Raw genomic sequence first — 57671 nt, forward strand, 5'->3', positions numbered from 1 at the left:
CTCGCTGTACTGCCGAGAAGACCCTTGAATTTGTAGAGATTTCTTCTCTTCAAGGTCTTCATCAAAGCAGGTTTGGCATGCTTGAGCCTGATGCTTCTCTACCTGCATTAAAGACACCGGAATTTGTGGGATCTATTTGTTTGGTACCCGGACTGGTGTTTGATGGATTAGGTAATCGCATTGGGTATGGCGGAGGATACTACGACCGCTTTCTTGCATTTTACCCCGGCCATAAGATTGCACTGGTTCGTACACGACAGCTAAGCTGCAATGAACTCCCACATGAAGCTCATGACATCGCCATTGATCTTCTGGTTACCGATCAGCGTATTTGGCGTGTAAATAACAATTTCAAATAATGCGAGCTAACGTGAGTCCTACGCTTCTGTAAGGTATTTCGCGAGCAATGCAATACCTTCTCGATAGCTCTCGAATCCCTTACCACAACATACGCCTATGCAAGCATCTTTAAGGTAGGAAACGCGGCGATACTCTTCGCGTTCATTGATGTCGGTCAGATGCACCTCAACCATTGGAATCTTTACGGATAGCGCGGCATCAAGCAGGGCTATTGAGGTATGCGTGTATGCTGCCGGGTTAATAAGGATGGCATCGTAGGTTCCAAGCGCATCTTGAATGGCACTTACCAGATCTCCTTCATAGTTGGACTGATAGCATACGCAATCAATAAATCCCTGTCTATCCGCTTCTTCTTTACATATTTTGATAAGCGTGCGGTAATCTTGTTTTCCGTAAAGCTTCGGCTCACGGATACCGAGCATATTGATGTTGGGGCCGTTAATAATCAAAAGCCGCAATCCCTGCTCATCTTGAGTCAGTTCTTCAGGGGTCACAGATTCTTCTTTTGGGTCGGTGTCAAACGTCCCGGTATGGGAGAGATTGTCAACCGAAAGATCAACGTCGCGCAAAAGAGATATCAGCTGTTCAACTTCCTTCTCGTCGGAGGTGGAACCATCTTCAGGTATAGGTATGACCTGAGATGCTTGCGTATGATTGCAACAAGCGGTGATTGCGGCATTTACCTGCTGTGCAATATTTGGCCCAAAGACAACTTCAATGCCGTTGATACCTCTGCCCACAATGCCAAGAACGCCTTGCAGGTTTCCAAGTTGTTCAGTATCGATACGGGTGGGGTCAGTAACGGTGAGACGCAACCGCGTCATACAGACTTCGTTACTTACAAGATTATCCGAACCTCCGATTGCCAAAAGAACGTTTTGTGCCGCTTGCTGCGAATCCATCATGCACCTTTCGTAGGTATAGACGCGTTAATGGATTCCCCATAATCCATTAAGAATTTATGAAAGGGGAGTTGGCTTTCAAGCTATATGCTCACAAGAAAACGACCCCTTATTTGAGACACACAGTATACGGCGAGAAAATCCATGAGTCCCGCAGGTCTACCATTCGCTCGGTAGGCGGAGAGATATACGAGGTAAAAGGTTTGGAGATATCCGTGAGCGGTTGTCCGGGGGTCTATAGCAAGAAGAGAGACTTGAGCGCGCGGGCATCCGTGAGAGGAGAACCCGTACAGGTAAAGTACGTATCTTTCCAAGCACGATAGAGCGGCATACGTCTTTGTGCTATCTCTTTGAGATCATATAGGGCACTGAGTGGCCGATCTTTTATGGAGAGACCTTCAATGGGTCGATCAAGAAAGACTAGGTGTCCATTTTGCTTCAGATAGTCATAGTTGACATCCCGTACAACCACACCTCCACCACACGCAATAATGGATCCTGTTTTTGAGCCCACATGCCGGGTAATTCTTGATTCAATGTCTCTAAAGTAAGTTTCGCCATAGGCGCGCAAGATTTCCGATGACGTTTTCCCTGTTTCATCGTGTATGGCAACGTCAATATCAACGCAAGGTCTTCCACAGAGTTTTGAAAGTTCAACTGCCGTACTTGTTTTGCCAACACCGGGCATACCGATAAGTACGATGTTTTGCATCTTTTGGGCAAGAGTACTCTCAATGGCTTCAATTTTTTTAGAGTCCATCTGTTGGAGCTCTATCGTGGGGCGCGTGGCACGTGCGGGCGCGTTTGGTGCCTGAAAGAGCGTATGCGCCGCGTATGCTTGGGCAACAAGCATACCGAGACCGTTTTCCGTGGCTACACCGCACCTTTGTGCTTCAAGAATAAGGCCGCTTCTTAGCGGATTATAGATGAGATCAATAACACCGCTAAGTTTAGGAAACGCCGTAAGCATGCCATCAGGAAGTGGACTTTTTGGGCAGGCAGGATACATGCCGACGGGCGTACAGTTCACGATGAGAAATACACGGCGGCTACAATCGGGCACGTGGTTCTCGGTAAGGTCTTGATAGGTAATCCAGTCATTGCAGAGAGTATGTCGAGAAAAGAGAGAAGTACTTCTCGACACGCCAACGACATACGCGCCAAGTTTTGTACAGAGATAGCTCACGGCGCGACCGGCGCCACCGGTGGCGCCCAGCACCAAAACGGTCTTTTTGTTTAAGAAGTCGTGAACAGAAAGGCCTGCTGTGAAACGGGCAAACCGCTCTAAAAGCCAGTGAAATCCCATTGCGTCAGTGTTTTCGGCAAAGACGGTATTGCCGTATCGCACAAGCGTGTTGGCTGCTCCTATGGTACGTGCCGCTTCACTTGCAACATTGGCGCTAAGAAGTGCTTTTTGCTTGTATGGAATTGTAACGTTAAGCCCTTTCCAATTCTGACTTGTGAATACGGCATCGACCTCGTCAAAGGCAGCCTCGATAAGAGCATAGGAGTCGGTCCCTAACAGCGCATGAATCTCCGGCGACCAACTGTGCGCAAGATGTTCTCCTAAAAGGCCGTATGATGCGGGGATTTCTTTCATGAGAGGTGGCTCTGCCGTGATTTGGCCGCATCCATTAAAACGTGCATAAGCGAGACCGTAGACGGTTTGAGATACTCAGGGACGGATGCCTCTGCCATCTCAATCTTTTGCCGCTCACGGCTTGGATCCGGTATTGAAAGGTTGTGCTCGCGTTTATATACGCCAATTTGTGCTGCCAGACTTGTACGTTTGGCAAAGAGATCAAGAATCTGTGCATCGATCGCATCGATTTGCACGCGCAGTTCCTCAAGCGTGTCTGTACTCATAGTCCCACCTCGTATGGATTGCGTTTTGATTCTTGCGGCCAGGAAAGCTCTGCATCGAGAAGAGCGAGGGCGCATACGGCTTCCACCACAGGAACGGCTCTGAGAGCCGCACAGGTATCATGACGTCCGTGGACCTCAAGAGTTGTCTGGGTATTTGAAGACAGGTCAACTGAGCGCTGGGGAAGTGAGATACTTGAGATGGGTTTGAATGCGCATGTAAAGAAAAGAGGCGCTCCGGTTGAAATACCCCCAAGAATGCCGCCCGCGTTGTTCGTTGCGGGTTGTACTTCACCGTCTTGTACAACGTACGGATCATTATTTTTACTACCACGGGTACGCGCGGCTTCAAAACCAAGGCCAAATTCAATGCCTTTAACCGCAGGGATACTAAAAATGGCATGTGCTATGGTGCTTTCGAGTCCTTCAAAGAGCGGAGAGCCCATGCCGGCGGGAATACCCGTTGCTACACACTCAACAAGACCTCCGACACTGTCACCCGCATCGCGAGCCTCCCGTATGGCCGAGAGGATCTTCTCGCCCGCCAAATCATTGAGAACGGGCAACCCTTGTTTGGCATGGAGATGGGAAATTTGCTTGGATAAGAGCAGCCGTGAAGCAGGGGAGGCATCAAAAACCGCGAGCGTGTCGTCTTTTATTCCGGCAACTTCTTTAAGATGTGCGGCAATATGAATTTCTTGCGTGGAAAGTGCCTGGATGGCAATGCCTCCGGCAAGGCAAAGCGCCGCCGTAAGGCGTCCGGAAAACTGTCCGCCGCCTGAAGCGTCCTGGCGTCCGTGCCATTTGTACCAGGCGGCAAAATCGGCATGTCCCGGCCGAGGAACGGTACTGAGGTAGTCGTAATCGCCTGTGCGTACGTCGGTATTTTCAATGATGGCCGCAAGGGGAGCTCCACACGTTGTTCCCTTGGAAGTAAGTCCTGAGAGAATACGGAATGAATCTCTTTCATGGCGCGGAGTATCTCCGGAAAACGAGCCGGGTGTACGTCTGGCAATAAAGTGTGTAAGCGCATCCATGTTAAGGTGCAAACCCGACGGTAAACCATCAAGAACGCAACCAATCGCTTTGGAATGAGACTGTCCGAAAACGGTAACGCGCAATGTTGTTCCAAATGTTGAAGGCATACGTACCTGCTATTCCGTTGTGTCCGTAAGTTCCACATTGCCACCGAGAGCACGGAAATCCTCGAAGAAGGCGGGGTAGGATTTGGCGATCGCTTCCGCATGTGTGACGGTGGTTGGATTGTTCGCAAAGGAGGCGGCAACCGCGGCCATCATAACAATGCGATGATCGCTCTCGCCATCGACGCTTCCTCCGTCAAGAGAGCCGTGACCTTCAATAACGAGAGTGTCATCGCCCTCAATATATGCCCGGCCCCCAAGAGCGCTTATGGCAGCGGTAATGCTCTGCAAACGATCGGACTCTTTTAAGCGCAGCCTTTGAACGCCACTGAATTTCGATGTACCTTCCGCAAACGCCGCAACAATGGCAAGCGGCGGCACCAGATCGGGCGTGTCGGCAACGTTAAGTTGAATGGCTCGGAGATGATCGTACATGGCCGCGGCAGTACTTCCGTGGCGAGAAACACGTGCGCCTACGAGTGAAAGCGCAGCCAATATGGTGCGATCACCCTGTTTGCTTTGCATGTTGAGGTCCGTAACTTCCACACCCGAGCCAAGGGCCCCTGCAGTAAGCCAAAAGGCTGCATTTGACCAGTCACCTTCGACTTCGAGAAGGCCGGGGGTTTGATAGCGGACATTGTCGGAAACATAGAATCTGAGGTATTCGGTATCGTTTTCTGTTACGTGGGTCTTCTCGACACCCACGCCGAACTTTGCAAGGACCGAGCAGGTAAGATCTATATACGGTGCAGACTCAACCGGCTCAGTTACCAGTACCTCAAGATCTTGCTCCATAAGCGGAGCTGCCATAAGAAGTCCGCTTACAAACTGTGAGGAAATATTGCCCGGCAATACAAAGTAGCCGCCTTTAATCTGCCCAGAAACCGAAAGAGGATAGGAGTCTTCCGGAGACAAGCGTGCCCCGTGGGACACAAGTTCCTCGTAGAAAGGTGTAAGAGGCCGATGGGCGAGCGTACCTTCAACATGAAGTTCAACCTTACGTCCAAGGGCACAGACTAAGGGAAGGAGAAAGCGCAGGGTTGAGGCAGACTCACCACAGTTGAGATCAAATCGGCGCAGGTTAAAGAGGACGCGTTTGGGTTGCTTGATGGGTGAAACGCGATAGCCTTTTGATGTTTTGGCAAAGTGAGCGCCAAGTGTCTCCAAACACGCAATGGTAGCGTCAATGTCTTTTGATGCGGTATGGCAGGTAATGTCTGTAATACCGTCGGCAAAAGCCGCACAGATGAAACTTCGGTGAGCCTCGGATTTTGAGGCGACACTGCGAATACTTCCTGAAAGCTCATGTGGAATAATAGTTGCTAACACGGTGTACTCCTAAAGAGTCTTGAGCGGCTGGAACCAAATAATGGTTCCAAGTACTTCAATGGTGCTATCTATATCAGAGATGCCGATGATGATATCGTCCAAATTTTTATTATGACTGTAGGGAGAGAGCATAAGGTGCTTGGCACCCTCGTTCCAAGTACGCAATATTACATATGATTTTTGATTCCACAATGTACTAAGCTCCTGATAATTAAGTACCTCTACAGCAACGATTGATCCATTTTTTGGTTGCTTTTCATTGGGATCTACAACAACAGCAACACCTTGAGGAATCTTGAGATTGTATCCGTCATCTTCAACAATGAAAGCAAATAGATTTTTTCTGTTTTGAGCAATATATGCAGGAATGGAAATCAATATGCATGAATCTTCTTTGACATTTCCATGAGTATCAAACAATACCTTTATGAGGGGAATTTTGATCTGTTCATCAGAACTGAGGGTGGATTTGTATTTTTGAGCTAGACCATAAGTATCAGATATAAGATCGTCTTCTGAAATCCCGAATGCATTACACAGTTTCTTTAAAGATTCTTTTCTAGGGAGTGATCCTTTTCTCCAACCGGTAACTGCACCAGCAGTAACACCGCTTAGGCGGGCGATTTCATCTTGTGTCACATTTTTTAATACGAGAAGAGCCTCTAAATTTTCAGAAAATCCCATAGAAACCTCATTTATATCGCTGGCGGCTGAGAAACAACCGCTCACCGCAAATAAATTGAGAAAAACTAAAACTCAATTTAGAATTACTAAATAGAAGAGGTTGAATCTCAATACTGAGAATACCTCAAAATGAGCAACAGATGTATGAGTCTTTGCCTATCAAACGAAAGAAGGGGTTAATATGGACGCAAGCTTTGGTTCGGTTACTCAAATATTACGCGGATATACCTATGAGCAGGTACGATTGGTTGTCTCCTTACTTGTAGGAAGTAAGGTACATAATGTTGAAATAACTTTAAACTCTGATGATCCATACACAATCATAAGGAAAATTTCAGCCGAATTTTCTGATCATTTGCATATTGGAGCTGGAACTGTACTTACGTTAAATGAACTTAGAAATGCAGTGAACGCAGGAGCTACATTTGTTCTTTCTCCAACCATGATGTCTCAAGAAATGTTTGATTTTTGTAAGGAAAAAGGCATACGAAGTGTTCCAGGGGCATTTACACCTTCTGAAATTCGACAGTGTTTTTTAGATGGTGCCGATATTGTTAAGGTTTTCCCCGCGAACGAAGTTTCACATACCTATGCATCTAAAGTTTTGGAACCACTAGGGTCTTATCCTTTGATGGCTGTTGGTGGTGTAACAGCAGCTAATGTAAAAGAAGTTTTTTCCGGTGGTTACTCATATGTTGGAACAGCAGGTGGAATTTTCAAAAAGAAAGACATTATAGAGATGAATGTTAAAGCTCTTAAAGAAGAGCTGCAGTTTTTTGAAGAGAACCTTGTGTAGCTTAATTTAAGAAAGGGATATCTATGAAGATTGTTGGAGTAACTGCGTGTCCTACTGGTATTGCACATACGTATATGGCAGCTGAGGGACTTGAAAGGGAATGTCGTAAACGTAACTTCGCGGTAAAGATTGAAACCCAGGGGAGTATAGGGCCGGAGAATGAACTTTCACAGGAAGATGTTGATTCAGCTGATGTTGTGATACTTGCAGTAGGAATTGTTATTGAAGGGGAGGAACGCTTTGAGAATGCTCTCGTTTTGCATGCGGATGTGAATAAGGCTATTTCTCATCCAGAAGTAATTGTTGATGCAGCGGTAAAGCTGTTTTGTGAATCGCAATAGACAGGAAGGTGGCAATGTATGGAAGACAAGAAACTTAAAGCTTTTGGAAAAGACATCCAAAAACACTTGCTCAGTGGCGTCTCCTTTATGATTCCGTTAGTAGTTGCAGGTGGTGTTATCTATGCAATTTCGATTTTGGGGGCCGTGTCTACTGCTAAAGGACTTATTCCAAACGGTCCGATAATGACGTATTTAAGTGTACTTGGTAAAGCTGGTCTATCTCTAATGATTCCTGTATTTGCAGGATATATTGCATATTCAGTTGCCGGACGTCCTGGTCTTGCACCTGGTTTTATTATGGGATTCATTGCAAATAATACTGTTCAAGTAAATGGAATTGACGTAAAGTCCGGATTTTTAGGCGCCTTACTTCTAGGACTTATTGTTGGATACATCGCTAAATGGATGAAATCATGGAAAGTCAGTAAAACAGTAAAAACTATTATGCCTATACTCATTATTCCAACGTTGACAACATTAATTGCAGGAGCACTTTATTACTGTGTTATTGCAATTCCATGCTCATGGATTATGAATGCTCTTACTGAAACAATGAACAACCTTGAAGGTGCGAGCAAATATGCTCTTGCTGCTGGTATTGGAATCTTTGGTGAACTTGATTATGGCGGACCGGTAACTAAAGCTGTTTCGATGTTTACTCTTTCTTTAATTAATGAAGGAAACTACTTCCCGAATGGACTTTTCCGAATAATAGTTGCAGTACCACCTATTGGTATTTTCTTCTCTACACTTATTGCGAGAAACAAGTGGAGTATTGAAGATAGGGATCTAGCGAAATCAATTGCAATTATTGGCTGTCTTGGTATTACGGAGGGTGCTATACCTTTTGCAGTAAAAGATTTAAAGAGGGTAGTTCCAAGCTCAATTTTTGGTTGCGTTGTTGGAGCAGCTATCGGTGCATTTGGGGGAGTTTCATGTCCTGTACCTCATGGTGGTTTTATTGTATTGCCCGTTGTTGGAGAACCTCTTTGGTTTTGTGCAGGTATAATTGGTGGAGCACTTGCAACAGGAATCTTACTTTCTATTTTGAAAAAACCGCTTGAATCTCAGGAAACTAACAAGACTGATGCGTCCTTTGCCATTGTTTAGTTCATGCTTTTGAGGTGTTTTATTTTATATAGCGAGAAGCTCAGACTTCTCGCTATACCTGTTTTATGAGTTTTCGATCTAGGCAAGCTTTATCAGATCCGAAAGCGTCTCAAAAGAAACGGGCATCACTGACGACGTGCCGATGGATTTTGGAACGATGATGTTTAGGACATGATCGGTTCGTTTTTTGTCTCGTTTAATGTACGCGAGAAGCTCTTCGGATTGATAGGGAGACTCCGTAGGCAGGTTATATGCCCTCACGCAGTTCTCTATGGCATCGGCGGTTTCTTTGCTGCACCAGCCTTTCTTCTGACTTATACGCCCCATCATACAAAGACCGGCTGCCACGCTGTGCCCATGGGGAAGCGTGTAGCTACTTGCGGCCTCGATTGCATGTCCGAATGTATGTCCCAAGTTCAGCCGAATACGAACTCCATGCATATCAAAAGGATCTTGCTCAACAAGGGTCTTTTTGATGTTGACGCAAGTTATAACGATATTGGTCAGCCAGTCTAAGTTCTTCTCGTGTATTGCAAGGTTACTTCCCAAAGGAGCGTGGTCCAGTAATTGAGAGAACAAGGTTTTATCGGCCATAACGGCGCACTTTATTACCTCCGCAAATCCTTCTTCTATATCTTGTGCCGAGAGGGTTTGCAAAAGAGATGTGTCGGCTATAACGAAACTTGGCTGCCAGAAAGTCCCCGCCTGGTTTTTACCGGATGCCAGGTTAATCGCTGTTTTTCCTCCCACGGAAGCGTCAACCATGGAGAGAAGAGTCGTTGGCATGGTGACGTAGCGTATACCGCGAAGATAGGTGGAAGCGGCAAATCCTGCAGTGTCACTGACCACGCCTCCGCCAAATGCAATGACGCAGGAGTTTCTCGTAAGCTCGTTTTGTGCAAAGTCAGACCAAAGCATCTGTAAAGTTTCAGGTGATTTTGTGTGCTCACCGCAGGGAAGGATGGTCTGGGAGATATTTGAGAAATTCCGGTAAAGTACCGCTTTCAGCCGATTCAGGTAGAGCTTTGATACGGTTGTGTCAGAAACAATATGCAGATGTGTATCAGAGTCTATCCAAGTGGCCAATATGTTGGCGCTTTCGGCAAGCACATCTTTGCCAATAATGATTTCAGAAGAATTTTCAAGTTGATATTTTGAGAGGTCAAGGCTTAGTTTTGAATACGTCATATATGTCCTCATCTTGTGCTTTGGCGTGTGTTGTAGTGAGTCTAACATGGTGGGTATCTTGTGCACATAAATTTTCAACTTGAATTAGGGTAGGGGTGCTCGCTATACTTACCAACCATGGCCCCGTAGCTCAGTGGATGAGAGCGTTTGCCTCCGGAGCAAAAGGTCGTGGGTTCGAACCCCACCGGGGTCACCATGTATGAAGCACTGATATCTGCTGCATTCATGCTGACAAGAAGTGCTGGCCTGGCATATATGCCTTGAGATACGTGCCAAATTTTGGCTGGAGAATGATGATAAACGCTACAAAAGAGCAGGATAGCGTAACTTTACAAGGTTTAAGTTCAACAGAAGTTGCCAAGCGGATTGCAGATGGCCGCGTCAATACCAATACGGATGTAAAAACAAAGTCTATTCCTGCCATCATTAAAGACAACGCACTGACGCTTTTTAACGTAGTAAACGTTGCCATGGCATGTTTAGTGCTTCTAACGGGTGAGTTGCGAAACGTCCTTTTTATGGTGGTAGTTTTTGCAAATCTGTTGATTGGCATCGTACAAGAAGTGCGCGCCAAGCTCATGGTAGATCGCCTGAGCCTTTTAGCAGCTCAAAATGTGACGGTTATTCGCGATGGTCATGATAAGGCCATATCTCCTTCTGAGCTGGTAGTTGATGATCTCATTCGGCTTCGTACGGGAGACCAGGTTCCGGCTGATTGCACGTTGGTTGAAGGATTGCCGACAGTTGACGAAAGCCTGCTTACGGGTGAGAGCAAGCCTGTCGAGAAGAGACAAGGCGACGAGCTTCTCAGCGGAAGCTTCATAGATTCAGGTGGTTTGGTGGCTTGCATTACACGTGTGGGACAGGATGGTTATGCCGCACGTATTAATGCCGAAGCAAAATACGTTAAACCCATAAACTCAGAAATCATGCAGACGGTTAACTCAATCATCCGCACAGGCTCAATTGCCCTGATACCGCTTGGAATAGGGCTTTTTTTGCGCACCTATCTGCACGCACCAAACGATGTTTCTGCTGCCATCTTATCTTCGGTTGCTGCTGTTATCGGTATGATTCCGCAGGGTTTGGTGCTTTTGACCTCTTCGGTTTTGGCCATTGCCACCGCCCGTCTTGCGTTTAAGAAAGTGCTTATCCAACAAACGTACTGCATTGAGACGCTTGCCCGCATTGATACGCTCTGTTTGGATAAGACCGGAACAATTACCACGGGGAATATGGAAGTTGCTCATATTGTTGACGCTGACCTGGACCTTAAATCCGATGTCTCACATATCATAGAGGCGCTCGCCGCCATTACGGACGCCAATAGGCATGATGCGAACGACACCGCTCAGGCAATCCTTACCTATCTTGCGGCGCATGACGTACGGCCTCCACGTATTTCTCGCGCCATACCGTTTACCTCGGCACGTAAATATTCAGGTTGCATAACCAATGATGGTATATGTTATGTTATGGGTGCGGCTCAGTTTGTTATGAACTCGGAGATTGCACAGCGCTCTCTCGCGTCGGGTATCTTCGATGAACTTGAACGAGTGCTTGTGGTCTGCCAGGTGGAGGGCATATCTGAAGACAACGCCATTATTGGCACGCCGCAACTCTTGGGTTTTGTCGGTATCCAAGACCAGATCAGACAAACCGCTCCAGAAACAATTCAATACTTCATACAGCAAGGAGTTGACCTTCGCGTTATTTCCGGTGATGATCCACGTACCGTTGCTGCCATTGCACAGCGAGCCTGCATTCCTCATGCGGATGCGTGGGTTGATGCGACAACACTGAAAGACGAGAAGGACATTGCGCACGCGGTTGCAACCGCTCACGTATTTGGCCGGGTCACCCCACAGCAAAAGCGTCTTTTGGTGCAGGCACTCCAGGCTGAGGGGCATACGGTAGCAATGACGGGCGATGGCGTGAATGACATTCTCGCACTGAGAGAATCGGATTGTTCAATATCCATGGCATCAGGATCTGCTGCGGCTCGAAATGTTTCTGAGATTGTTTTGGTTGACAACGATTTTGCTCATATGCCTGAGGTTGTGGCAGAAGGACGGCGCTCAATCAATAATCTGCAGCGTTCTGCATCACTTTTCTTGGTAAAAACGGTATTCACTGCAGCGCTTGCTCTTTTTTGCATCATTATGCCGCCGTATCCGTTTATCCCTATTCAGATGTCTCTTCTCTCCTTTGCAACAGTGGGATTCCCGTCTTTCGTGCTTGCGCTTGAGGCGAATCACGATCGCGTACAGGGTAACTTCCTCAAAAACGTACTCAAACGTTCACTTCCTGCTTCGGCGGCAATTACCGTTTCTTTGGCGCTGGCCATTGTATGCGGACGCCTAATGGGGGTATCACGTGCTGAGGTATCTACTGTCTGTCTTATGGTGACCGGAATTATTGGAATTTTGCTCATTTATCGCATTTCACTTCCGCTCAATACGCTCCGCGGAACTCTACTTGCCGCAGTGAGCTTGATGGTTATATTGGGATGTACGGTTCTTAGATCGTTTTTCCGCATCGTCTGGTTGATGCCCAATATGTATGGGCTTCTCGCTCTTGCACTTGTTGTCGCGCTTTGTATTTTCAATCGGCTCTATACCTTCCTTCAAGATCGCAGCAATCAAAGTCGGATATTTGCAGTTTTTGTTCGTGTTTTTGGTGGGAACAATAATATGCGCACGCCAAGCGATGCATAAAGAGTACTATAGCTGAGACGATTACACGGAAAGGGGAGCGTATGCGTTGTCCAAAATGCGGAGTCATTGTTCCTGACGGAACACCAAAGTGCCCGCATTGCCATGCGGATTTTGGCCATACGCAGCGAATTCCCGTAACGGATGCACAGTGGTGCCCGCATTGCGGAGCACTTGTGGAAAAAGATATGGAGCTGTGTCCTAAGTGTGGCATGCCGCTTCCTAAAGCGCTCCGTCAAAGTGCTGCTCCCAATCCAATTCGCCCGCAAAGAAATCTTCGACTTCCTGAGATAGAAGAAGAGTTATATGGAACCAAGCGGGGAAAAGTAACCGTTTTAGGTGTAGATGTGACATCCGGCGAGAAGAACGTCTCTGCTCAGGAAAATCCGGATCCACACGTCTCTGAAACTTCCGCCAAAGCAACGTCTGAATTTGATGGCGCACACACACTCGATCCCGATTCCACCGCCGTGGTAACTCTCAATGAACGACAGCCGGCACCTCGTTTTGAAAGTGCCATTCCTTCGGAGCCATCCCGCAACGGAGACAGTGAAAGGGCTGAAGGTATGCCCGGTTTACGTGTCGTTATTTTTACGGCAATCCTAGCTCTTATTGTGGTGGGGGGCAGTGTGCTCTTCATTACGCATCCATGGGACCCTTCTGGTAATGAAGAAAAGACAACACAAGGTACCGATCTTTCAAAACAGGGATTTCCGGGCGTCGTTGAAAAGCTTAAGGGCCAAGATAACAGTGATACGTCAGCTCCAAGTACTGACAGCGACCCTTCATTTGACGCGATGGAAGCGGATTACAAGAAATTATCAGAGCTTGAAGAGCGCTTGAACAGCAACGAGGCCACCTTTGACACCGTTGCCATTACCGCCTCAAAAGAAGATCGACAGAAAGCCGCAGATGACACTCAACAAACGGCTCTTGAAATCAGTAATTTAATTGACGATATCAATAACATTGATGACGCGGCCGGCGTGTATAGAACCCAACTGGACAATCTTGCCAAATTGGGCAATTGGCTGCGCAACCGTTCGGACGCACTTGAGAAGGGCTGGAGTCTTTCACTTGCCGCCGAAGACCCAAAGAGTGCCAAAGACCGAATTTTAGAACCGGTAGACGGTATGCGCGATGGGTCCGGAAAAAGTGAATATCAGCAGCTCTTTGAGAAGAATTATGATTCTTGGAAGCCCACAAAAAAACAATAAGTGCCATCGTTTTGTTTGCCGAAACTATGAAAACTGTAGACAACTGCTAAAATAACAAAGTTATGACATGTTTCCACCATAGCGTGGAAGGCAGGAGGACAAAACATGGGCTTTGGGCTTGATCCGCTTTATACCCCAAAACGTCACGTTACCGGCACGGAGATAGCGGTCTTCGATACTTCAAAGGGCACCATTCGTGTCCAGCTTGACGGTGTAGGTGCGCCAATTCATGTTGCAAATTTTTGCGAACTTGCCGAGTCGGGCTTTTATGACGATACAAAGTTTCACCGTTATGTTCCGGGGTTTGTCATCCAAGGAGGAGATCCTTACACGCGTGAGATGAACCCAGCCGATGTGGCCGCAGGTCGTCCGGGTGCGGATGGAATTCCGGGAACCGGAGGTCCGGGGTATCGCATCAAAGCTGAGTTTGCCAGCAATCCTCACAATTTGCATGACGATGGGGCTCTTGCAATGGCTCGCTCTTCTGATCCAGATTCTGCGGGCTCTCAGTTTTACTTCTGTCTTGGATCTCAGCACGGATTGGATTCAGGATACACTGTCTTTGGCAAGACGCTTGAGGGTAAAGCCGTTATCGCTGAACTTCGAGCAGGAGATGTACTGCATTCCGTTCGTATTGAGACCGCATAATTCTTTTGCATAGATAAAAAGTTGGAGGAAACCGTGAAACAGCAGGCATATGAACAAGGAAAGGCTGCCTATCAGTCAGGTGATTGGTTACGAGCCGTTACGCAGCTTGGTCAGGTAAAAGAGGCTGGCGAGAAGAACGGTGAAGTTGACCATCTACTTGGCAATGCATACATGAAGCTGGGTCAGTTTGAATCCGCAGCATATGCATACAACTCAGCACTTGAAGACGTGGCGTACGGAAAAGTTGGCGCTCTTCTCACAAATAGAGGTCGCGCTCTTTTGGCTGCCGGTCAGACACAAAACGCCATTGACGTACTTTCAAAGGCTGTTCAAGATCCGTCATATCTCACCCCATACAAGGCCTATCTTGCTTTGGGTTCAGCATATGAGCAGCTTGGAGATACGAGAAATGCCGGCATTGCGTATCGTAATGCTGCGGTTGACGAAGCAAATCCACATCCCTCAGGGGCTCTTCGGAGCCTGGGTAAGAGCTTCATGGGTCTTGGCCGTCCGGTTGATGCCGTTGAGGCATATCGTACCGCGCTTGATTTTCTGACACCCCTTGAGAGCCAGGCTGAAGTTTACTGCGCGCTTGGTCTTGCCTATGTGGCGGCCAACCGTATGTCCGAGGCCGTGGACGCATTTTCACACGCAACTTCCGATGCTTCCTTTGTCATGCCGGATGACGCGCGAGCCGCGTATGAAGCCGCGCAGAACGCCGTTGCAAGGATCCGCTCCCGTAAGCCTTCCGAAACCGATGCATTCTTGCAGGCTGCAGGATACGGAAATTACGATCCGCTTGATCCCATGGGTGAATCCGGTGAGCTTATTCCTTCTGCGGAAGACACCGGGTTCTTCTCGCTTTCCGAGGAAGACATTCTTGCGCAGGATAAAAAAGACAGAAAAGTTCGTCGTAAGCACCGCCATACCGGACTTAAGGTTTTTCTTGTCATCTTAGTTCTTCTTGCGGCGCTTTGCGGAGGCGGTGTCTTTGCCTATACGCAAGGATATGGCTGGCCAACTCAGCAATCAGTGATAGAAGGCATTTTCTCTGCCAAAGCACAGGGTACCAGCGGAAATATCAAGCAGTATATTACCAGTACCGTTGATGACAAAAAGGTGCAGGAGATTAGTAATACGCTGCCGTCCTCGGGCACTCCCACCATTTCCGACCTCACTAAGACGGCGACAACCTCAACGGCACACGTTACGGTTAATACGGGAAGTAACGGCAACATTGAGTACACCATTGCACTTGTACGCGATGGTATTGGCTGGAAGGTCTCAGACGTTGTAACCAACTATGTACCAAGCAACGGTCAGCAGCAGACGGACAATAACCAGCAAACAAATGGTCAGACTCAAACACAATCTCAGTCCAGAACCACAAACACCGAGCAAACACAGACAACGCAAACAGAGAACAACTCGAATTTATCTCATTCATCTAACTAAGTTGTGAACTTCTCAGCCGTCCCGTGCATGCGGAACGGCTGAGCGTTACACTAGAGACACTGTTGGGAAAGAACCGGATGCACAAACCATCCGATAGATGATTGGAAACCATGTCTATCTTCGATTCGCTCTTCGGAGAATATAGCGGAGACCTCGCAATTGACTTGGGAACCGCAAACACGCTGGTTGCCGTCCGCGGCCAGGGCATTGTCATTAACGAACCTTCTGTTGTTGCTATCGACAAGAGCGAGAGTCGCGTTTTGGCAGTAGGTGCAGATGCAAAACGCATGATTGGCCGCACACCCGGTTCAATCATTGCCGAGCGCCCACTTAAAGATGGTGTTATTGCAGACTTTGACGTCACCGAAGTGATGCTTCGGTACTTCATTGAGAAAGCGCGCGAACGCAAATATCCGTGGTCGCCGCGGCCGCGTGTCGTTGTGTGTGTTCCTTCCGGCGTTACGTCTGTCGAGAAGCGCGCCGTCTTTGAGGCAACCATCCAAGCGGGTGCCCGTCAGGCATATCTCATTGAAGAGCCCATGGCGGCTGCGATTGGTGCCGATCTTCCCATTGAAGATCCTACGGGGTCCATGGTCGTTGATATCGGCGGCGGTACGACTGAGGTAGCGGTCATCTCCATGGGAGGCATTGTCGTCTCGCAGTCGATTCGTACCGCAGGCGATGAATTTGATCAAACGATTCTTGAGCACGTACGTGATGCATATAACCTTTCAATCGGAGAGCGCACCGCGGAGGACATCAAAATTAAAGTTGGCTCTGCGGCACCTTTGGCGGAAGAGCTCGACGTTGAGGTAAACGGCCGCGATGTCATGAGCGGTCTTCCTAAAACGGTCCGTATTGAGTCGGAAGAGATTCGTCGCGCTTTGGATCGCCCGCTTGATGAGGTCACCAAAGCAGTAAAAGATGCTCTCGATGTTACGCCGCCTGATTTGGCGTCCGATCTTATGTATTACGGTATCCTTCTTACCGGTGGCGGCGGATTACTCCGCGGCCTTGATCAGCGGCTTCGTGAAGAAACAGGAGTTCCGGTTAACGTGAGCCCTACCGCTCTTGAAAATGTTGTTACCGGCTGCGCAAAAGTACTTGAAGCCAATGCTCTTTCCGGTGGGTTTGTTCAAAGCGCAGGCCAATAGGAATGCCGTTTACTAACGGAGCAAGAGGACTCTCATCCGGCCTCAAAGACAATTCAACAAAGCATACTGGCGGTAGGACGTTTATCATCCTGTCAATTCTATCTGCCGTGCTTCTGACGGTAGGGGTACGCCTCGGTGAGACGGGACCGATTGCGGTGGTCCGTGGGGGCTTTAATACCATCACCATGCCCATTCGCGTTATTGGCTCTGCAGTGACCGCTCCTTTCCAGGGAGTCGGCAATATCTTTGTGAACCTGACGGCAAACCAGGAAACACTGACGCAGCTCCGTGAAGAGAACGAACAGCTTCGTTCCCGTAACGCAGAGCTTGAAGAAGCCAATACGTCCGTGCAGAGACTGCAAGGGCTTCTCGATCTTCAAAATACATACAACCTCAAATCCACGGGTGCGCGCGTAATCTCCGGATCGAGCGATTCGTGGAGTTCCACCATTACCATAGATAAAGGCTCCATCTCCGGGCTTGCGGTTGGTATGCCGGTAACCGACAGCTCGGCGGCAATCGGACAGATTATTTCCGTCAGTCCAACCAGCTCAACGGTGCGGCTTATCACCGATGAGCACTCTGGGGTAGCTGCAATGGTGCAGTCAAGCAGGGCACAGGGAATTCTGATGGGATCGGCCTCGGGACAGCTCACGCTTAACCAAGTCCGCACGGACCAAACGGTCAAGGTGGGGGATACCATCGTGGCAAGCGGTTTGGGCGGCGTATTTCCCAAAGGGCTTCCTTTGGGAAAGGTGACGAGCGTTGAGACCAATCCCGGTGCTCTGTATTACACCATTGTGGTTGAACCCATTGGACATGTGACAAACAACGAAGAGGTCATGGTCATTACTTCTCTTACCGAAGAGCAAAAGGCAACGGCAGAAGACATTGCTGAGGCAGATACACAAAATACGGGAGGAAATACGTCTTCAGGCGCAAGTTCGGGCTCAGGATCAGACGGCAACGACAAGAACAAATCTGATTCGTCCTCAAACTCCACCTCAAATGACAATGCTCAAACGTCTCTTCCTGCTCCTTCCAATACCGCCCAGCACAATCAGACAAGCCGGACGGACTAGGGGAGCATTATGCGTCTAACGGACAGAAACAGAGATGTGCACAACATCGTTTTTCTCGCCATAGTATGTTTGGTTCTTCAGCTTGCACTTGCTCCAAACATTGCTCTTTTGCAAGGACATGCTAACTTTGCTTGTATTTTTGCGATGTTGATTGCTTTGAGTATAGGTGGGCGTACGGGAACCATCTGCGGCTTTATTGCGGGAATCTTCTACGATCTTTCGTCCACAAGCCCCATTGGATTAATGGCGCTCCTTTTAACGGTTATGTCGTATATCCTTGGGCGAGAAGTGCGCAACCGCTTGTCCGGAAACTTTGGATCAAGTGTTGGAAAAATAGCGATTTCAGTTACTGCGGTATCAGTGGCACAACAAGTTTTTTCGTCTATTTTGGGACAGACCACAAATCTTATGGAAGCGCTTGGGTTTATCGCGTTTCCAACCATTATCCTGACGGTCGTGTTTTCTCTACCATTTGCGTACCGCTATTCTCGCTCTCAAAGCTCAAATACATCCTTGGGAAAAGAGCTCAATTTTCGTGGCGTAAAACGCGCAGCTAAGCATCTGAGGTAGCGTTTCTATGAATATGACGTTGATAATTCTCGCGGTCTGCCTTTTGATCGCCGTCGGACTCATAACTATCTACTTTATATTTGGACGCAAGAACTCTCCTTTCAAGTTTGATATCGGCGGAGGTTCTCCGCGTGCGGCCGGCGGAGCCGATGCGTCGCCGGAAAAGACACTGTCTTCACGGCTTGTGGGATTGAGCGTAGCCGTGGGAGCGGTATTTGCCACCTTGTTTGCACGGCTCTGGTCCATGCAGTTGGTATCGAGTGATGAGTATCAAAAGCAGGCGGACAGTAATCGCACCCGAACGGTAACCACCGCCGCTCCTCGTGGACGTATCCTTGATCGCAACGGCGTGGAACTTGTGACCAATCGTCCAAGCCCAACGGTAGTGGCAAAATCCAATGTTGCCGATGATGACGTAGAGATGCAGGTATTGGCAAATCTGCTTGGCATGCCCAAAAGAGCCGTTTACAGAAAGATCATTGATACGTCGGAAGGTGCGCAAAGTCTGCGCACCGTTGCAATCGATGTTTCTCGCCACGTCGTAGCTGCCATTTATGCTCATCCGGGCGTATTTGACGGCGTCAGCATTGAAGAAAGAACACAGCGCTCATATCCAAACGGCACTCTTGCGGCGCATATCGTGGGATATACCGGCACGGTTACGCAAGAACAACTGGAAAACAGTAAAACAGCCGACGGTGGTTTTGTGTATGCGCACGGTGACATCGTGGGTCAAACCGGGGTAGAGCTGCAATACGAATCGGCACTGCAGGGCGTTCGTGGTGAGCAGACCGTCTATGTTGATGCCAGCGGGCAGGTACTTGACCACAGCACATCCATTGAGCCACAAAGCGGTTCCGACGTTGTTTTAACCATTGATGCAAAGGTTCAGAAGGCAGCTGAAGATGCACTGGTTAATGCAATTAAAATTTCTCGTGCGGCAGGTTTTTTGGGCAAAGCGGCATCCGTCGTTGCCCTTGATGTAACAAACGGTGAAGTCATTGCCATGGCAAGCTACCCGACCTTCTCGCCAAGCGTTTTTGTCGGCGGCATTTCATCGGCCGACTGGGAGAGTTTACAGTCCGAAGATGCCAATTATCCGCTGATGAATCGTGCCATCGCAGGACAATATCCATCCGGTTCCGTAATCAAGGCGCTTACCACGTTTGCCGGTCTTGACTTTGGCATATGTACGCCAGAATCCTCGTGGTACTGCACGGGCTTTTGGACCGGCTTTGGTGAGGAATACGGTATGCACTGTTGGAAGTTATCCGGCCATGGTACGGTTAACCTTGTTACCGGCATCATCAACTCCTGCGACATCGTCTTTTACGAGATTGGTAAGGGCTTTTTCTACAATAACGAACACCCCGAAGGCATGCAGGAAATCTTCCGCAAATTTGGCCTTGGCGCGCTCTCTGGTATCGATTTGCCCGAAGAGGCCTCCGGCAGAGTCCCTGACGCCAAGTGGAAGTGGGATTACTACTCAAGCTCACCGGACGATGCGCGCTCATGGCAGGGTGGAGACAACTGCAACCTTTCCATTGGCCAGGGCGATCTTTTGGTTACGTGCTTGCAGATGGCAAATGCGTATTCGGGCATTGCCACGCGCGGACAGATTTGGAAGCCCCATGTGTTAAAGAGCATCAATGCCCGCTCGGGTAATGGTTCGGTCATCGAATACAAAAATGAAGCTATCATTGAGTGTAAAGAGTCGGATACAAACTACGACATTGTAACCCGCGGTCTTCATGGCATGGTATATGAGGAAGATCCCGCCTATACCGCTCACTGGACAAGTCTTGACGTTCAGGTTGAAGGTAAGACCGGTACGGCACAGCAGATTACCGTAGGCGATCCGGTGGGTTGGTTTGTTGGTTATGCGCCGGCAGACAATCCCAAGTATTGTGTCTGTGCCAATGTCGATTGCGCGCCGTCGGGTGCAGGCTCTGCAATGTATGTTGTCCGCGATGTCTTTGGTGCTATTTATGGCCAAAAAGACACTGCTTCACGATAGGAGGCGAGAAGAACCATGGCACTTGATACGTCAGCTGTTACCAAACAGCGAGGGCTTTCTCGCTTCAAAAAAACAAGCTCTCCCAAAGGACTTACGGTCAATGGCAAAAAGTCTGACGGTAAGAGAGACATTCTTGGCAACTTGTATTTGCCACAGCTCATACCTGCATGTCTTTTGATTCTTATTGGCATTGTGGTTATCTATACCGCATCGCTTAACATCTCCGAGGCAAACTTCCCACGTCATCTTGCGGGTATTGCCATTGGTGCGGTAGTTGCAATTTTGATGTGGCGCTATGATTACCGCAGTCTTGCTAATATGTCTACATTGCTTCTGGTAGTAGTTTCACTTTTGATGATTTTACCGCGCGTCCCCGGCCTCGGTGTATCCGCAAAAGGTATGACCGGATGGGTCAAAATTCCCTTTTTACCGCTTCGTTTTCAGCCGTCCGAAATTGGCAAGATCGGTCTTATTTTTCTGATGGCTGCCGTGGGTGCAGAATATCACGGTAAGGTGGAGACCCTTAAAGACTACGTCAAACTCTGCGGAACGCTTCTCGTTCCTTTTGGCTGTATTATGCTCTTGCCTGACTTGGGAACCGGTCTTATTCTTTTGGCCATTGGCGCCACAATCATCATTTGCTCGGGGGCAAAAAAATCGTGGATTGCAATAACGTTCATACTGCTCGTTGCGGTTGTAACCTTGGTTGTTGCCACGTCTCTTATCCCGGGTATTCCACATATCTTAAAGGACTATCAGATTAAGAGACTGACGGTATTTGTGGATCCTTCAATCGATCCTTCCGGAGACGGATATAACCTACAACAGGCAAAAATTGCAGTTGGGTCCGGAGGTCTTTTTGGCAAAGGGGCAGGCAATGCCACTCAGGCAAGCGGTCGCTTTCTCCCTGAAGCACACACCGATTTCGTATTTGCGCTTTTTGCGGAAGAGTTTGGTTTCGTCGGATCTTTGATTATGCTGGCGCTCTTTGCATGGATGATTTTCTCGACGGTGCTTCTTGCGATGCGCCTTGACAATCCCTTTGCCAAACTCACCCTTGTGGGCTGTGTTGCCATGTGGACGTTTCAAATGCTTCAAAATATTGGCATGTGCATTGGTATCATGCCAATTACGGGTATTCCTCTGCCATTCATCAGTTTTGGCTCCACTTCGATGATTGCGCAGATACTTGCCGTTGGCGTTGTACAATCCGTCTGGCGACATCGGCAAAAATCAGCTTAGAGTGGGGGGCGTCATGGCTCGCAGTACATCTACGGCAAAGATTGTCAATTCTTTAGTACACGGTCTTGGAGGCGATTTTGACCAGCTCGAAGCGGTGTCCGTAAGCGTTTTCGTAGATCGGACGTGCCCTTCATATCTGGTGCAAGCACTACGGCAAGCTCTTGTTCCCGCGCGCACCAACGCCTCCGTTAACGTATTCGACATAGATGCGGCAAATGCACAGACTTCTCTCATGAAAGCCTCCGATGTGGTGCTTTTTCTCTCCGGCGGGAGCCGGCAGGTAGGCGAGAAGTGCGCCGAGTTTGCATCGCAAAAAATACCCACGGCAATTATCGTCGAATCTGCCGTTGAGGCTCCGCAGATACAAGTTCCCACCGAAGTGGCTGCATACATCACCATTCTTGCAGGCACCTCATCGGAAGCATTGCTTGAGCGTCTGGCTGCCTGGCTTTGCTCTGCCACCGATAAGGGTGTTTCATTTGCCGCGTCGTTTCCGTTTTGCCGGGAGACATGCATTGCATCACTTATAGCCCAGTGTGCTACCACGAATGCCGCCATTGGTGCCGTAAGTTTGCTTCCCGGCTCCGATATGGCCCTTATGACTGCCTCACAGATACGTTTGGCACTTGATATTGCCGCTTCCTATGGACTGACTTCACGCATTGAGCGAATTCCGGAACTTGCCGGTGTTATTGGTGCTGGTCTTGTATATCGATCTGCGGCACGTTCCATGGCAAGCGCAATACCCGTTTTTGGCTGGTTCATTAAAGCGTCTCTAGGCTATTTTGGAACGAAGGCAACCGCACGCGCCATCAAGGAGCGCATTGAGCTTCTCAAACGCTCTGAGAGTCAACCGCAGGTAGAGGGATAAAAATAGAAAATCCATAGTTTTATCGGGTAATCTCACGGTTTTGTGCTAAACTGCTTTGAGCTGTGTTTCTCGCCGAGGGACATGGGGCATCGATACGTTTCCCGCGAATGCCACAGGTCACGGTCTGAAAGTCTTTGCTCGGGCTTTGGAAACCGGTGTTCAAATAATCGTTGCAAGATCCGGCAATGAAGGGTTACATACATGTACGCAATCGTAGCAACTGGCGGCAAGCAGTACAAAGTTGCCAAAGATGATGTTATCGCTGTTGAGAAGCTTGATGCTCAGGTTGGCGATAAGGTTAAGCTTGATGTTCTTATGCTTAACGATGGTAAGAAGACCATCGTTGATTCTAAAACGCTTTCTTCTAAAAAGGTAACGTGCGAAGTTCTTGAGCAGTTCAAAGATCAGAAGGTTCTTGTGTTCAAGCTTCATAAGCGTAAGCGTTATCGTCGTACTAACGGCCACCGTCAGCAGCTTACCAAGCTGAAAGTGACGTCTCTTCCCACTACTCGCAAGGCTGCGACCAAGGCAACCGACGAGTCCGCTGAGTAAAATCGGTTTGGTTTTTTGTATATTGTTACTACAACAATTTCCAATACCAACCACTTCTAAGATAGGCAGGTAGTACTTATGGCACACAAGAAAGGTCTCGGCTCATCTCGTAACGGCCGCGATTCCCAGGCGCAACGCCTTGGCACCAAAATTTACGGTGGTCAGTCCATTAAGGCTGGTCAGATCATTGTTCGTCAGCGTGGCACCCACATTACCCCAGGTGTCAATGTAGGACGTGGCAAAGACGATACCCTCTTTGCACTCGTTGACGGAGTTGTTGAGTTTAAGCAGGGCGTTAAGCACGTTGTCAATGTCGTTGAAGCCAAGGCATAAGCTCACCACACGTTATATTGGTATGCACAAGGAGCCCTTCGGGGCTCCTTTTTTGTGACGTGCTTTATGATGCCCCATGCACGCCCTACGTTTCAGAATTGTTTCAAGTTTTATTTTGGCTGGCGTATCAAATCCGTCCCTGTTATCCTTAAAATACGTTCAATAGGTTTTTGGAAGGAGGACACATGAAACACGGTCTTACAACAACTTCTCACACACAGTGGTGGTGGCACAATTGGTCTTCCTTCGGTCGATGGTGAGTCATTCCTGCTGTATATCGCATACAAGGGCTCCCGGAAAGACCGGGGCTTTTTTATTATGAATTAGTTTTTTACTTTGTATCAGACCTTCTTTAATCATTCGTGAAAGGATATATCCATGTCATCCGAACACAAGGACTTCACTTCTACTTCCGCCTCTACACCTGCCCAACCCCGCACGGTTGTCCAAACAAAGTCCGAGGGTGCTCTTGATGTGACATCGCTGGTAACCGTAGCAGTACTTATCGCAGCCGGTTTGATTCTTGATCTTACCGTAGGGAAGGCAATCAGTGCCATTGGTATTGGACCGGAGTTTGTTATCGCGTCATTTTGCCTTGCAATCATAGTGCTTAAGCCTCGCGCAGTTCAGTCCATTATCATTGGGCTTATCGCCGGCGCGGTCATACAAATTACCACGTCTCTTCCCGGAGCCGACCTTGTTGCCGAGCCCATCTCGGCGCTCGTCATGTTTGCATTTGTTTCAGGTTCATTTGCAAAAAGCAAGATCATGCCTTTTGTCGGCTCTTTTGTTACCACCACTATCTCCGGTCTTATTTTTGCCGCCATTGCAATTCCTGCAAAACATGCCGGCTTTGATCTGTTTTTAGTCATGGTTCCCGTTATCTTGGGTACGGCGCTCTTTAACGCCATTGTGGTACAGGCGCTTGCAGCTCCGCTTACGCAGGTTACAAACCACCGGTAGCTTTTAAAAACCCCGGTCTACTTTGAGAACCTCAGTCGATACCATGTGTTAGAAATTGAGTTTTTTACAAAAAATCTGCGTGCTGCCAAATTCTCGTTGGTTGGCACGCGATTCTTGTATACACTCAAATACACTCAAAGTGCCGTCGAAAAAACAACCTTAAACGAACCAATGGATGGCGAGAAGAACATGCAGCCCGTACTTGATTTTCAAAATGTAGTGTTTTGCTATCCAAATGGCAAAACTCCCGCACTCTCAGATATAGACTTTAAGCTTAACAAAGGCGACTTTCTTGGCATTATCGGGCCTTCCGGAGCAGGCAAGACAACCCTTACTTCATTGATGTCCGGAGCTATCCCGCATCACTATCAGGGGATGTTCTATGGTGCCGTTCTTGTTGAGGGACGCGATACCTGTGAGATGACCTTAACGGATATCTCACGCTTTGTGGGCCTTATTCTGCAAGACATTGACGCTCAGATGGTTGCTACCATTGTTGAAGATGAGCTGCTCTACGGACTTGAGAATTTCGGAGTTCCGCATGAGTGCATTATGGATCGTCTTGACTTTGCGATAGAGGCCGTAGGCATAGAGAGCTTGCGGTATAGAGAAATTGCAACGCTTTCCGGAGGGCAAAAGCAGCGTGTGGCCATTGCCGCAATCATGGCACTTCAGCCGGAGGTCATGGTGCTTGATGAACCTACGGCGGCACTTGATCCCGTATCATCGCAGGCGGTGTTTGAGACGCTTGCCCAGCTTAACCGTTCCAAAGGCATTACGATTGTAGTAGTGGAGCAAAAAGTTGCGCTTCTCGCCGAATTCTGCTCTCGTATGTTGGTATTGGCGGATGGAAAAATTGCAGATGAAGGAAGTCCCGAGGAGGTATTTTCTCATTCTGCGGAGCTGAGGGAATTGGGTGTTGACAGTCCTCGTACGGCCCGTATTTCAAACTACCTTTACAAACTTGGTCTTTCAAGTCAAAAGAACGTCTCGCTCAGCGTTCGTGATACCTGTGCTTCTATCGGCCGTATTGTGGGGGAGAGCAGAAACGTTACGTACGAAACTCCACTTCATATAGAAAACCACATCCAAAAAGACGCACTTCAACCATCCTATTTACCGGTTATTGATAGTCCCATTATGGCGTCTGCCACGGGACCTTTTGGAAAAATATCGACAGAAGCTCAAGAGAAGGCTCCTCCGCTTGAGGTGATTGACGTATCGTTTCGCTACGACGTGAGCAACGATGGCGTCAACCACATTACGTTTTCGGTTGAGCCTGGTGAGCTTGTGGCTCTTATCGGACAAAACGGCGCCGGTAAAACAACGGTTACCAAGCTGGTTAATGGCCTTCTTCGTCCGCAAGACGGAGACGTACTCATTATGGGATCTTCAACTAAATCCAAAAAAATCAGCGAAATCGCACGTCATGTGAGTACGCTGTTCCAAAATCCGGATTATCAAATTTGCAAAGAGACCGTACTTGAAGAAGTGGCTTTTGGTCTTGAGCTCAAAGGTATCGCTTCCAAAGAAGCCACCGAGCGCGCGCATAAGACCCTTGAGCACTTCAATCTTGATCCGGAGGCCTCTCCGTTTTTGCTTTCACGCGGTCAGCGACAGATTGTTGCTTTGGCCTCCGTGGTGGTTTGCGAGCCAGACATACTCATTTTGGATGAGCCTACCTGTGGCCTTGACTATAAGGAATGCATGGTTGTTATGCAAGCCGTTGAAGAGCTTCGCGAGAAGGGCTGTGCGGTTCTTATGGTGTGCCATGATATGGAAGTGGTTTCCGATTTTGCTACTCGCCTGATAGTTATGACACAAGGCTCAATCATTGCCGATGGCCCGCTCGCCGACGTATTTACCCAAGACGATATTATGAGAGCGGCTGCGGTTATACCTCCGCAGGTAACGCAGGTTGCCCGTGTTCTGTCTAAACACGTTGATCCTGCTTATACCGGTCTTACCAAGGTATCCGAGATAGCAAAAATGACCGAGCGTATTGTACGTGATGCCAAGAATCGCTCGGCAGCCGCTCGTTTTGTTGAGGCGGCCACTGCAGAACATGCCCAGAAAAACCGCAGACAAAATCAAGCGACTACGGATACGTTCAAGGAGATACCGAATGACAAATAGCGTGATTGACTATACCGAAGGCTCAAGCTTTCTTCATAAGGCAAATCCAATCACCAAGGTATTTCTCGCCATTGAGCTTTTTGCGGCGGGTATCCTTGCACCCAACTTCCCGGCGATTTGCTTTGTCATTGCACTGACACTTTTCATCAATATCATCTCGAGCAACGCTAAAAAAGCATTTAAGCTTCTGGGGGCATTTAGCGTTATCGGCGCCTTCATGTTTGTGGTTCAGGCTCTCATTGCACGATCGGGAGAGCCTGTGTGGTATTTCATCACCGATCAAGGTCTTATAACGGCAGGAAACGTAGCTTTGAGAACCATTGCCCTGGCGCTTCCGTTGCTCTCGATGCTTGCCCTTACTCGTATGGAAGACCTTACCGGTGCATGTGTAGAGGTTTTGCACATTCCGTACCGCTATGCGTTTACCGTCACAACCGCACTGCGTTTTGTTCCGATATTTTTACAGGAAATGACGAAAATAAAAGAAGCACAGACGGCTCGCGGCATTGAATTTGACTCCAAAAATCCCTTTCGCCGGCTCCAACTGCAGCTTCCCTTCATCGTTCCTTTGATAGTCTCATCGGTGAAAAAAGCAGACGCTACCGCGCTTTCAGCGGAGCAGCGAGGCTTTTATTTGCGTACAAGAAAGTCCTCACTTAAGCGCTATCCCATGCGGTTCTCTGACATTGCAGTCCTTCTTTTGGGATTTGTGGTGCTTATCGCGATAGCTCTTTGGTAGCTTTAAATCACCACAAATCGAGCATTTCGTTTACAGGACGTTGACGTTTCGCGTACCATATAAGCTGCTTAAGAGGAGGCTTTGTGGATACATTTACGGATTTATGCCATATCAATGTCAAGGGTGGCGATGGCGGCGCCGGTTGTATGTCGTTTCGGCGTGAGGCATTTGTCCCCAAAGGCGGACCTGACGGCGGAGACGGCGGACATGGAGGCAACGTTGTCGTTGTCGCCGATCCGCAGCTCTCGTCACTCATTGATTACCGATATAAACATCACTTTAAAGCCGCACGAGGCATACACGGGAAAGGCGCCCGCAGGCACGGTGCGGACGGCGCGGACCTTGAGCTTCGCGTGCCGCTTGGTACGGTTGTACGCGAGCTTGATCCAACAACGCAAGAGCCCCTCTATGAAATTGCAGATCTCACGTCTCCGCATGAGCGCGTGATCGTTGCATCAGGCGGCAGGGGTGGCCTCGGCAATACGCACTTTGTAACTTCAGTGCGCCGTGCTCCCGCCTTTGCCGAGAAGGGCGAGCCGGCCCAAGATCACTGGATTGAACTTGAAATGAAACTTATGGCCGACGTTGCTCTTGTCGGGATGCCTTCGGTGGGGAAGAGCTCCCTCATTGCCCGTATCAGCGCGGCACGGCCAAAAATCGCCGACTATCCGTTTACGACGCTGATACCAAATCTTGGTGTCGTTCGCGCAAAAGACGGACAGTCATTTGTATGCGCCGATATTCCCGGGCTTATCGAAGGCGCAAGCGAAGGCAAAGGGCTTGGACATCAATTTTTGCGCCATATTGAGCGGACTGCTTTGCTCGCCCATATGGTTGACGTAACCGGTGGCTTTGAGGGACGAGACCCTATTGACGACTATCGCATTATCAACCGTGAGCTTGAGGCGTATGCGCCCGAACTGTCCCGCCGCCCGATGGTTGTTCTCGCAAACAAATGCGACATGCCAAATACGGAAGGGAAGGTAGAGGAGCTTCGCCGTATGGCAGAGGCGGACGGCCATCAATTCTTTGCAATCTCTACGGTTACCGGACAAAATCTTGATGAGTTGGTTGTCTGGTGTGCCTCTACCGTCGCTGAACTTCGTCAGGAGCTGGCGCTCACAGAACCCACGGAAGACCGCTCGGAGTTTTGGGAGAACCTTCGTAAGCGTCGCGACAATCACCTCACCATAGAGCGAGAAGAACGCCATGTATGGCGTGTGTCAGGCACCGCGATTGAGCGTATGGTCATTCAAACCGACTGGGATAATGATGAGGCCGTTGCGTATTTACAGCACAGGTTTGACCGTATAGGCCTTGACGACCAGCTTATAAAGGCAGGCGCTTGCAACGGCGATGAAATCCGTATTCTCGGTTTTGCCTTTAACTTTGAAGCTGCGGGTGCGCAAGAAATTGACGAGGAAGAAGTCCCCTCGGATGCTACCTCTCTTTCTGAGACGCTGGATGATTCCGATGTCACCGTCGTAGACAAGGATTGATATGTCTGAGGTACCTCACATACTTCCCGGCCTTCCTCATTTGGGTTCCGATGCTTCAAGAACGTACCGAATGGGCATCATGGGCGGTACGTTTGATCCCATCCACTACGGACACCTCGTAGCGGCTGAGACAGCTTTTGATGAACTTAACCTTGATGTCGTGGTCTTTATGCCGGCCGGAAAACCTGCGTTTAAGCAAAATCAACCGGTCTCTGCTGCCGAGGATCGCTATGCCATGACACTGCTTGCAACCTCAGATAACCCGCACTTTGTTTCAACGCGTTTTGAGATTGATCATCAGGGCATCACGTATACGGCAGAAACGCTTTCCCGTCTGAGGGATCTCTATCCCAAAAACGTGGAGTTTTACTTCATAACCGGTGCCGATGCCATCGCGAGCATTATTTCCTGGAAGGACACGGGTAAGGTGGCGCGTCTTGCTCATTTTGTTGCGGCAACTCGACCCGGTTATAATCTTGAAAGAGCGAGAAGTGCGCTTGAAGCATCATCTTATGAATTTGACGTTACCTACTTAGAGGTTCCGGCATTGGCGATTTCTTCAAGCTATCTCCGCAGGCGCGTGGCACAGGCGCAGAGCCTGCGCTATCTGACGCCGGATAGCGTTGCCGGCTATGTACACAAGCATGGCTTATATGGAGCAGATTCAACGCCTCTTACGGCACGAGGGGAGCGCTCTTGAGCCAAAGTAGCATTACGTTCATAACACCTTCATATACACCCGAGCAGCAAAAGGTCATAGACCGGCTTGAGAGCGATCTGCATACCCATATGTATGAGGTTAAACCCAAACGATTTGCCCACAGCATTTCGGTGGGCCATATGGCCGAAACGATGGCACTTGTCTATAACGCCAATCCTTTTTATGCGCGTATTGCCGGCATTTTACATGACTGGGACAAAGTTCTTTCAACAAAGGAAACTCTTGCACGTGCGTGCGCATGCAAGCTTGATATGGGAGGCGCTCCATATCAAAACGTTGTGGGACTCATCCACGGCCCTCTTGCCGCATGCGAGCTGCCAAAGTACTATCCGTGGCTTCCGCAAGAGGTTCTCGGCGCTATTTCCAAACACACAACCGCCGATCTTGAAATGTCGGATCTGGATAAAATTGTCTATGTTGCCGATCTTATCGAGCCAGGTCGTCCCGAGTTTTCCGGTATTGTGCAGGTAAGGGATCTTTTTAAGAAAGGCGCCTCTTTGGATGAGCTCTATCAAGCAAGTTTTATGGAGACCTTATCGTATGTGGTGGCATCGAGAAAATATCTCTATCCAAAGTCCGTTGCCATATATAATGCCATGATAGAAAACACGCACGCCAAAGAGCAACATTAAGGCGCATACGAGTAGTTCTTGTTGATTGATGAAAGGATTTGGAGCGTACATGCCAGTAACCCCATTTGAACTTGCGACAATTGCAGCCACTGCGGCAGACAATAAAAAAGCACACGATATTTGCGTATTGGACCTTACTGAGCTCAGCGACGTCTGTGATTACTTTGTTATCTGTACCGGTGATAATGCTCCAATGGTTGATGCCATAGTGGACGAGGTGCGCGAGAAGGTCCGCAAAAATACCGGAATCAGCCCTCTTTCAACTGAAGGTCGGGCAAATCTGAAGTGGATACTTGTTGACTTTGGCTCAGTGGTAGTACACGTATTTCAACCTGAGACAAGGGATTACTACCGTCTTGAACATCTATGGGCGCAAGCACCTCAGGTAAAACTTGACCTTGAAGGTGCCCTGTAGCCTACGTATTGTCTTTTCCGCTAGGCATTGTGTCCGAGATGCGGCCTTCAAAACGAAGATCACGGCCAAATCGCACGGCATCGGCTCCGTATTTGTCTTTCAAAGCATCGGTAACTGCGGAAAGAGAAGGACGGTGGGGAAGCGCGCGCGTCTGAGAATGTTGAGAAGCATTCGTATCGTCAAAGGTATTCTCGTCAAAAAGGGTTGGCTGAGTAGGCTTTATATAAACTTCGGAAAAGCCGCTTATACCGACACCAATCAAACGCACGGGCTGGCCAAAATGCCATACTTCATCGAGAAGTTCTTCGGCAACGTCGCTAAATTCATCTTCTTGATCCGTTCTGATATCGAGTGTTCTTTGCGCGGTATGCGAAGAGGTAACCGAATTTTTTATTTTGAGGGTGACCGTATGCCCCTTGAGATGCTTCTTTCTTAGTCTTCTGCCTACGATTCCACATATATGTTTGATTGCAGCGCGTATTTCATGCTCATCGATAAGATCCGTATCAAAGGTACGCTCATTTGAAACCGACTTTACTTCACGAGGGCAGGCCGCTTCTCGCACATGGGAAACCTCACGACCGGCGGCCCGTGTGACAAGACGCGGTCCGGCGATACCAAATAAACTTTCCATTTGTAAGACATCGGCACGCGAGAGCTGGCCCAATGTTTTAATGCCGTGTGAATGCAGTTTTCGCGCGGTTGAGGGGCCGATGCCGCTCATGGCTTCAATCGGCAGCGGAGCGAGAAACCTTTGCTCGGTCCCAGGAACGACAACGGTAAGTCCGCGGGGCTTCTCGCGCTCAGACGCGATTTTTGCTACGGTCTTATTGCAGCCAATACCGATTGAGCAGGTCACTCCCAGCTTGGCAACACGGCGTTGGATGCGTTGACAGATATGTATGGGATTCTCGTGAGAATACCGACCGGGCGTAATGTCAAAAAACGCCTCGTCAATGGATACCTGTTCTACGAGAGGAGTCTCACTACTCAAGATATCCATCACGGCTTTGCTCATCTCTTGATACCGCCCGTAGTTTCCGGACGTCCAAATGGCTTTGGGGCAGAGCTTTTGGGCGGTAAGAGAAGGCATTGCGGAATGAACGCCAAACTTTCGCGCTTCATATGAAGCCGTTGAAACAACGCCGCGCTTATCGGGAGATCCGCCGACAATAACGGGCTTGCCACGCCAGTTAGGATGGTCGAGTTGCTCGACCGACGCAAAAAAGGCATCCAAATCCAGAAGGCCAATGGCGGCGCCTTGCCAGATATTTTTGTCAAACGGCGAGGTGTCACCCGTAGGAGATGCGTGAGAGCAAGATATGTCAGGGTGCGTATTCATACAGCTAGTATAGTACATTTAGAGTAAAATGGAACAAGTGTTTCGCCATCTGGAGAACGTGCACATTTTGCGAGGTTAAAAATATATCTTGCGAGGTGAATGCATTGCTGTAAACTAGTAAAGCGTTTATGGCTTTGCGGTGCAGCCAATCAATCCAACCGATGCACCGCTTGACTGAAGGAGTTTTCATTGGCAGTTAAGATTCGTCTGGCCCGTCACGGTGCCAAAAAGCGTCCGTACTATCGTGTTGTCGTCGCCGATGGCCGTATGCCTCGCGATGGTCGCTATATTGAGGAGATTGGTCGCTACAATCCACTGACCAACCCCAAGACGATTGACATCAACCTCGAGAAGGTCGATGAGTGGATTTCAAAGGGCGCTCAGCCTTCAAACACTGTTTCTCACTTGGTAGAGATCGTTCGCAGTGGCGCTCCCGTTGTGGAAAAGAAGGCAAAACTTTCCAAGAAGGCTCAGGCCAAAGCTGCCGCCGCTGCTGAGGCTGCCGCAGAAGAAGCGGCAGAGGCTTCTGCAGATGCTCCTGAAGCAGAAGCTGAGTAAACCGTGGCAGATACTATTGAATCTGTAACGGATACCACCTCAGAATCGCTTGCAGAAATGCCTTCCGATAAGGTTGCCGACCTTGTTGAATACATAGTGTGCGGTCTTGTTGATAACGAGGATGCCATTTCTCTTGATGTAACGGATCGTGAGGATGGAGCCCTTATCGAGGTGTCATGCTCCGAGCAAGATGCCGGTCGCATTATTGGGCGCAAGGGTCGTACCATCAAGGCCATCCGCACGCTTGCGCGTGCCCTTGGTCAACGTGTTGGCACTGCGGTAGATGTTGAGGTTGTAGGCTAAGGCGTGCGCGAACAATATCGGGCTGTAGCCTATGTGGTAAAAACGCACGGTAAACAGGGGGAGGTTGTGATAACACCTATTCACAACCTTCCCTCTGTCATAGCTAGGGACATGACCGTTATACCGGTACCGCCAGCACTAACGGGTCCTCGGAGCCTTGAGGTTACCAAGGTTGTCTCCGATACACGTCACGGCAGTTTGGTATCGTTTGCCGACATAGATTCTCTCGGAGACGCAAAGAACTTGGTGGGAAAGACGCTTTTGGTACGCCAAGCGGATTTGCCTCAAGACTTTGCACTGCATGACGTGAATTCGCTTTTAGGCAGAGAAGTTATTGACGCTCACTTTGGGCTTCTCGGCACGCTCTCAGAAGTGCTCTTTACACCGGCACACGATGTGTGGGTCGTCAAAGGCACAAAGAAAGACATTCTTATTCCCGTGGTTGGTGCATACATACGTGAAGTACCTTCTGCGGGCGCTCTATACGTTGAGGTGCCGGCGGGTTTTGTAGGCGAGAAGAACGGGGAGGATGCATGATGCATTTTGACATACTGTCGGTCTTCCCTGAGGTTTTTGCCCCATACCTTGACGCGTCCATTATGGGTCGCGCCCAAAAAGCAGGTATTTTTGACTTTACGGCACATGATTTGCGCAAATGGACCCACGACCGTCATCACAGTGTAGATGATGCACCGTTTGGCGGCGGCCAAGGTATGCTGATGAAACCGGCTCCCATATTTGAGGCGGTTCGAGACATTGCTTCTCAAGCGTCCACAAAGCCATATACGGTGTTTTTCTCGCCCGCAGGCAAGCCCTATACCCAAAAGGTGGCAGAGCGCCTCTCTTCCCAAGAGCGTATTCTCTTTGTGTGTGGTCGCTATGAGGGTATGGATGAGCGCTGCTACGAGCTTGCCGATGAGAGTATCTCTTTGGGCGACTATGTACTTACGGGCGGAGAGCTTGCCGCGCTTGTGGTGATCGACTCAATTGTTCGCCTGCTTCCGGGAGCTCTCGGAGATGAAATGAGCTCGCGTGACGAGTCTTTTTCCGAAGGTCTTTTGGAGTATGCTCAATATACGCGGCCGGCGGATTTTGAGGGCAGGCTCGTTCCGGAAGTACTCCTTTCGGGAGATCACGCTGCCGTTGCCGGATGGCGCAGGAAGTCCTCGCTTGAACGTACTGCCATCATGCGAGAAGATCTTCTCGCAAATGTATCACTCAGTGCTGAGGAGCAGGCATTTATTGAAGATATACGGGCGCATAAAAAAGCGTCCGGCATTCAATCCGGCGGAAAAGGGGAGGATGAACGTAATGACACACACTGAAGATTCTTCTCACCACACGTCCAGCGCAGTGCTTGAGTATGTATGGATCATCCTTGGCGCATTGGCTCTTACGTTTGTTTTAAGAACTTTTGTTTTCAACGTGTTTACCGTTCCCACGGGTTCCATGCTGAATACCATTCAAGAAGGAGACCTTTTGGTGGGGGAGAAGGTTACTCTTCTCTGGGATCAGCCAAAGCGCGGAGATGTGGTAACGTTTCGCAGCCCTGCCGACGAAGAAACTCTTTTGGTAAAACGAGTCATTGCCACCGCAGGACAAACGGTGGATTTACGTGACGGTGCTGTATATGTTGACGGCGAGAAGCTCGACGAACCGTATACGGAAGGCAAGCCAAGCACGTCTCTCGCGTCTCAGCCCGGTGCAAAAATTACCGACTATCCCTATACTGTTCCTGACGGATGTATCTTTGTTATGGGAGATAATCGCACCAATTCTCTTGACTCTCGCTTTTTTGGACCCGTTCCTCTGAAGAACGTCACCACAAAGACACTGTTTATTTTTTGGCCCATCAACCATGCCCGAGGACTTTGATGCTCGAGCCTAAGAGAAAGATGGATATGAGCACTACACCACTTACTTTCCAAGATATGATTCTGGCTCTGGAACACTACTGGGCGGACAAGGGCTGTACCGTCATGCAGCCTTATGACTCTGAGGTCGGCGCCGGTACGTTCCATACGGCTACCATTTTGCGCTCACTCGGGCCCGATGCCTGGCGCACCTGCTATCCTCAGCCCTGTCGCCGACCTGCCGACGGCCGCTATGGCGAGAATCCCAACCGTCTGCAGCATTACTATCAGTTCCAGGTACTCATTAAGCCGTCACCGGCAGATTCACAGGACTTGTACCTTGGCTCTCTTGCTGCCATCGGACTTGATCCAAAAGACCATGACGTGCGCTTTGTTGAGGACGACTGGGAAAGCCCAACGCTCGGCGCTTGGGGTCTTGGCTGGGAAGTCTGGCTCAACGGCATGGAGGTAACTCAGTTTACCTATTTCCAGCAGGTCGGAGGCATTGAAGTTGATCCCGTTCCTGTTGAGATCACCTATGGTCTTGAGCGCATTGCCATGTATGCCCAAGGGGTTGACTCCGTTTTTGACCTTGTATGGAGTTATCTGCCCGACGGCACTCCGATGACCTATGGAGAAGTCTTTTTAGAGAACGAGCGCGAGTTCTCAACCTATAACTTTGAAGTGGCTAACGTAGAGCTTATGCGCGAGAAGTTCGATGAATACGAAGCAGAATGCCATAGCTGCCTTGAGCGCAAGCTACCGCTGCCTGCATACGACTGCGTCATGAAGTGCTCTCATGCCTTTAACCTGCTTGATTCTCGTGGCGCTCTTTCGGCGGTAGAGCGCGCGAACTATATCCTGCGCGTGCGAACGGTTGCCAAGGCTTGTTGTGAATCGTATCTCAGCGAAGTTGCCGCTACTAAAAAAGATGACAACAACCAGAATGATGCTCAGAAAAAGGAAGTGGCCTAAATGGGGGAAACCAAGGATTTTTTGCTTGAAATTGGCACCGAAGAAATGCCTTCCGCACCTCTTTTGAAGGCCGTCGCACAGTATAAGAAGCTCATTGTTTCTGGACTCGATGAGGCCGGACTTGCTCATGGTGAGGCACGTATTATCTCAACTCCACGCCGCCTGAGCGCCTATGTCAAAGACGTTGCCTTGGCAACCGAAGAGATCAACGAAGTTATGCGTGGTCCTAAGTGTGAAATAGCCTTTGACGCGGAAGGAAATCCTACGAAGGCTGCCTTGGGTTTTGCACGCAAAGCCGGCATGGACGCCTCAGAGCTTACCCGTCGCGTTGATGATGACGGCCATGAGTACGTCTTTGCACAGCGTATCATTCCCAGCGTTTCTGCCATCAAGATTTTATCCGAGCTCTCTGAGCGCATCATTCCCGCAATCGATTGGCCTCGCAGCCAAAGGTGGGGCTCCACGCATGAGCGCTTTGTCCGTCCAATCCGCTGGATCTGTGCTCTTCTCGGCACTGAAGTCGTACCGGTAACCTACGCAGACGTCATTAGCTCAAATACGACGCAGGGTCATCGCGTCCTTGGGAGTGGTACCCATGTGGTAGACGAGTCGTCACACTACGAGCAGGTACTTGAAGCGGCATACGTGCTCTCCGCAGAGCGTCGCCGCAGCGTTATTTTGGACGGTATTGCACGTATTGAAGAAGAGCGTCCTGGTTTTCATGTGGACACGCCTCAGAAGGTTCTTGATGAGGTCATCAACCTTACCGAGTGGCCGAGCGTTTTGGTAGGCACCTTTGATGAAGAGTTTCTCAAGGTTCCCCATGAAATCATTACCGAGTCCATGCTTTCAAACCAGCGCTATTTCCCCATATATGACGCAAACGGCGAACTTACCCGTGAGTTTGTCATTGTCTCCAACGGAAATCCAGCGTGTTCACAGCAAGTCATTGACGGTAACGAGCGCGTCGTGCGTGCCCGTCTGGACGACGCCAAGTTCTTCTTTGAAGAAGACCTTAAACATTCACTTGACGAATTTACCGGCGAACTTTCCGACGTTGTTTTTCAAGAAAAACTGGGAACCGTTCTTCAAAAGGTTGAACGTATCGAGAAGATCGCTGCGTTTCTCGCGCAGGCTGATTCCGAAAACGACGACACGGTTGTTGAACATGCTCACCGAGCCGCACATCTTTCCAAGGCCGACCTGGTGAGCCAGGCCGTTGTTGAGTTTACCAGCCAGCAAGGTGTCATGGGTGGCTATTACGCAAAGGCCGCCGGTGAGAGCCCTGACGTGGCGGACGCCATTCGCGAGCACTATCGTCCACGTTTTGCAGGAGATGAGCTTCCTTCCGGACCCATTGGCCGCTATGTTGCCGCAGCCGACAAACTTGACACCATCTGCGGTCTTTTTGCCATCGATGAGCCGCCAACCGGCTCTTCCGATCCGTACGCCGTGCGCCGGGCAGCCATTGGCGTCATTGCTTTGCTCCGGACAATGCCCAACGTACGCCTTAAAGATTGCATCCGCTATGCACTTGATCTCTATACGGAACAAGGCTTGCAATTTGATACGGTAAAGGTTCAAAGGGAGGTTGAAGCGTACTTCCTTGGACGTTTGGTTACCATTGCACGAGATGAGAAGATCTCCCAAGAGGCCATTGATGCCGTCGCACACATTAACGTCATAGACCCAGAGGAGTTTTTGCGCCGCACGCGTGCACTTGACGATGCCCGCATTGAAGACCCTGAAAACTTTGAGAACCTTGCGATTGCCTACAATCGTGCCTCTAAGCTCGGCGACATATCGCTTGGGACCGATGTCAATGAGTCTATTTTGACTGCTTCAGAGCAGGCGCTTCTCGATGCGTGTAAAGAAGGCGAGAAGAACGTTCAGGATGCACTTACGGATAACGACTTCAGAAGTGCAACGCGTGCGCTTGGAAAACTTCGCAAGCCGATAGACAAATTCTTTGACGATGTGCTTGTCATGGACGACGATACTACCGTTCGCGGAAATCGTTTGCGTCTTTTGAACAGATTTACGCAGGTATTTGAACACGTCGCCGATATTGGTGCACTTTCGCGTAAAAAGTAAGGTAAGCTGTAAGATGTTATGGTATAAGCAATACTATCAGTGACTTACTACTGAAAGGACTTACGATGATACCTCTCGATCTTGACAATGATATCTTTGATACCGGCGTACCTATTTTGTATGTAATGTCTGACGCTCGTGGCGATACGGGCATTGCGGTTGTCCGCGCAGCTGCGGCTCAGTTTGATGGCCTTGAGATTGAGGTTATTCGCGTTCCTAACGTGAAGAATGTCGATCAGCTGCGTGAGTACTTTGATGGCAGAAACGACGGTAAGCGGCCACGTGCGGTCTTCCACACCTTTGCCGATGCGGCGCTTCGCCGTGAAATTCGCCGTGAGCTTGATGCCCGTAAGATTCCTTCCATTGACCTGTTGGGACCTTCCGTTACCATTTTGTCAACACTTACAGGCGAGGAGCCAAGCAGAGCCATTGGCGCAACTTTTAACGGACCTATTGAGAAATAAGAACCGAACCTGCACGCATAGGGCATCCGCACCTACACGTATAGAGCATCTGTACCTACCATATAGGACATCTTTGGAGAGCCGAGGCGCAAAAGCCTCGGCTTTTTCATGTGCTCTATAGCTGGTGTATACCTACAACAAAAATTTACCTACAACAAATAAATTGTACACAATCTATTAATACTTGGTGGTTTTGGTTGTTGAAGGAAGGGGAGTTGGGTATATGTGCATTGTGTAAATGATACGAGATTGGAGCCAATTATGGCGAATGTAATACGCAAGGATCTTGTTATTGTTGGCGGTGGTCCCGCAGGTCTTTCTGCCGGAATTTATGCGACGCGCGCGCTTCTCGATACGGTCATTCTTGAAAAAGAGGCCGTAGGAGGCCAGACCATCTTAACAACCGAGATCGACAACTATCCGGGCATGCCGCATACCGACGGCTTTACCATTGCCGATACCATGCAAAAGCAAGCCGAAGATCTTGGCGCCAAGGTGGTAATGGGCAACGTGGTGGCTCTCAAGCATGATGGCACTACGGGTCTGTTTGAAGTTGTCACTCCGGAGGTAACCTACGAGGCTCGCTCGGTTATCGTTTCCGGAGGCGCAACACCTCGCCACGCCGGTTTTGAAGGAGAAGAGCAATTCACGGGGCACGGTGTTTCGTACTGTGCTACCTGTGATGGAATGTTTTATCGAGGAAAACACGTCTTTGTTATTGGTGGCGGTAATACAGCGGTTGAAGAATCGCTGTTCTTGGCCCGATTTGCCGATAAGGTAACGCTTATTGTCCGTAAGGATCATCTCCGCGCCGCAAAATATGCCATTGAGCAATTTGAAGCGCATCCAAAAACAGAGATACGGTATCTGACGAGCATTACAAAGGTCGATGGCAATGACCTTTTGAACTCCGTGACGTTCCGGAACAATGAGACAGGCGAAGAACATACGGAGACTTATGAGGAAGGATCGTTTGGCATTTTTGTTCTCGTAGGACGCGTGCCGTCAACCGAGCTTCTCGATGGACTTGCGGATATAACTCCACAAGGCTATGTTGTAGCCAATCCAACTATGGCAACCAAGACACCTGGTCTTTTTACCGCAGGAGATTTAAACGAGAAGCCCTTGCGTCAGGTTATTACTGCAGCGGCTGACGGGGCAGTGGCAGCAGCCTCTGCGGCTTTGTATCTCGGACAGGCTGTTGACGGTTAGTGTTGATCCTCAAGTTTAGTACGTAAGATATCTGCAAATACCATATCTACCTGCGGATATATTATATATCCGCAGGTAGATTGCTTATTTTAGTGAGACAGGGGAGCCAAAGTTCCAAACAGCATGGATAAGGCAGTTTTTTGAACCTGTGATGTAGTTTTATGTGACGAAAAGAACGGTTTTCTCGTCAAATATGCATCACAGCCTAGGGTTTTGAAGCAAAAAAGTACATCACAGCTTTCTTCAGAATCCAGCTTTCAGAATCGCCTCACAAATTGTCGCCTTACAAATTGAAATCGGTTATACCGCTTGAATGAAAGTCTTTCCAATACCGTCATGGTATTACTGTCTGTACTAGAATAAAAACATGAATTACATTATAGCTCCGATACAGGTAATTCATGGTGTTCAGAATTTACGAGGTATAATTACTCCAGTGGGTATGTTCTGATTGCTTAAAACGGCTCTCAGAGCCTTGTTTTTGAGATGTTTCTAAGGGGTTCATATATTGCCAATCTCGCATTTTGCTTATTGCTCGTTCTTCTCGCTATAAAAGTCTGATAATCGATATTATGTAAAGTAGATATGAAGTCAATTTGGAATGACAAGATAATTCCCACAAGATAAGTCACAAGAGTCGAGAATCACCTCACCCTCGCCCTGTTACGGCTACCGGTAAGAAATTCTTATCGAACGTTTCGGCGGCTTCTTATTGCTTGTTCTTTTTCTCTAACGTTCAAGGCTTCATTACTTACGGTCGCGAACTCGGATGATGATGCAACAGATCAGACGCTGCCTGGGTCATGAGATCAAGTTTCAGACAGACGTCGTCTTCATAGGCCTCATCGAGAATGATCAAAATTGAGTCAAAGGCTTGAAGCCGTGTATTGCCGGTAGGAATAAGTTCTTTACCGGCACGCTCAATGGTGACAATGCGGATTTTATCCGGCCATGGCACATCCTTAACGCACATACCTTCAATGCGGCTACCCGCCCCAAGCGTATATTCTTGAAGGATCTTCTCGCCGCCTATTGGTCGGTTTGTGTCCGATGGCGCATCAGAATGTATGGGCAGCGCATTTAAAAGTTGCGCAAGCAAATGGTCGTAAAATGGGTCCACTCGTAATACATTTGCAACGGTATATGAAATGACCGAAACGGCTGTCATGGCGGCGAGCGCTTCCAGCGAGCCCGTAAGTTCAAACACAAGCACGACGGCCGTTACAGGAGCCCGAATAACGCTTGCAAAGACCCCCGCCACACCCATCGCAACGAAATTTGGAACGTATGCCATGGGAATGCCAAAAAGATGAGACACGCAAAGCCCCATAAATGTTCCCAAAAGGGTCCCCATAACTACCAAGGGAAAAAGTGTTCCTCCCGGGGTTCCCGCACTGAAACAGACGGTTGTGAAGGCATACTTCCCCACTAAAAGCGCGAGAACGCTCAATTCCGTGAGAGTTGCAGGTTCTTTGATCTTTTCGATAAGAGCATCCCCACCGCAAAGCAAATCGGGTGTGCTCAATGCAACAAAGCCTGCAATTATGAACGGAATTATGAGACGGACGTACGGCACACATACGTTAATCTTGCCGTATGCTTTCTGCAAAGAAAACATACCCTTATTGTGAAGTGCCCCTAAAACGCCGCATATGATACCAACAAAGAGGACGAAAACATAATCAATATGCGGCAGAGGCTGTACGTAATCGAGTCGTATAACCGGCTTCATGCCAAATACGTTAGAAACCAAAAAATCAGCCACAACCGATGAAGTCATAGCAGAGATGATAAGCGGCGCATGAAATTCTTTTTGAATCTCTTCAACGGCAAACAAAGTCCCGGTAAGCGGTGCATGAAACGCCGCTGACATGCCAGCAGCTGCACCACACGTTACGAGTAAATGTTCCTCTCCCCTTTTAAGGTGCAAAAGTTTTGAGATCGCTTTACCGGACATGCCTCCTAACTGCACGGATGGACCTTCTCGACCCATTGAAAGACCGCCGAAGGCGACAAGAACACCCTCGATAAACTTTGCAGGCAAAACTCGATACCACGGAGCATTCAGATGTCCTATGACCTCGGCATTCGTTTGCGGTATACCGGATCCCGAGGTAAGCGGCTCCCATTTGACAAGGCGACCAACGCAAATGCTCAGGATAACGAGAAGCAAAAACCAGAGGGCAACAAAAAGGAGATTTCCTGAAATAAGTCCTGTTATACCGCGCATTTCCTTTTCTGCATACGAAAGAGACAGTCGATAGAGCGTTACGACTCCCCCGCCGAGAAGACCCACGAGCGCACCTTCACCTACAAGAGCAACTTGAAATCGCCGTGAGAAATGTCGCTCAACTGCGGAAGTGTCTTGCCGTGTATCAGAGGTCATGCCTGGTATCTCCTCGTATCTTATATAGAAAAGCACGTAAACCGTAGTTAGATTGTACGCTTTACGTGCTGTTAATTCAAAATATGCGAGAAGAACTCTGGTTGCAACGCAAATAGACGTCTCAAAAACAAACTCAAGACTTCTGTTTTCCGATACTACCCGCTAAAAGGTCCACCGCCATAGAAGGCCCAGACAGACCCAATACAGACACCAAGAGCCTCATTTGCGGCGTGTATCATCTGTCCGTTGCCGATATAGATGCCTATGTGATTGTATCCGGAGCGCGTAAAGACGCAATCGCCATAAGAAAGCTCATCCATTGAATCTTTCCAGTTTCCTGCGGCTTTAATATTGCGTCCAATGGTACCTGCGGAGCCGGCTCGATATCCCAAGAAGCAGTAGTACACGAGACCGCCGCAGTCAAAGCCGCCGTCGCTCGGACTTGCTCCTCCCCACACATACGGCCAACCTAAACAAGAATAGGCAGATCCAACGCCACCACACGGATATGGGCTTCCACTACCGGAACCGCCGGAGCCGCTGTTGGAGTTGCTTGAATTTGTGTTACTGGGGGTATTGTTATTGGTATTGTTGTTGGAATCGTTGTTGCTCGGCGTTTGATTATTGTTGTTGGTATTGTCGTCTTCTTCTTGGCTGTTTTGGTTCCCATTCCCATTATCAGGAGCGGAAGGCGTTTCATTGGTGGCATAGTTGATGGCCGTAGAGATATTGCTGTTTTTGTTATTTTCTGCGGCGGCCTGCTCTTCAAGCTGCTTTTTTACCTCAGCATCAAGAGAGTCGTAATAGGATTTTGCCTCAGCAATTTGCGCCTTTACGTCGTCGGCCTGAGATTTCATAGCGGCAACCTGCTCTTGCAGCTGGGTTTGCTGAGCCTCAAGCTCATTTCTTTGCTGCGTGAGCTGATCTCCCAGCGTCCGTACCTGATTGATTGAGTCGGACTGCTTTTTGTTGGTGCGATCCATATAATACACACGGCTGATAAAGTCATCAGGACTTGAAGCGCCCAAAATAAAGTCAAGTGCCTCTTGAGGTCCTGTCTTATAGGAACTTCTCATGGCAGCGGCGAGAATACCCCGCTGAATCTTCAACTTATCTTCTGTTTCAGAAATCTGCTCTTGTACGTCAACAATCTTGTTGTTGGTGTCATCCAGGGCGTAGGTTTTCTCATTAAGATCTTCTTCAGCCTGAGCAAGCTCAGCGCCCAAAGAATCTAACTTAGCAGAAGCCGCTTCCAAATCGGATTGAGGGTCTGCATATACAACATGAGAAGTTAGCCCTGCAAAGATGGCAGAAGCAGACAGTGTAAGCATGGCACGACGTGTGATGTTGCGGTTAAAATTCATATATGTCCTTTCAGCACTCGCAACAACTATGGTAACGCTTTTACCCAAATAGGTCGACTGTCTATACATAAAACTGCTCGTAGATGACGCGATAAAAAAAGGTGAATCTCAGAAATTCTGGGATTCACCTGTGCGTTTATCGAGTTCTAATAAGTTTGTGAAAATGTGTTTGAGAAAAGAAACCTACTGTTTTACCTTGATAAGCGTATATACCTCAGTGTTGGGGAAATACTTTGAAATGGTTGTGCGAGGATCGAGATAGCACAGTTCAAGTGCAAACGTAAAGCCTTCCACCCTTGCTCCTGCCTGTTCTGCAAGACGAGCAGAAGCTACGCAGGTTCCGCCCGTAGCCACAAGATCATCAGCAATAAGAACAACGTCATCTTTGTTGAGAGCGTCTTTGTGAATCTGCAGCTCATCGGTACCATACTCAAGATCGTAGGACTGAGTAAACACCTCGCGAGGAAGTTTTCCGGGTTTACGAGCAGGAATGAAGCCGGCGCCAAGTGCATATGCTACGGGAGCACCAATCAAAAAACCACGTGCTTCTGCACCAATGACCTTGGTAATTCCGCAGTTTGCAAAATGTCCCGCAATGTCATCAACAAGGGCTTTAAAACACGTTGGATCTTTAAACAAAGGTGTAACGTCCTTGAAGATGATTCCTGGCTCCGGATAATCCGGAATGCTGATAACGTGGCTTTCATAGTCATAATTAGGCAATTTTGTCCCCTTCAGACGTGTGGAACCCAATGGGCACCAAAAAACAATACCGACGTAGTGCTCTGTATAACCTAAGTAGAGTTTAAGTAGAGTTGATTTCCATATCTTTAAAAGAATCACTCACAAGACGCGTAATAAGTTCGTTTCTCATGGCATTGGTAAGTCCGAGCATGCGTGTCAAAGCTTGCGTAAATTTACGACGTGTCTCTGAGTTTGCCTCTACTTCAACTCCTCCACCCTTTTTTGCATACACGACCAGTGATTTTGCAAACATGCTTGATTCGCGGTTTGCGGCCATGACATACTGACGCAAGTTTTTGGGCTCAAATCCAAAATGGCGCAGCTCGTGAGCCAGACGAATAAGCGTAAGATCATGACCGTCAACAAGATCTCTGCCATGAGGCGAACGCTTAAGCGTGATTACACCAACCTCGGAGAGCTGACGAACAAAACCTACGGAAGCGCCCACAAGATCCGGCATACGGTCGATTGAGTGGAACTTCTCGACAATTCTTTGATCGTCAATAGGTACGACAATGGCGTCAGCGTTACCGGCACCAATAATGGGAGCACTTGCTTGTCGGTGAGTTTCCGCTTGGACACTTGTGTGATTGTCGTTGCGAGGAATACTACCGATCGCATTCTTACCTTGGTCTTGCCGCTCAAGTTCTTCTCGGATGACCGAAAGAGGCATAAAGCGACTCTTTTGGAGATACAGAATGGTTTCCAAACGCTGAACGTCACGTTGAGAGTATTGTCGATACCCGCCTGAGGAACGTGAAGGCTCAAGGAGACCTTCATCTTCAAGGTAACGTACCTTTGAGATTGTAAGGTCGGGATAGTTCTCTTTCAGCTTATCGACAACCTTACCGATGGTAAGAAAGCTTGTATCAGCCATACGAGCTTCTTATGCACGAGGTTTGCTGGTATGAAATACCATACGGAAGGTGCCAATTTGGATGGTTGATCCATCCTGAAGGGTTGCCTTATTGATAATGGCACCGTCAACCCATGTTCCATTCAACGAATTAAGGTCCTCAATAGTGGCATACCCAAGGCCAAGATTGGAAAGATCGATCTGTGCATGATGGCGAGAAACCGTCATGTCGTTCAAAAAAACACTGTTCTTGGGATCTCGTCCCAACGAAATATGTGTGGAATCAAGCTCAAACGTCTCACCCGTCTGAGGTCCTTTAACAATCGTGAGCACGGGATGAGAGGGGTGGTCTTTACTCATCAAATCAGGAACCGTAGCATCTGCCGAAGGCATATGGAAAATCTCTGTTTTACCGGGTTGCTGGTTATATGTTGGGGCCATAAATACCTCTCCTTTATAGTTTTACCGTCTCTATAATACCGCTAACGGCACGCAATACAGTCCATTTCAACTAAGGCGTCCAAAGGAAGTCGCGAAACCTCTACAACATTTCTTGCCGGCGCAGGAGTAGTAAAACGTTGTGCATATACTTCGTTTACCGCATCCAAGTCATTGAGATTGGCAAGATAAAGCGTTGTTTGGGCAACGTCGGAAAGAGTGCAGCCTGCTTCCGCCAAGATGCTTTGAATGAGATCAATCACTCGTTCGGTTTGTTCCGTTATGCCTCCCGTTACCAACTCCTTATTGTTTTGAGCGGAAATCGGAAGTTGACCTGAGGCAAATACCAACCGTCCTGCGGTGGTCCCTTGAGAATAAGGTCCAATGGCTGACGGAACGCCTTGGGCATTGATTGAATATTTCATATTCTCCCCCTCAGGTTGAGGCTTAGAGATTAATAGCGCACGGATACAAGCCGTATATATTACTGTAACGCTTGTCCGCCTATAAAATCGCGAGACGAACGAACAAAACCGTGAACGTTATGTATATCTTGAGAGATTGATGCTTCATCGACATTGTGAGACGCGCTCAACCACGACAGCTCATGTGAAAGAATCCGCATAAGGTCCGCTTCTCCGATTGGCACTACCATGGGAAATGAAAGAAGGCTCCTCCAGAATATTTGAACCTGCTGCGGATTAACCAAAACGATATACGCATCAAGGTCTTTGAGAGGTACGTGACCAATAAGCGCCGCAATCCTCGCATCGAGTAAGCAAAACGACAGTTTTCCTATCGGAGGGAGGGCTGACTGCGCGTCCTTGAGATAATCACTGAGTACTTCATGCGCACGCGGCCCTGCCAAAAAAAGCGGAACCAGAAGTTGATCGGCATCTTCAAGCGAAACCGTCTCAGACGAAGCACCTTCCCGTTTCTTTTCGAATAGGTATTTCGCAATACATGATGAAAGAAGTCCGCCGTGATTTGATACATCAAGATAGAAATACTCATTGTCTCCGGAGCGAGCGACAAGGGCAACCGACACCACAGCACCGTCATCAGTAAAAACAGGCTGAAATGAAAGATCCCCTATGTCAAGAATGGGTCCTGCAAATATATCGGAAACAAGAGACGGAGCCAAGGATCCGCTGATAAGTTGATACGTATGACCCGATACGTCAAAAAGACAACACTCAGCCTCTGAGGTCTTATCGCCTTCCGCAGATGCAGGTGTGCCATACGAGATGGGAATCTCGTATCCCGTTTGTGGATTTATGTCAAAAACAGCTCCGAGAAGTTCATGTTCTGCGTGCAGGATTGTATGCTTGGCCATGTTATTCCACCGTAAAAAGATATGGCGCAACGGAGGCAATATCAAAGATGTTATACAAGGGAACCGTCTGCGGAATCGTACGCGCCTGATAGAAAACAGTTCCGGCATCTCTTTTGCCCTGCGACCAGGTAATGGTTCCAATCATTTGATTATTTGCTGCCGGCAAACCTGAACTCAGCGTGGTAATGGTGTAGCTCATGTCTCCTGCACCAGGCCAAGCAAGCACCGAGCGCGAAGCGTATGGCCGCACGACGGAGGTCATCATAAAGTTATCAATATAGGGTCTCGTTTCAACAATATTCGAGACATTACATGCGGGTATCCGAGTGAAGTGAGCGTATCCCCAGTCATACATAATCCTAGTATCCGCAAAACGTCCGGAGTCGGTGGCACATCCAAGAACGCAGCTATACAGCGTAACGCCATTACGCCGTGCCGCGCCCAAAAAGGCCGTTCCGCTGTCTTCGGATCCCGTCTTGAGGCCAAGCATACCCGGATAGGTGCTCAAGAGCTTATCGGTAGAAGGCCATGTAACTTCTTCTCCCTGTACCGTAGCGGTCACAGATGTCATGGAAACGGTACTTGCAAGAAACGGGTAGTGCTCACGCGCATAACGAGCCATAAGTGCCAAATCACGGGCGGTAGAGTAGTGATCATCCGCATCAAGACCATGAGGATTTGAGAAGTGTGTGTTGGTCATGCCAATTTCAGCGGCTTTTTTATTCATGAGGTCTGCAAATGCCTCCTGAGAGCCTGCGACATTGATGGCAATGTTATATGCCACGTCATTGGCTGAATGTACCAACAGCACCTGAAGGAGCTCTCTGAGCGTTGGGTGTTCGCTCGTTGAATAATTTGCGAGTACGGAACCTTCCTCCAGATCAACCGACACGATATTGCATGGCTTATCAAGATCTATCCCCGAATCCAGAGCAACCATGGCAGTCATAACTTTGGTAATGGAAGCCATGCCCATCTTGCGATCAGGATCTTTACTCCAAAGAACGTTTCCTTGATCGTCTTCGAGAATGGCGGATTGTGCCTCTGTAATCTCAGGTTCTGCGGCAGTATCGTCTGCTGCATAGGCATACTGTGAGATGCCAAGGGCGAGAGGAGCCAACGACATAACGGCGACAAGCAGAAACACCCAAACTACCCTTACAACCCACCTGCCGTGAAACTGGTACATACGTTTATCATACGGATGAGAAGTTCCTCTAAGCGTGCATTTGTGTGGGGCAGTCGCAAAATTTTGCACCGTAAACCTCATTCATCTTCCTCGGCTGCACGGATGATGCGGGCAGCCTGAACGGTATAAACAACGGCAGTTGCAGCGGAAAAAAGGATACCTACGTACACAAAGAGAATACCAAAACCACCCGGTTGGCTATTGAGAACCGGAAGCCATGAAACACGTACAAGACCCAAACCGTCCACCACGGGCATACCCAGCAGTAAAAATGAGAACCCCGTCATAAGACAGGCAGTTGCAATTTTTCCGATATAGACCACGTCGATCGGCCGGCGGCGAAAATGACGAGTAATCAATGCGCCACAGGTCAGATAGGCATCGCGTCCAATGACAAAAAGAGGAATCCAAAGCGGTAGTTCCCCTGTAACAAGGAGGCCAAGTACGCCCGTAAACAACAGGACTCGATCCATGATGGGATCCATAACTTTGCCCACCCAGCTGACGGTTTGGGTACGTCGCGCTACCTGTCCGTCAAGAAAATCCGTAACGGCAGCAACAACATAGCAGGTAAGTGCAACCCACCGATTTCCGTGGGTGCAAAAGATATAGAGAAAGACAAACGTAAGAATGAGGCGGCAAAATGTAATGACATTGGCCACGGTGAATACTTGGTTAGAAGGATTATCAGGTGTTCCAATGGGAGCGGTAACCGTACCGGCACCCTGAGCACGTGCAGCCGTTGCATCGGTGATGTCTTTTACCTGTGTGGTTGCTTTGCTCACCTGTGTAGTGACCTGTGACTTTATGCGATTCGTTCTATCTGACACGTTCTTTTACTCCCCGACTTCCATACTGGGACGTTTCGTTTGTATATATGCACCGTCTAGTGTATCGCTTGTATCGCTTTTTTGGCGAGAAGACCTATCCGGCCATACGTTTTATAAAATCGATAAGCACTCTGATTCCTTGCATGTATACACGCTTGGCAATGCGCTCATTAATGCCATGAACGCCAGTAGCCTCGTCTTCCGGGGTGGGGCGAAACGGGCTGATACGCAGAATGGAATCACATATGGATTCATAGCGGATGGAGTCGGTTCCCCCGCACACAAAGGATGGGACAAACTCCACCTTTGGATAATAATGCTCAAGCACTTCTTTCAGCTCTTGATACCCGGCTTTGTCCGTCTTGTCCATCCGTCCCGCCGGTGTCGTGTGCAAAGCCTCAACCTCAACGTCAAGTTCACCGAGAGCCTTATGAATATGGTCAAGTACATCATCTGCGGTTGTACCGGGAAGCATCCGGAAATTAATCGTAGCCTGCACGTCACCGGGCATGACATTTGCAGCGCTGCTCCCGCCTTCGAGCATGTTGACGGCCATGGTCGTATTCACAAACGGATACAGTTCACGAACGGTGCTTGCGGCCTCTGCGAGCTTCTCGCCTGAGGCAGGAAGATCTTTTACAAGAGTTGTAAACGGCTCTTCGGTGATATGAGGGGCAAGTGTCCGGAAAGTCTCGCACACAATGGCGTTGAGCTGCGGTGGAAACGGATGCTCGGCAAGGCGCGACAAGGCAGTGCACATATGCTCCAGTGAGGTGCCCCCGAAGGGGTTTGATGAATGACCTCCGCATCCGCGTACCGTTAAACGTACGTTTAAAAAGCCTTTTTGCGAGATGCAGATGTCTGAAAGAATGGTCCCCGGTGCCCCGTATGCAGAACCGTCAAAAAACGTGGTTGTACCTTCATCCAAGAGACATTCCGCACGAATCCCCCGCTTTTCCATACAGGCTGCTATCCGTGTTGCCCCACGCGAATCAACCTCTTCGTCTTCACCAAAGGCCAAATAAATGCTACGGCGTGGCGAGAAGCCCCTCGCAAGCAAAAACTCGACAGCCTCAAGCTCCCCCATCAGCATGTCTTTGATATCAAGTGCACCGCGACCCCAGATAAACTCATCGTCGACAACACCATCAAAGGCTCCGTGAATCCATCTGTCCTTTGTGCCTGCCACCACGGGTACGACATCTTGGTGCGCAATGAGCATCACACCGGAAAGGTTAGGCTCAGAGCCCGGGATGGTTATCAAAACCGAGTGTCCGATACGCTCAAGACCCTGTGAAGACGCCGCAAGAACATGGGGAAATTCGGTTTCCATCAATTTTTGCAGTCGATCAAACTGTGAAAAGTCGGTGTTCTTCTCGCCGGCATAGACCGTCTTACATCGGATGGCTTGTGCGAGACGATCCGCAATCTTTTCTGTGTCAAGCTGTGGATACTCGTCTTCATGGGCAAAGTGATCGTATATGTTTATGTGAGACGTCTGCTTTTGCAAAGCAGCAGTTGTTAATGTCATAAAACCTCCCTTGATGTATGTATGGTATCGGTTTTGTGAATCTTTATGCGCTACAATCACTCTTGTTATTGCAATTGAAACACCTGAGGGATTCTATGATTAAACTTGTGCTTTCCGATATGGATGAGACGCTCAAACGGGCAAATGAACCGCTGGTACCTAAGCGTACACTGAAAGCAATTACTGCTCTGAAAGAGGCTGGCATTGATTTTGGTCCGGCTACCGGACGCTCTGCCTATGACGCACTCCCCTTCTATGGTTTTGATGCACGCTATCTGCAAACGGCTATCTGTGGCTCGGGTAAAGTGGTTTACGGTAAGAGCACACTTGTTGCCAAGCGAGTGCTCCCCGCAAAGACACTTGAGCGAATTCTTCAGGTCATCGCAAAGCACAAGGACACCTACCTGGCATATTTTGATGAAGGACCAGCGGAGCCTCCACTTGATGTATCCATTAGGCCTGCATGGATGATTTTTGGAGTTACTCAGACGCAGGTTGATTATATCAACGCACACTACGATTCTTTTACGGCAGCTCAAGGCCCCAACACGGTACCTCACGACAAGGATTTTATTTCGGTCGGTATATTGGCGCCTCAGGATCGGTTGGCCCGTGAAGCCATGTTTGACGACGTATTAACACAAATTCCAGAGATTGATCTGGTGAGCCCTTATACCGGCTGGTATGACGTCAATCCTAAAGGTTTCAGCAAAGCGGACGGTTTTAAGATTCTTCTTGAATATCTGAATTTAGCCCCCGATGAAGTGGTATTTTGCGGCGATTCTGGCAACGATTTGACGCTTCTTAAACTTTCACCTCACTCGTTTTGTGTTGGCAACGGATCCGATGAGGCAAAGGCGGCGGCGACCTACACTTTGAATGGCACGGTTGACGAAGAAATTGTTGCACAGCTCATGGAAGCGCTTGTGGCCGACGGAGGAGACATCAGCGGCTCGCATGTACAGGCACTTATCGAGCGTTGATGTCTCCTCACCTTTAATTTGAGGGTTGTAACCTTGTTATGCTTTTTCGGAAGCCTTGGCAACGGCCGCCATGGCGGCAGATCCAATGTAGTTCACAGGGTTGGTAAAGTTTGGCTGGAACAAAAGGTCCACACCGGCAAGAGCGTCAATGGTCATGTGATTGGCAATGGCCACGGAAACTACATTTGCCGCCTGAGCCACGTCATCATGTGTCGAGAAGAACTGCGCGCCCTTAACTTCTCGCGTAGACGGTTCCCAAACCAGCGTCACCGTCACGGGTTCGCTGGTGAGCATAAACTCTGGACGGTAATTCTCGGTGATGGTAACAGAGTCATACTCATAGCCGCGTGCCTTGCCGCTTTCTACCGTGAGACCCGTGGCGGACATCGAATACTCATACAGCTGGACGGCATTTGTCGCCTGTGTACCGGCATAGGGCAAAGTTGGCTCAACCATGTTGGGACCCACGTGCAAACCCTGACGCACTGCGTTTGTTGCCAGCGGGATGTAGTCATCTTTGCCGGTAACGTTGAAAAGAATGGAAGCGGAATCTCCCGCGGCAAAGACGCCGGGAGCGGAAGTGCGCAGATACTCGTCAACCTTGATGGCGCCGTTTTGTGCCATGTCAAGCTGGCCGACAAAAAGATCGGTACGCGGCAGAAAACCAATACCCAAGATGGCATAGTCGGCGATATAGGATCCCTTATCGGTTATCACGCTCACCGCATCACCGGTATCTTTAAAGGAGATGACCTTCTCGCCAAGGGCGAGCGTGACGCCGTGTCTACGATAAGCGTTTTCAACTTGATCGGTAATTTCGGCGTCAAAATTCTTGGCCAACACACGCGGCATCATGTCGATAAGAGTTACCTGCTTGTTGCGCTCGGAAAGTTGCTCGGCAAGTTCTGCGCCGATGTAGCCCGCCCCAATGATAACTGCGGAAGCGGCGTTGCCTATAGCGTCATGAATACGCTTGCCGTCAGCCCAGTTCTTGCACTGAAGGACACGTGGACCGTCGATACCGGGCAGCGGTGGCACAATGGGCTTGGAGCCGGTAGTTACCACAAGGTAATCAAAGTCATCTTCATGCGACTCCCCCGTTGTGAGATCGGTCCATGCCACATGTTTTGTCCGTACGTCGGCAGACGTTACATCGGACGTCATGTGAACATGCGCGCCTGCCTGCTCAAGAGCCGCGGGCGAACTGTAGAACATCTTGTTGGGGTCACTGACGTGATCTCCTACCCACAACGCAATGCCACATGACAGAAACGACACGGTGTCGTTGCGCTCAAAAACGTGGACTTCCCAATCAGGATGCGCAGCCAAGATTGATGTGGTGGCAAAAACGCCCGCATGCGTGCATCCGATTACTGCAACTTTAGCCATAACCTCTCCTCTTTAATTGGTTCCGTAAATGCTACTAAGTTAGTAGCTATTTTGCCACAAGTGCAGAGAATTGAGGACGAGAAGACTGCAAAGAAAATCGATTTTATTTTTTAAGTTGTATCACATAGTCACGACGATCATAAATCTGTGCAATTATGCAATAAGCTTCCGTAAATGAAAGAAATCCTCTATGTAATCATCAATTACATAGAGGATTTTAAGCAAAACATAAAAATTACTTATGCCAGCATCTTCGCAAGATCCTCAGACACTTCACCAATTGGAGCAATACCATAGTTCTCAACGAGGATATTGAGGACGTCAGGACTAATGAAAGCAGGAAGCGTTGGCCCAAGCTTGATGTTCTTGATACCGAGGTGTAAAAGGGTTAAAAGCACACAAACAGCCTTCTGTTCGTACCAAGAAAGTACAAAGCTCAAAGGTAGATCGTTAACGTTACAGTCAAACGCTTTTGCAAGTGCAAGAGCAATCTGTACTGCGCCATATGCATCGTTGCACTGACCAACATCCAAAATACGTGGAATACCACCAATAGTTCCCAGGTCAAGATCATTAAAGCGGAACTTACCGCAAGCAACAGTAAGAATCACAGAGTCTGTTGGAGTCTGCTCAACAAGCTCAGTGTAGTAGTTGCGGCCTGGTCGTGCGCCATCGCAACCGCCAACTACAAAGAAGTGCTTGATAGCGCCTGACTTAACAGCATCAATAATCTTATCTGCAATACTTAAAACGGCACCGTGGGAGAAGCCTGTCATGACTTTATGTCCACCATTGATGCCGGTAAACTCTTGGGCGGTTTCATATCCTCCCAGCTCGAGCGCTTTATTAATAACAGGAGTGAAGTCCTTCTCGCCATTAACCTCATCAATATGAACAAGCTCAGGGAAGGCAACAAGCTCTGTTGTAAAAATGCGATCTTTATAGCTGGGGCGTGGTGGCATTAGGCAGTTAGTGGTAAAAACAACGGGAGCCGGAATATTTTTAAATTCCTTCTGTTGATTTTGCCATGCAGTACCAAAATTTCCCTTGAGGTGCGGATATTTACGAAGCTCGGGATATCCATGAGCAGGAAGCATCTCGCCGTGAGTATAGACGTTAATGCCTTTGCTTTCAGTCTGCTTGAGAATTGTCTCCAAATCACGCAAATCATGTCCTGAAACCACAATAAAAGGTCCTGGTTCAACAGTGAGAGTGACTTCGGTTGGTGTCGGAGTACCATAAGCACCGGTATTTGCGTCGTCCAAAAGACCCATGCAAATGAGATTGACCTCTCCTACTTCAAGCGTCAGAGACAAAAGTGTGTCAACAGAGGACTCGGTAGCCAAAGCAGCCAGCGCCTTAACAAAGAATGCATCAATACGCTCGTCTGTTTTACCGAGCACGCGGGCATGATAGGCATACGCCGCCATGCCGCGCAGGCCAAAGAGAATGAGTGATTTCAGAGAACGAATATCCTCATTGTCAGTCCAAACGCCACCTAGTGGCAAATCAGCTGCAGCGCTTATACCGGCTTCTGCGGCAAGACGGTTCTTTTCGCTTTGAACCTGCGTTGTAATTGCATCAACAGCCTTTTTGTCAAAGTTAACATTAGTGACACAGGTAAAGAGTCCATTAACGATAAGTTCGTCAGCGCGACGAGTGCGCTTGTGAGCCACCAGTTCTGTCTGAGCCAATCCTACAAGCGCTCCGGTAAGTTCATCTTGAGCAAAAGCAACATCAAAGGGCTTGCCACAAACGCCAGCTTTACCGGTACATGCTGTACACGCTGCGGTTTGTTCACATTGAAAACAAAACATCTTGTCTTCCATAACATCCTCTCCAAATTCCGATTCGTTTTCGGCTTTTCTATAGTGCTCCCACTATGTAATGATGTATGTTGTAGTTACAACATTTGATGATTTTTAGCGATAAGGACGTGCTGTGGCTGGTTTTAGCATTGATTACAACCTGCTTTCAAAGACGAAAGCATTTGCAGGAGTAAGCGAAAACGATTTTGAAGCGCTTCTCGCTCACCTCAAGGCAAAGGTACGGAGCTATCAACGTGAAGAGACAATCTTTTGTGCAGGTCAGAAGTCGCACCAGTTTGGAATTGTGCTTCAAGGTTCCGTTCACGTTGAGGGATCCGACGCGCAGGGAAACATTTCTGTCATGGGTGCATTTCATGCAGGCGAGATGTTCGGCGAAGCGTATGCGGTACTGGGCAACGTGCCTCTGCTGACGAGCGTCGTGGCATCGGAAACATCCGAGGTGCTCCTTTTAGACGTGCGACAGCTTACGACACACGTATGCGCGGTGTGTGCAGGACTTGATCGCCTGACTACCAATCTTTTGCAATCGGTTGCCGAAAAGAACGTCATGCTGTCACGACGTATTCAAGATGCTGCCCCTAAAAGCATTCGTGGTAAATTACTTGCATACCTAAACACGCGAGCCCAGATGGAAGGCTCGCGTGAGTTTGACATTCCGTTCAATCGGCAGCAACTTGCCGACTACCTTGGAGTTGATCGAAGCGCCTTAAGCGCCGTTATCTCTTCTTTGGCTCGTCAAGGCGTCATTAAGGTACACCGAAGTCATTTTGAGATGCTGTAGTACTTACTATTAAATATCTTCGTTTAACTGACCTTTTTGTTCAATTACTGCATCTGGTTCTTTATCATCAACGTCAATGAACTCAGGATCAATCTCAATAGATGAAGATGAGTAAATAGTACTATCTGCAAGGGGTGTTGTTTGGAGATATTTTTCCAGTTTCTTTGCCATGGGATAATAAGTACCCAGTGTAATTCCTCCTGAAACTGCAGCGCCAATAAGTGGAACGATTTTTGATACACCTTTTGCAAAGACGTCCTTTGTCATCTTTACACCAATAAACGCCGCCACTTTCTTTACCACGGGATACACAACACCTTTAGTAAGAGCCTTTTGTGGTAACTTTTTCGCTACTTGTTTTGCCATTTGCTCGGCAATTTTTCCAATAGCTTCGTTTGCTACACCGGCGCCAAACATAACGCCCATAAAGAGTATGAGCATATTCTTTGTTGCTTCATCAATTTCACTAGTATTTTCATCAAAGAAATCTGGCCATCCATAGAGATATGCAAGCTTTTGTGAAATTCTCATAGCATGAACGACATACTGTGCCAAGTCAGCAGGAATTGTTGCGGCCACCGCAAGACCTCCGGGAGCACCGGCCGCCGCTGAAAGTGCGGTAACTTTTGCTGTCTCAAACTTAATCGAACCTTCTGAAGCTTCATCTATTACTCGTATGCTTACACCGGCCTTCTCTGGAGATGTATCTATAATTTTCTGTAATGTTTTTTCATCAACTTTAGTCTTAAATGATGCCCTAAGAAACTCCTCACGATTTATTCGGGCTCCCGGTAGCTTTACTGCTGTTATGACTGCATTATTAAAAACTTCTTCCGGGTTTAAATCTTCGAGTTCTGCAAGAGGATTATTCATTAGTATTCCTTTCGAAATATTTCTCAGATAAAAGTAACTGACAGTCAGAGATTACCCCCCCCCGCTTTTTTAGCAAGCAACAGGGAAAAGGTTTTCGTAAACGGTATATTCGGAAAATAGAAATGGCGGTATATCCGAAATGACCTATCAGACCTCAGACGGTATCTATGTCGTTCCGATTACGGACTTAACAGCCTAAGGTAGACTTACGCTATTGAGATACGGTAACGATATAGTCATGGTGGTTTCGAGCGATGGGAGTGTGAGTATGGATAAGCAAATCTTTGCTGATGCAGTCCGAGGCTGCCTTGTGGGAGGAGCCGTTGGAGACGCGCTTGGCGTGCCCGTGGAGTTTCTCGCCACAGAAGAAATATTCAAGCACTATGGTGCCGCGGGTATCCAAGAATTTGACCTTGATGCCGCAACAGGCAAGGCCCTCATCAGCGACGATACGCAGATGACGCTCTTCACGGCTAACGGCCTGCTCTTTGGCTATACCAGAGCACTCTATCGTGGGATTTCCGCCGCTCCCAGCGTGTATATCAGAGATGCTTACCTGGACTGGCTCCATACGCAGGTACCTGATTTTACCAACACCCCTCTTCCCTCTTGGCTGCTTGAAGTTCCTGAACTCCATGCGTGGCGAGCTCCCGGTCGCACCTGTCTGACCGCTCTTGCCAATGGAGCGCACGGAAGTCTTGATAACGTCATTAACAACAGCAAGGGCTGCGGCGGAGTCATGCGTGTAGCTCCTTTAGGAATTTTTAATGAAAATCCGGTCCAGGCCGCTCAAAACGCCGCCGAAGCGGCCGCCATTACCCATACGCATCCGCTTGGTTTTATCTCTGCCGCAGTACTTGCTTTTCTTGTTTCGACGTTTACCCATCGAGACAACCCGCAGGTCACAAAAGATGACTTCAAAGAAGCACTTCTCGCGTGCTACACAATGCTTAAAGAAAAATTTTCCGAGTTCAAAGAGGATGTCGAAGCGCAGATAGCCTTACTAAAACAAGCCATTGACCTTGCCGAATCTGGCGAGAAGGACTTGGATGCAGTACTCTCGCTCGGAGAAGGCTGGGTAGGTGAAGAGACCATTGCGATTGCCGTGTACTGCGCATGCAAACACCTCGACGACTTTGATGCGGCGGTGCGCGCAGCAGTCAATCATGGCGGCGACAGCGATTCCACCGGAGCGGTCACGGGCAATCTTATAGGCTCAATCGTCGGCTTCAATCGCATTGACACACGCTGGATTAAAAACCTTGAACTTGCGGATGTTATCCTTGAGATGGCAGATGATCTTGTAACTTCGCGTTACAATGGTTTTTCGGAATGGAATGTCAAACCCAGTGAGGCTGAACTTCGCTGGCAAAACAAGTACATCGAGGGGAAACGTCTCTGATAAGTTCTGCAAAAAATGCTCCAGCTCAGTTCTTTTGAACGCACCGTTGAAGCAAAGGATGGTACCTATGAACAAAAATGCTTTTATCTTTGATATGGACGGCCTGCTTACCGACAGTGAGATCGTCTCGTATGCCATCTTTCGTGACGTACTTGCCGAAGCTGGTGTCAAACTTACAAAGCAGGAATACGCAACGCATTGTTGCGGACAGCCGGCTGAGCCCAGCATTCATTATCTGAAAGAGCGCTATGGGCTGCCTTGGAC

Annotated in this window: 57 protein-coding genes and 1 tRNA gene (2 of these 58 cut by a window edge); 37 read left to right on the forward strand and 21 right to left on the reverse strand. The window is 48.7% G+C overall.

What is annotated here, in order from left to right; translation table 11 throughout:
- Nucleotides 1-359: the 3' portion of a 5-formyltetrahydrofolate cyclo-ligase gene (locus tag ATORI0001_RS00525; protein WP_237755888.1), read on the forward strand. 268 nt of this gene lie to the left of the window's left edge; the window shows 359 of its 627 coding nt (coding positions 269-627); its start codon lies beyond the left edge, outside the window; the stop codon is at nucleotides 357-359.
- A gap of 18 nt (nucleotides 360-377) precedes the next feature.
- On the opposite strand, the gene ATORI0001_RS00530 is transcribed toward ATORI0001_RS00525, so the two are convergent.
- The 6 genes from ATORI0001_RS00530 to ATORI0001_RS07600 all read right to left on the reverse strand — a co-directional run bounded on the left by ATORI0001_RS00530 (nucleotide 378) and on the right by ATORI0001_RS07600 (nucleotide 6280).
- Nucleotides 378-1262 carry a type II 3-dehydroquinate dehydratase gene (locus ATORI0001_RS00530; protein WP_003148574.1) on the reverse strand — a complete coding sequence of 295 codons (885 nt, stop codon included), beginning with the start codon at nucleotides 1260-1262 and terminating at the stop codon, nucleotides 378-380.
- Between the two features lie 235 nt (nucleotides 1263-1497).
- Nucleotides 1498-2862, reverse strand: a complete 1365-nt coding sequence (locus tag ATORI0001_RS00535) for a shikimate kinase (RefSeq protein ID WP_003148464.1) — start codon at nucleotides 2860-2862, stop codon at nucleotides 1498-1500.
- The gene (locus tag ATORI0001_RS00540; protein WP_003148793.1) at nucleotides 2859-3128 is read right to left on the reverse strand and encodes a chorismate mutase; all 270 of its coding nucleotides are present in this window, start codon (nucleotides 3126-3128) and stop codon (nucleotides 2859-2861) included. The genes ATORI0001_RS00535 and ATORI0001_RS00540 overlap by 4 nt, the downstream gene beginning before the upstream one ends.
- Entirely contained in the window at nucleotides 3125-4270 is a 1146-nt protein-coding gene (gene aroC, locus ATORI0001_RS00545) for a chorismate synthase (protein ID WP_003148805.1), read from the reverse strand. The genes ATORI0001_RS00540 and aroC overlap by 4 nt, the downstream gene beginning before the upstream one ends.
- A gap of 9 nt (nucleotides 4271-4279) precedes the next feature.
- Nucleotides 4280-5596 carry a 3-phosphoshikimate 1-carboxyvinyltransferase gene (gene aroA, locus ATORI0001_RS00550; protein ID WP_003148750.1) on the reverse strand — a complete coding sequence of 439 codons (1317 nt, stop codon included), beginning with the start codon at nucleotides 5594-5596 and terminating at the stop codon, nucleotides 4280-4282.
- Nucleotides 5597-5605: 9 nt separating this feature from the next.
- Nucleotides 5606-6280, reverse strand: a complete 675-nt coding sequence (locus ATORI0001_RS07600) for a helix-turn-helix domain-containing protein (protein WP_003148329.1) — start codon at nucleotides 6278-6280, stop codon at nucleotides 5606-5608.
- Nucleotides 6281-6461: 181 nt separating this feature from the next.
- Between ATORI0001_RS07600 and ATORI0001_RS00560 the strand changes: the two genes are divergently transcribed.
- Genes ATORI0001_RS00560 through ATORI0001_RS00570 form a run of 3 tightly spaced genes read left to right on the forward strand, consistent with a single transcriptional unit; the run spans nucleotide 6462 to nucleotide 8527 of the window.
- Nucleotides 6462-7076, forward strand: coding sequence for a bifunctional 4-hydroxy-2-oxoglutarate aldolase/2-dehydro-3-deoxy-phosphogluconate aldolase (locus ATORI0001_RS00560; RefSeq protein WP_003148239.1), 615 nt, complete (start codon nucleotides 6462-6464; stop codon nucleotides 7074-7076).
- A gap of 23 nt (nucleotides 7077-7099) precedes the next feature.
- Nucleotides 7100-7417: a PTS fructose transporter subunit IIB gene (locus ATORI0001_RS00565; protein ID WP_003148461.1), complete on the forward strand. Its 318-nt coding sequence runs from the start codon at nucleotides 7100-7102 to the stop codon at nucleotides 7415-7417.
- 18 nt (nucleotides 7418-7435) lie between these two features.
- A complete protein-coding gene (locus tag ATORI0001_RS00570; RefSeq protein ID WP_003148572.1) occupies nucleotides 7436-8527 on the forward strand; it encodes a PTS fructose transporter subunit IIC in 1092 nt (363 codons plus the stop codon).
- Nucleotides 8528-8605: 78 nt separating this feature from the next.
- Here ATORI0001_RS00570 and aroB read toward each other — a convergent pair whose 3' ends face one another.
- Nucleotides 8606-9715, reverse strand: coding sequence for a 3-dehydroquinate synthase (aroB, locus tag ATORI0001_RS00575; RefSeq protein WP_003148302.1), 1110 nt, complete (start codon nucleotides 9713-9715; stop codon nucleotides 8606-8608).
- A gap of 119 nt (nucleotides 9716-9834) precedes the next feature.
- Here aroB and ATORI0001_RS00580 point away from each other — a divergent pair.
- The 20 genes from ATORI0001_RS00580 to rsfS all read left to right on the forward strand — a co-directional run bounded on the left by ATORI0001_RS00580 (nucleotide 9835) and on the right by rsfS (nucleotide 30675).
- Nucleotides 9835-9911, forward strand: a tRNA-Arg gene (locus tag ATORI0001_RS00580).
- A 97-nt stretch (nucleotides 9912-10008) separates the two neighbouring features.
- Nucleotides 10009-12432, forward strand: coding sequence for an HAD-IC family P-type ATPase (locus ATORI0001_RS00585; RefSeq protein WP_003148462.1), 2424 nt, complete (start codon nucleotides 10009-10011; stop codon nucleotides 12430-12432).
- 41 nt (nucleotides 12433-12473) lie between these two features.
- The gene (locus tag ATORI0001_RS00590; RefSeq protein WP_003148670.1) at nucleotides 12474-13646 is read left to right on the forward strand and encodes a zinc ribbon domain-containing protein; all 1173 of its coding nucleotides are present in this window, start codon (nucleotides 12474-12476) and stop codon (nucleotides 13644-13646) included.
- Nucleotides 13647-13751: 105 nt separating this feature from the next.
- Complete coding sequence (locus ATORI0001_RS00595; protein ID WP_003148606.1) at nucleotides 13752-14294, forward strand: peptidylprolyl isomerase; 543 nt, start codon at nucleotides 13752-13754, stop codon at nucleotides 14292-14294.
- 33 nt (nucleotides 14295-14327) lie between these two features.
- Nucleotides 14328-15749, forward strand: coding sequence for a tetratricopeptide repeat protein (locus ATORI0001_RS00600; protein ID WP_003148183.1), 1422 nt, complete (start codon nucleotides 14328-14330; stop codon nucleotides 15747-15749).
- 110 nt (nucleotides 15750-15859) lie between these two features.
- Complete coding sequence (mreB, locus tag ATORI0001_RS00605; protein ID WP_003148359.1) at nucleotides 15860-16903, forward strand: rod shape-determining protein; 1044 nt, start codon at nucleotides 15860-15862, stop codon at nucleotides 16901-16903.
- A gap of 2 nt (nucleotides 16904-16905) precedes the next feature.
- Nucleotides 16906-17985: a rod shape-determining protein MreC gene (gene mreC / locus ATORI0001_RS00610; RefSeq protein ID WP_003148762.1), complete on the forward strand. Its 1080-nt coding sequence runs from the start codon at nucleotides 16906-16908 to the stop codon at nucleotides 17983-17985.
- A gap of 9 nt (nucleotides 17986-17994) precedes the next feature.
- A complete protein-coding gene (gene mreD / locus ATORI0001_RS00615) occupies nucleotides 17995-18555 on the forward strand; it encodes a rod shape-determining protein MreD (protein ID WP_003148442.1) in 561 nt (186 codons plus the stop codon).
- A 7-nt stretch (nucleotides 18556-18562) separates the two neighbouring features.
- Nucleotides 18563-20572: a penicillin-binding protein 2 gene (gene mrdA / locus ATORI0001_RS00620; protein ID WP_003148205.1), complete on the forward strand. Its 2010-nt coding sequence runs from the start codon at nucleotides 18563-18565 to the stop codon at nucleotides 20570-20572.
- A gap of 15 nt (nucleotides 20573-20587) precedes the next feature.
- Nucleotides 20588-21814 (forward strand): FtsW/RodA/SpoVE family cell cycle protein, encoded by a 1227-nt coding sequence (locus tag ATORI0001_RS00625; RefSeq protein ID WP_003148271.1) that lies wholly within the window; start codon nucleotides 20588-20590, stop codon nucleotides 21812-21814.
- A gap of 13 nt (nucleotides 21815-21827) precedes the next feature.
- A complete protein-coding gene (locus ATORI0001_RS00630) occupies nucleotides 21828-22685 on the forward strand; it encodes a hypothetical protein (protein WP_003148303.1) in 858 nt (285 codons plus the stop codon).
- A 201-nt stretch (nucleotides 22686-22886) separates the two neighbouring features.
- A complete protein-coding gene (gene rplU, locus ATORI0001_RS00635) occupies nucleotides 22887-23237 on the forward strand; it encodes a 50S ribosomal protein L21 (protein WP_003148376.1) in 351 nt (116 codons plus the stop codon).
- A 78-nt stretch (nucleotides 23238-23315) separates the two neighbouring features.
- Entirely contained in the window at nucleotides 23316-23570 is a 255-nt protein-coding gene (gene rpmA, locus ATORI0001_RS00640) for a 50S ribosomal protein L27 (protein ID WP_003148780.1), read from the forward strand.
- Between the two features lie 378 nt (nucleotides 23571-23948).
- Entirely contained in the window at nucleotides 23949-24533 is a 585-nt protein-coding gene (locus ATORI0001_RS00645; RefSeq protein WP_003148689.1) for a hypothetical protein, read from the forward strand.
- Between the two features lie 171 nt (nucleotides 24534-24704).
- Nucleotides 24705-26669 (forward strand): ABC transporter ATP-binding protein, encoded by a 1965-nt coding sequence (locus ATORI0001_RS00650; RefSeq protein ID WP_003148297.1) that lies wholly within the window; start codon nucleotides 24705-24707, stop codon nucleotides 26667-26669.
- Entirely contained in the window at nucleotides 26659-27408 is a 750-nt protein-coding gene (locus ATORI0001_RS00655) for an energy-coupling factor transporter transmembrane component T family protein (protein ID WP_003148498.1), read from the forward strand. Before ATORI0001_RS00650 ends, ATORI0001_RS00655 begins: the two co-directional genes overlap by 11 nt.
- Before the next feature lie 83 nt (nucleotides 27409-27491).
- Entirely contained in the window at nucleotides 27492-28907 is a 1416-nt protein-coding gene (gene obgE, locus ATORI0001_RS00660) for a GTPase ObgE (RefSeq protein ID WP_003148410.1), read from the forward strand.
- 1 nt (nucleotide 28908) lies between these two features.
- Entirely contained in the window at nucleotides 28909-29607 is a 699-nt protein-coding gene (gene nadD, locus ATORI0001_RS00665; protein WP_003148335.1) for a nicotinate-nucleotide adenylyltransferase, read from the forward strand.
- A complete protein-coding gene (yqeK, locus tag ATORI0001_RS00670) occupies nucleotides 29604-30260 on the forward strand; it encodes a bis(5'-nucleosyl)-tetraphosphatase (symmetrical) YqeK (protein ID WP_003148246.1) in 657 nt (218 codons plus the stop codon). The genes nadD and yqeK overlap by 4 nt, the downstream gene beginning before the upstream one ends.
- Nucleotides 30261-30309: 49 nt before the next feature.
- Nucleotides 30310-30675, forward strand: coding sequence for a ribosome silencing factor (gene rsfS / locus ATORI0001_RS00675; RefSeq protein WP_003148657.1), 366 nt, complete (start codon nucleotides 30310-30312; stop codon nucleotides 30673-30675).
- Between the two features lies 1 nt (nucleotide 30676).
- Here rsfS and dinB read toward each other — a convergent pair whose 3' ends face one another.
- Nucleotides 30677-32017, reverse strand: coding sequence for a DNA polymerase IV (gene dinB / locus ATORI0001_RS00680; RefSeq protein WP_003148800.1), 1341 nt, complete (start codon nucleotides 32015-32017; stop codon nucleotides 30677-30679).
- Between the two features lie 189 nt (nucleotides 32018-32206).
- Between dinB and rpsP the strand changes: the two genes are divergently transcribed.
- The 9 genes from rpsP (at nucleotide 32207) to ATORI0001_RS00725 (ending at nucleotide 39476) form a co-directional block, all read left to right on the forward strand.
- Nucleotides 32207-32575 (forward strand): 30S ribosomal protein S16, encoded by a 369-nt coding sequence (gene rpsP, locus ATORI0001_RS00685; RefSeq protein ID WP_003148770.1) that lies wholly within the window; start codon nucleotides 32207-32209, stop codon nucleotides 32573-32575.
- A 57-nt stretch (nucleotides 32576-32632) separates the two neighbouring features.
- Nucleotides 32633-32878 carry a KH domain-containing protein gene (locus ATORI0001_RS00690; protein ID WP_050768511.1) on the forward strand — a complete coding sequence of 82 codons (246 nt, stop codon included), beginning with the start codon at nucleotides 32633-32635 and terminating at the stop codon, nucleotides 32876-32878.
- A gap of 33 nt (nucleotides 32879-32911) precedes the next feature.
- Nucleotides 32912-33415, forward strand: a complete 504-nt coding sequence (locus ATORI0001_RS00695) for a ribosome maturation factor RimM (RefSeq protein WP_280513027.1) — start codon at nucleotides 32912-32914, stop codon at nucleotides 33413-33415.
- Entirely contained in the window at nucleotides 33415-34203 is a 789-nt protein-coding gene (gene trmD, locus ATORI0001_RS00700) for a tRNA (guanosine(37)-N1)-methyltransferase TrmD (RefSeq protein ID WP_003148554.1), read from the forward strand. Before ATORI0001_RS00695 ends, trmD begins: the two co-directional genes overlap by 1 nt.
- Complete coding sequence (gene lepB, locus ATORI0001_RS00705) at nucleotides 34190-34753, forward strand: signal peptidase I (RefSeq protein ID WP_003148438.1); 564 nt, start codon at nucleotides 34190-34192, stop codon at nucleotides 34751-34753. Before trmD ends, lepB begins: the two co-directional genes overlap by 14 nt.
- Nucleotides 34754-34779: 26 nt before the next feature.
- The gene (locus tag ATORI0001_RS00710; protein WP_040324445.1) at nucleotides 34780-35706 is read left to right on the forward strand and encodes a glycine--tRNA ligase subunit alpha; all 927 of its coding nucleotides are present in this window, start codon (nucleotides 34780-34782) and stop codon (nucleotides 35704-35706) included.
- Nucleotides 35707-37800, forward strand: a complete 2094-nt coding sequence (glyS, locus tag ATORI0001_RS00715) for a glycine--tRNA ligase subunit beta (protein WP_003148260.1) — start codon at nucleotides 35707-35709, stop codon at nucleotides 37798-37800.
- A gap of 65 nt (nucleotides 37801-37865) precedes the next feature.
- On the forward strand, nucleotides 37866-38264 hold the full coding sequence (locus ATORI0001_RS00720) for a kinase/pyrophosphorylase (protein WP_003148326.1): 399 nt from the start codon (nucleotides 37866-37868) through the stop codon (nucleotides 38262-38264).
- 261 nt (nucleotides 38265-38525) lie between these two features.
- Complete coding sequence (locus tag ATORI0001_RS00725; RefSeq protein WP_003148741.1) at nucleotides 38526-39476, forward strand: NAD(P)/FAD-dependent oxidoreductase; 951 nt, start codon at nucleotides 38526-38528, stop codon at nucleotides 39474-39476.
- A gap of 751 nt (nucleotides 39477-40227) precedes the next feature.
- On the opposite strand, the gene ATORI0001_RS00730 is transcribed toward ATORI0001_RS00725, so the two are convergent.
- The 10 genes from ATORI0001_RS00730 to ATORI0001_RS00775 form a co-directional block, all read right to left on the reverse strand.
- A complete protein-coding gene (locus ATORI0001_RS00730; protein WP_003148143.1) occupies nucleotides 40228-41862 on the reverse strand; it encodes a ClC family H(+)/Cl(-) exchange transporter in 1635 nt (544 codons plus the stop codon).
- Nucleotides 41863-42017: 155 nt separating this feature from the next.
- Nucleotides 42018-43295 carry a coiled-coil domain-containing protein gene (locus tag ATORI0001_RS00735; protein ID WP_237755885.1) on the reverse strand — a complete coding sequence of 426 codons (1278 nt, stop codon included), beginning with the start codon at nucleotides 43293-43295 and terminating at the stop codon, nucleotides 42018-42020.
- Nucleotides 43296-43409: 114 nt separating this feature from the next.
- A complete protein-coding gene (locus ATORI0001_RS00740) occupies nucleotides 43410-43949 on the reverse strand; it encodes an adenine phosphoribosyltransferase (RefSeq protein ID WP_003148580.1) in 540 nt (179 codons plus the stop codon).
- Between the two features lie 82 nt (nucleotides 43950-44031).
- On the reverse strand, nucleotides 44032-44847 hold the full coding sequence (gene ftsR, locus ATORI0001_RS00745; protein WP_003148386.1) for a transcriptional regulator FtsR: 816 nt from the start codon (nucleotides 44845-44847) through the stop codon (nucleotides 44032-44034).
- A gap of 9 nt (nucleotides 44848-44856) precedes the next feature.
- Nucleotides 44857-45267, reverse strand: coding sequence for an FHA domain-containing protein (locus ATORI0001_RS00750; protein WP_003148455.1), 411 nt, complete (start codon nucleotides 45265-45267; stop codon nucleotides 44857-44859).
- Nucleotides 45268-45308: 41 nt separating this feature from the next.
- The gene (locus tag ATORI0001_RS00755) at nucleotides 45309-45689 is read right to left on the reverse strand and encodes a Rid family detoxifying hydrolase (RefSeq protein ID WP_003148431.1); all 381 of its coding nucleotides are present in this window, start codon (nucleotides 45687-45689) and stop codon (nucleotides 45309-45311) included.
- Nucleotides 45690-45748: 59 nt separating this feature from the next.
- Nucleotides 45749-46600, reverse strand: a complete 852-nt coding sequence (locus ATORI0001_RS00760; RefSeq protein ID WP_003148192.1) for an aminomethyltransferase family protein — start codon at nucleotides 46598-46600, stop codon at nucleotides 45749-45751.
- Between the two features lies 1 nt (nucleotide 46601).
- A complete protein-coding gene (locus ATORI0001_RS00765) occupies nucleotides 46602-47789 on the reverse strand; it encodes a D-alanyl-D-alanine carboxypeptidase family protein (protein WP_244851825.1) in 1188 nt (395 codons plus the stop codon).
- A 77-nt stretch (nucleotides 47790-47866) separates the two neighbouring features.
- A complete protein-coding gene (locus ATORI0001_RS00770) occupies nucleotides 47867-48619 on the reverse strand; it encodes a CDP-alcohol phosphatidyltransferase family protein (RefSeq protein ID WP_003148669.1) in 753 nt (250 codons plus the stop codon).
- Between the two features lie 94 nt (nucleotides 48620-48713).
- The gene (locus tag ATORI0001_RS00775; RefSeq protein WP_003148795.1) at nucleotides 48714-50150 is read right to left on the reverse strand and encodes a M20/M25/M40 family metallo-hydrolase; all 1437 of its coding nucleotides are present in this window, start codon (nucleotides 50148-50150) and stop codon (nucleotides 48714-48716) included.
- A 95-nt stretch (nucleotides 50151-50245) separates the two neighbouring features.
- On the opposite strand from ATORI0001_RS00775, the gene ATORI0001_RS00780 reads away from it, so the two are divergent.
- Entirely contained in the window at nucleotides 50246-51133 is an 888-nt protein-coding gene (locus ATORI0001_RS00780) for an HAD family hydrolase (protein WP_003148497.1), read from the forward strand.
- 36 nt (nucleotides 51134-51169) lie between these two features.
- Here ATORI0001_RS00780 and ATORI0001_RS00785 read toward each other — a convergent pair whose 3' ends face one another.
- Both ATORI0001_RS00785 and hcp read right to left on the reverse strand, forming a co-directional pair.
- Nucleotides 51170-52522 (reverse strand): FAD-dependent oxidoreductase, encoded by a 1353-nt coding sequence (locus ATORI0001_RS00785; protein ID WP_003148372.1) that lies wholly within the window; start codon nucleotides 52520-52522, stop codon nucleotides 51170-51172.
- Between the two features lie 239 nt (nucleotides 52523-52761).
- Nucleotides 52762-54351 (reverse strand): hydroxylamine reductase, encoded by a 1590-nt coding sequence (gene hcp, locus ATORI0001_RS00790; RefSeq protein WP_003148310.1) that lies wholly within the window; start codon nucleotides 54349-54351, stop codon nucleotides 52762-52764.
- A gap of 112 nt (nucleotides 54352-54463) precedes the next feature.
- Here hcp and ATORI0001_RS00795 point away from each other — a divergent pair, with 112 nt between their 5' ends.
- Complete coding sequence (locus ATORI0001_RS00795; RefSeq protein WP_003148553.1) at nucleotides 54464-55132, forward strand: Crp/Fnr family transcriptional regulator; 669 nt, start codon at nucleotides 54464-54466, stop codon at nucleotides 55130-55132.
- A 9-nt stretch (nucleotides 55133-55141) separates the two neighbouring features.
- On the opposite strand, the gene ATORI0001_RS00800 is transcribed toward ATORI0001_RS00795, so the two are convergent.
- On the reverse strand, nucleotides 55142-56005 hold the full coding sequence (locus ATORI0001_RS00800; RefSeq protein WP_003148328.1) for an EcsC family protein: 864 nt from the start codon (nucleotides 56003-56005) through the stop codon (nucleotides 55142-55144).
- Nucleotides 56006-56273: 268 nt separating this feature from the next.
- Here ATORI0001_RS00800 and ATORI0001_RS00805 point away from each other — a divergent pair, with 268 nt between their 5' ends.
- Together ATORI0001_RS00805 and ATORI0001_RS00810 are read left to right on the forward strand one after the other, a co-directional pair.
- The gene (locus ATORI0001_RS00805; RefSeq protein ID WP_003148243.1) at nucleotides 56274-57407 is read left to right on the forward strand and encodes an ADP-ribosylglycohydrolase family protein; all 1134 of its coding nucleotides are present in this window, start codon (nucleotides 56274-56276) and stop codon (nucleotides 57405-57407) included.
- Nucleotides 57408-57474: 67 nt separating this feature from the next.
- Nucleotides 57475-57671: the beginning of an HAD family hydrolase gene (locus tag ATORI0001_RS00810; protein WP_003148654.1), read on the forward strand. Its footprint extends 454 nt past the window's final position; 197 of the gene's 651 nt are visible here — the first part of the coding sequence; it begins with the start codon at nucleotides 57475-57477; its stop codon lies off the right edge, out of view.

This window comes from Lancefieldella rimae ATCC 49626, assembly GCF_000174015.1.
Classification (GTDB): domain Bacteria; phylum Actinomycetota; class Coriobacteriia; order Coriobacteriales; family Atopobiaceae; genus Lancefieldella; species Lancefieldella rimae.

Bases quoted from the DNA above. Each gene is read 5' to 3' on its own strand.
- ATORI0001_RS00530 (WP_003148574.1), bottom strand. From the start codon at position 1,262: ATGGATTCGCAGCAAGCGGCACAAAACGTTCTTTTGGCAATCGGAGGT.
- ATORI0001_RS00535 (WP_003148464.1), bottom strand. From the start codon at position 2,862: ATGAAAGAAATCCCCGCATCATACGGCCTTTTAGGAGAACATCTTGCG.
- ATORI0001_RS00540 (WP_003148793.1), bottom strand. From the start codon at position 3,128: ATGAGTACAGACACGCTTGAGGAACTGCGCGTGCAAATCGATGCGATC.
- aroC (WP_003148805.1), bottom strand. From the start codon at position 4,270: ATGCCTTCAACATTTGGAACAACATTGCGCGTTACCGTTTTCGGACAG.
- ATORI0001_RS07600 (WP_003148329.1), bottom strand. From the start codon at position 6,280: ATGGGATTTTCTGAAAATTTAGAGGCTCTTCTCGTATTAAAAAATGTG.
- ATORI0001_RS00560 (WP_003148239.1), top strand. From the start codon at position 6,462: ATGGACGCAAGCTTTGGTTCGGTTACTCAAATATTACGCGGATATACC.
- ATORI0001_RS00565 (WP_003148461.1), top strand. From the start codon at position 7,100: ATGAAGATTGTTGGAGTAACTGCGTGTCCTACTGGTATTGCACATACG.
- ATORI0001_RS00570 (WP_003148572.1), top strand. From the start codon at position 7,436: ATGGAAGACAAGAAACTTAAAGCTTTTGGAAAAGACATCCAAAAACAC.
- aroB (WP_003148302.1), bottom strand. From the start codon at position 9,715: ATGACGTATTCAAAACTAAGCCTTGACCTCTCAAAATATCAACTTGAA.
- ATORI0001_RS00585 (WP_003148462.1), top strand. From the start codon at position 10,009: ATGATAAACGCTACAAAAGAGCAGGATAGCGTAACTTTACAAGGTTTA.
- ATORI0001_RS00590 (WP_003148670.1), top strand. From the start codon at position 12,474: ATGCGTTGTCCAAAATGCGGAGTCATTGTTCCTGACGGAACACCAAAG.
- ATORI0001_RS00595 (WP_003148606.1), top strand. From the start codon at position 13,752: ATGGGCTTTGGGCTTGATCCGCTTTATACCCCAAAACGTCACGTTACC.
- mreB (WP_003148359.1), top strand. From the start codon at position 15,860: ATGTCTATCTTCGATTCGCTCTTCGGAGAATATAGCGGAGACCTCGCA.
- mreC (WP_003148762.1), top strand. From the start codon at position 16,906: ATGCCGTTTACTAACGGAGCAAGAGGACTCTCATCCGGCCTCAAAGAC.
- mreD (WP_003148442.1), top strand. From the start codon at position 17,995: ATGCGTCTAACGGACAGAAACAGAGATGTGCACAACATCGTTTTTCTC.
- mrdA (WP_003148205.1), top strand. From the start codon at position 18,563: ATGAATATGACGTTGATAATTCTCGCGGTCTGCCTTTTGATCGCCGTC.
- ATORI0001_RS00625 (WP_003148271.1), top strand. From the start codon at position 20,588: ATGGCACTTGATACGTCAGCTGTTACCAAACAGCGAGGGCTTTCTCGC.
- ATORI0001_RS00630 (WP_003148303.1), top strand. From the start codon at position 21,828: ATGGCTCGCAGTACATCTACGGCAAAGATTGTCAATTCTTTAGTACAC.
- rplU (WP_003148376.1), top strand. From the start codon at position 22,887: ATGTACGCAATCGTAGCAACTGGCGGCAAGCAGTACAAAGTTGCCAAA.
- rpmA (WP_003148780.1), top strand. From the start codon at position 23,316: ATGGCACACAAGAAAGGTCTCGGCTCATCTCGTAACGGCCGCGATTCC.
- ATORI0001_RS00645 (WP_003148689.1), top strand. From the start codon at position 23,949: ATGTCATCCGAACACAAGGACTTCACTTCTACTTCCGCCTCTACACCT.
- ATORI0001_RS00650 (WP_003148297.1), top strand. From the start codon at position 24,705: ATGGATGGCGAGAAGAACATGCAGCCCGTACTTGATTTTCAAAATGTA.
- ATORI0001_RS00655 (WP_003148498.1), top strand. From the start codon at position 26,659: ATGACAAATAGCGTGATTGACTATACCGAAGGCTCAAGCTTTCTTCAT.
- nadD (WP_003148335.1), top strand. From the start codon at position 28,909: ATGTCTGAGGTACCTCACATACTTCCCGGCCTTCCTCATTTGGGTTCC.
- rsfS (WP_003148657.1), top strand. From the start codon at position 30,310: ATGCCAGTAACCCCATTTGAACTTGCGACAATTGCAGCCACTGCGGCA.
- dinB (WP_003148800.1), bottom strand. From the start codon at position 32,017: ATGAATACGCACCCTGACATATCTTGCTCTCACGCATCTCCTACGGGT.
- ATORI0001_RS00690 (WP_050768511.1), top strand. From the start codon at position 32,633: ATGCCTTCCGATAAGGTTGCCGACCTTGTTGAATACATAGTGTGCGGT.
- trmD (WP_003148554.1), top strand. From the start codon at position 33,415: ATGCATTTTGACATACTGTCGGTCTTCCCTGAGGTTTTTGCCCCATAC.
- lepB (WP_003148438.1), top strand. From the start codon at position 34,190: ATGACACACACTGAAGATTCTTCTCACCACACGTCCAGCGCAGTGCTT.
- ATORI0001_RS00710 (WP_040324445.1), top strand. From the start codon at position 34,780: ATGAGCACTACACCACTTACTTTCCAAGATATGATTCTGGCTCTGGAA.
- glyS (WP_003148260.1), top strand. From the start codon at position 35,707: ATGGGGGAAACCAAGGATTTTTTGCTTGAAATTGGCACCGAAGAAATG.
- ATORI0001_RS00720 (WP_003148326.1), top strand. From the start codon at position 37,866: ATGATACCTCTCGATCTTGACAATGATATCTTTGATACCGGCGTACCT.
- ATORI0001_RS00725 (WP_003148741.1), top strand. From the start codon at position 38,526: ATGGCGAATGTAATACGCAAGGATCTTGTTATTGTTGGCGGTGGTCCC.
- ATORI0001_RS00730 (WP_003148143.1), bottom strand. From the start codon at position 41,862: ATGACCTCTGATACACGGCAAGACACTTCCGCAGTTGAGCGACATTTC.
- ATORI0001_RS00735 (WP_237755885.1), bottom strand. From the start codon at position 43,295: ATGTATAGACAGTCGACCTATTTGGGTAAAAGCGTTACCATAGTTGTT.
- ftsR (WP_003148386.1), bottom strand. From the start codon at position 44,847: ATGGCTGATACAAGCTTTCTTACCATCGGTAAGGTTGTCGATAAGCTG.
- ATORI0001_RS00750 (WP_003148455.1), bottom strand. From the start codon at position 45,267: ATGGCCCCAACATATAACCAGCAACCCGGTAAAACAGAGATTTTCCAT.
- ATORI0001_RS00755 (WP_003148431.1), bottom strand. From the start codon at position 45,689: ATGAAATATTCAATCAATGCCCAAGGCGTTCCGTCAGCCATTGGACCT.
- ATORI0001_RS00760 (WP_003148192.1), bottom strand. From the start codon at position 46,600: ATGGCCAAGCATACAATCCTGCACGCAGAACATGAACTTCTCGGAGCT.
- ATORI0001_RS00765 (WP_244851825.1), bottom strand. From the start codon at position 47,789: ATGTACCAGTTTCACGGCAGGTGGGTTGTAAGGGTAGTTTGGGTGTTT.
- ATORI0001_RS00775 (WP_003148795.1), bottom strand. From the start codon at position 50,150: ATGACATTAACAACTGCTGCTTTGCAAAAGCAGACGTCTCACATAAAC.
- ATORI0001_RS00780 (WP_003148497.1), top strand. From the start codon at position 50,246: ATGATTAAACTTGTGCTTTCCGATATGGATGAGACGCTCAAACGGGCA.
- ATORI0001_RS00785 (WP_003148372.1), bottom strand. From the start codon at position 52,522: ATGGCTAAAGTTGCAGTAATCGGATGCACGCATGCGGGCGTTTTTGCC.
- hcp (WP_003148310.1), bottom strand. From the start codon at position 54,351: ATGGAAGACAAGATGTTTTGTTTTCAATGTGAACAAACCGCAGCGTGT.
- ATORI0001_RS00800 (WP_003148328.1), bottom strand. From the start codon at position 56,005: ATGAATAATCCTCTTGCAGAACTCGAAGATTTAAACCCGGAAGAAGTT.
- ATORI0001_RS00805 (WP_003148243.1), top strand. From the start codon at position 56,274: ATGGATAAGCAAATCTTTGCTGATGCAGTCCGAGGCTGCCTTGTGGGA.